This window comes from Nonomuraea sp. NPDC049129 (genome assembly GCF_040648495.1).
Classification (GTDB): Bacteria; Actinomycetota; Actinomycetes; order Streptosporangiales; family Streptosporangiaceae; genus Nonomuraea.
The window spans coordinates 308,341-365,351 of the sequence record NZ_JBEZDU010000011.1 but is presented as its reverse complement, the minus strand read 5'-3'; the positions used below and the strand labels follow the sequence as shown (position 1 = coordinate 365,351).

The following is a 57,011-nucleotide window of genomic DNA, read 5'->3' as shown; positions in this document are numbered from 1 at the left end:
CAGGTACGGCTGGCCCGCGCCGTGGCTCGGCATGCCAGCCTGGACCTGGCCTTCACCGGGTTCGGGGCGTTCTCGTCCGCCCGCCGGGCCAGGGTGTTCTGGGCCGGGCTCTCCGGTGACTCGATGATCCGGCTGTCGGAGTCGGTCAGAGCGGGCGCCCGCCGGGCGGGGGCCGTACAGACCGACGACAAGCACTTCCACCCGCATCTGACGCTCGCGCGGGCGAAGACGGAGATGGACCTCCGCCCGCTCGTCGAGTCGCTGTCGGAATTCAGCGGCTCGACATGGCGGGCGAAAGCCGTCCATCTCGTACGTAGCCATCAAGGGGCACAGATGAGGTACGAGTCACTCGCACAATGGGATCTGGCACCCATCGGGCGCGATTAGGCTCCAGAATGTGGACCGTCCTCGCCCTTGGCTGCTGCCCGTCGTGCTCGGCCTCCTGCTGCTGATCGTCGTGATCGGCGCCCTGCTGGCCTGAGTTACCAGGCGTAGTCCTCCGGCGCCGGACGGTGGCCGGGGAAGATCTCGTCGAGGCGGGCCAGCGCCTGCTCGTCCAGCTCGATCTCCAGAGTGCGCAGGCTGCCGTTGAGCTGCTCCTGCGTGCGCGGGCCGATGATCGGGGCGGTGACCGCGGGCTGCTTCAGGAGCCAGGCCAGCGCCACGTACGCGGGGTCCTCGCCGAGTTCGTCGCAGAACTTCTCGTACTGCTCGATCTTGTCGCGGTGCTTCTCGAGCTCCGTGACCATGCGGTCGGCGGCCGACCGGCCCTTGTCGATCTTGCGCAGCACGCCGCCCAGCAGGCCGCCGGCCAGCGGGCTCCACGGGATCACGCCGAGGCCGTATTCCTGGCTCGCGGGCAGTACCTCCAGCTCGACCGCGCGGGTGAGCAGGTTGTAGTGGCTCTGCTCGCTGACGAGCCCGATCGAGTTGCGCCGGGCCGCGGACTCCTGGGCCTTGGCGATGTGCCAGCCCGCGAAGTTGGACGATCCCACGTAGAGGATCTTGCCCTGCTGCTTCAGGACGTCCATGGCCTCCCAGAACTCGTCGAACGGCGTGTTCCGGTCGACGTGGTGGGCCTGGTAGATGTCGATGTAGTCGGTCTGCATGCGCTTGAGCGAGGCGTCGCAGGCCCGGCGGATGTTCAGCGCGGACAGCAGGTTCTCGTTGGGCCAGTCGCCCATCGCGCCGTAGAGCTTGGTCGCGATGACCGTCTTCTCCCGGCGACCTCCGCCCTTGGCGAACCAACGGCCGACGATCTGCTCGGTGATCCCCTCGCCCTGCTTCCAGCCGTACACGTTGGCCGTGTCGAAGAAGTTGATGCCCAGCTCATGGGCCCTGTCCATGATCGCGAAGGAGTCTTCCTCCGTGGTCAGCGGGCCGAAGTTCATGGTGCCCAGGCAGAGTGGACTGACCCGGAGGCCACTGCGTCCGAGGTTCACATAATCCATGAACTCCACCCTAAATACCTGGAGTGCACTCCAGGCTAGTAGGGGTCGCACGAATGCCTGGAGCGCCCTCCAGGCTAGTAGGGTCGGTCGGGTGAACTTGGGCCTGCTTCGCGCGGCGGTGCCCCTGTTCCTCTCCATGGTCACCACTACGGTCGGCGCTCTGGTGGTCACTTCCGTGCTCGGCAGGCACGCCACCGTCACGCTGGCCGCCTTCGCGGTCGTGTCGGCAGTCCTGAACCCCGCCTCCGCCGCTGTCGTGGGCGCGCTCCGCGGGCTCGCGCCGTTCGTCGCGCCGTACAAGGACTCGCCTGCGGCGGCCGTGCCGATCCTGCGTGACGCGCGCTGGCTCGCCTTGCTCGTGGGTACGGCCGGCGCGCTCGCGGTGCTGTGCGTGCCCCTGCTCGCCCGCGCCACCGGGGCGCCCGCCGAGGTCGTGGCCGAACTGGGGCCGCTGCCCTGGCTCCTGGCGCTCTATCTGCTGGTCTTCGCCTCGGGTGGTGGGGCCAACACCGTGCTCGTGGCGCTCGGCCGCAGCCGCCAGGTCCTCTGGTCCAGCCTGGCGGCCAGTGCCGCGATGGTCGGCGGCACGGTCGCTCTGGTGCCGCCGCTGGGCCTCACCGGCGTGGGCGTCGCCTGGCTGCTGTCGGGTGTCGCGGGTGTGGTCGTCTCGAACCTCTGCCTGCGCCGCGCCCTCGGAACGCGTGTCGGCCAGGGTCGGCCGCGGATCAGGGAGATCGTCCGGCTCGGCCGGGTGAGCATCCCGCTGGCCGGGACGGTTCTGATCAAGTTCGGGGGTCTCGGGGTCGTCACCTTCGCCGCGAGCGCGACCGGCACCCGTGACGTGGCCGCCCATGCGGTGCTGAGCACGCTCACCGGGTTCATCATGCTGGCCTCGATCTCCGTGGCGCAGGCGTCGGTGCCCGAGGTGGCCAGGGCCCGGGACGTGACGCAGGCGCGCCGGGCCAACCGGGCCGCGGCCCTGCTCGCCCTGACGGGGACGGCTGTCGCGGCGGCCGTGCTGCTCGGGCTCGGCGACTCGGCGCTCGGGCTGTTCAGCGATGACGCGAGCGTACGAGAGCGGGTCGCGGCGCTGCTGCCGCTGATGCTGCTGGCCTCGACGGCCGACGGGGCGCAGGCGGTTCAGGGCATCGGGCTCACCGCGCTCAAGCGGTCGGGGGCCAGCCTGATCTATTTCGCCGTCGGTTACGGGGTGATGGTGGCCGTGGCCGCACCTGTGGCCGCCGCCTGGGGGCTCGTCGGGTTGTGGTGGCTCATGGCGGTGACCAACGGGGTGCTGGTCGTGCTGCAGGGCACCGGATTTCATCGGCACAGCGCTACCGTGGGCGCGGCGTCCGTTGGGGCATGATGGCGGGGTGGGGGATGTTGTGATTCGTACGGCCGCCGGGGTTATCGCGGCCTTCATCGTGTTCGTTCCGGCAAATGCGGCCTTCGCCGATGACGGCGAGAAGAAACTGTTCACGTTCAAGGACGCGCGGATCACCGAGTCGAGCGGGCTGGCCGTGTCGCCGACGAAGGAAGGCGTCTTCTACACGCACAATGACAGCTCGGCGGCGCCGACGTTCTACGCGGTGGGTTCCGATGGGCGGACCCGGGCGACGTACCGGCTCCAGGGGGCGCAGGCCCGTGACTGGGAGGCGATGGCCGCGAGCAAGGACCCCGCCACGGGGCGCGGGGTGCTGTGGTTCGCCGACATCGGCGACAACCTGGACGGGGCTTGGCCGAACGTCTCCATCTACAAGGTCATGGAGCCGGAGACGCTGCGGGACGCCACCCTTCCGGCGGTCCGCTACCGGTTCCGCTACGCGGACGGCGCCAGGAACGCCGAGGGCATCATGGTCAACCCGGTGACCGGGCGGCTCTTCGTGGTGTCGAAGGAGTTCTCCGGGTCGGTCTACCAGGCGCCCAAGAAGCTCAGGAGCGACCGGGTCAACGTGCTCCGCAAGGTGGGGACGGCTCCGATCATGGCGACGGACGCGGCGTACGCGCCTGATGGCAGCTCGTACGTGATCCGTACGTACTTCTCGGCCACGGTCTTCCGGCCCTCGGGTGAGTCGATCACCAGGGTGTCGATGCCGGAGCTGAAACAGGCCGAGTCCATCGCCTACACGCGCGATGGCAAGAGCCTGCTGACCGGCTCGGAGGGCGTGCGCAGCCCGGTCTACCAGGTGGCGCTGCCCGCGGCCGCGTTACCGGCCGCCACTCCGTCCAGTTCGCCGTCCCACCGGCCGAAGACGACCGCGACGCCGTCCGCCCGGCCGGTGGCGGCGGCCAAGGGGCTCAGCGCGCGTGACGTCCTGATCTGGCTGGCGGCCGCCGCGGGCGCCAGCGGCATCATCGCGGCGATCGCCCGCCGCACTCGGTAGGCACGGTCGGCGGTCGCATCCTGTAGGCGCGGTCGGTGGTTGCCCGGTGGGCGCGCGTCATGGACGGCGCATCGTGGCGGTGAAGAGGTCGCCGCGGAGGGCGCGTTCGACCACCGCGATCGAGCGGGACAGACGCACGAGCCGGGGCCCCTCCTCGCGGTAGGCGTCCAGGACCGCCTCGATCGCGTGGGGCGGCAGGTGGCCCTTGAGGTCGACCGCGGCGCCCCGGTAGCCGGCGCGGGCCGCCTCGATCGCCGCGCCGACGTGGTGGCTCGCCATCCTGGCCAGCGCGATCGGGTGGCGGCGGAGCACTTCGTAGGCGCGGTAGTCGGGCGGCACCGCGTCGAGCAGCCAGGCCACTGCCGAGGTCTCCCAATCGGGGACGCTGGGCGGGCGGACCTCGGGCGGCCACTCTGGCGGGAGATACATGACGCCATCGTACTCACGTTCGATTTGTCAGTGTAGTGGTGGCTTTACCTGGGGTAACGCCGCAGCGGTAGGAAAGGGGAACGGCTGATGGTCGCCAGCGATCTTGTTCTCGTCGCCGGGGTCGGTGGGGTGGGCCGCACGGTCCTTGAGCGGCTGCGCGCGCAGGACGTACCGGTGCGGGCGATGGTCCGTCGTGACGACGAACGGGCGGCTGAATTGCGTGCGCTCGGCGCGGAGGTGGTCGTCGGCGATCTGACCCGGCCCGAGACCGTCGCGGCCGCGCTGGAGAGTGCCGGACGGATGTACTTCGGGATGCCCGTGTCGCCGGACCATCTGCTGGCGGCGACCGTGGTGGCCACCGTGGCGCGGGAGTACGGGGACCTGACCGGCCTGGTCGACATGTCACAGATGACGGTGTCGCAGATGACCGCCATCAGCACCGCCCAGTCGCACCAGCAGCGGCTGCACTGGCTGGCGGAGCAGGTGCTGAACTGGTCCGGCCTGCCGGTGGTGCACATCCGGCCGACGGCGTTCCTGGACAATCCGCTGTTCACCACGTTGGCGGCGCGTTCGATCCGGGAGCGCGGCACGATCGAGCTGCCGTTCGGCACCGGGCGTACGTCGCCGATCGCCGTGGCCGACGTCGCCCGGGTGGTAGCCACCGTGCTCCGCGATCCGGCTCCGCACGTCGGGCACGTCTATGAGCTGACCGGGCCGCGCACGGTCGACATGACGGAGATGGCGGAGGAGTTCTCACGGGCGTTGGGGCGTCCGGTGGCCTATGTGGATGTGCCCCTGGAGCGGTGGTGGGCCGAGGTGCTCGCGAAGGCGGGCCTGCCGCCGCACACCGCGCAGCACATCGCCACCATGGCCCGGCTGCACCGCGAGAACCGCTATGACCGCGCGTCCGACGATGTCGAACGCCTTACGGGCGTGCCCGCCGAGACGATCGAGGCGTTCGTGGCCGCGCGCAGGGACTTCTACCTGGGCTGAGCCGTTCCGTATTGGGGAGCGACGACCGCTTACCGATAGTTGACGCTGCCGTTCCTGGACTTAGCCGGTGACCTGCGCGAATGTGGAGAGAACGACCCCCCATGCCATGACAGCAGCCAACGGGGAGGATCCGCCGCTGTGGACATGAAGCTTGAGGTCGTGGTGGTGCCGGTCGCCGATGTCGACCGGACCAAGGACTTCTACAAGGCGCTCGGGTGGCGGGAGGACGCCGACGTCGCCGTCGGCGCGGACTTCCGGGTGGTGCAGCTGACTCCGCCCGGCTCGCCGTGCTCGATCATCTTCGGCACCGGGGTCACCTCGGCCGCGCCGGGTTCGACGCAGGGCCTGCATCTGATCGTCGACGACATCGAGGCGGCACGGGCCGAGCTCGCCGAGCGCGGGATCGACGTGGCTGAGGTGTTCCACGACGCGGGCGGGGTGTTCCACCGCGCCGGGACCGAGGGACGGGTGCCGGGTCCGGACCCGGACCGCCAGAGCTACGGCTCCTACACCTCCTTCAGTGACCCTGACGGCAACGGCTGGATACTCCAGGAGGTCACCACCCGCCTTCCGGGCCGCTGAGCCCGGATGGCCGGCCTCACGAAAGGAGGCGCCAAGATGCAGGTGACGTATAGCTCGGTGGCCGAGGTGGCTGATGCCCTGCGCCGTGCGGAGGCCGCGCATGGCCAGTACGAGCAGGAGCTCGGGCACGCCGACCCCGACTGGCCGGCCTGGTACGCCCAGTACATGGCCGACGAGCAGGCCAGGGACGCCGCCGCCCGTTGACCAGAAGGTTGATGGATCGCCCAAGTAAGCGCTAGCTTCCTTGGCATGCGCGTCCTGGTCAGCGGTGCCTCGGGGTTCGTCGGCTCGCACGCGGTCACGGCCCTGGTCGCGGCCGGTCATGAGCCATGCCTTCTGGCGAGAAATCCGGAGAAAGTACGTCGGGTCCTGGGTGCCGGGGACTGGGTGATCCGGCAGGGGGACATTCGTGACGCGCCGGCCGTACGGGCCGCTCTGGAGGGGTGTGACGCGGTGCTGCACGCCGCCGCCGACATGGGGGTCACCGGTCACGGGGCGGACCTGCGCGGGTCCAACGTCGTCGGGCTGCGCAACGTGCTCGGGCAGGCCGCCGAGCTGGGGCTGGATCCGATCGTGCACGTCTCCACGATCGCGGTGTTCGTGCCGCCCACCGAGCCGTTCATCACCGCCGACAGCCCGCTGGCCAGCCCCAGGAACGCCTACGGCCGGTCCAAGGTCGAAGGCGAGCGGTACGCCAGGGAGCTCGGCGGCGTGACCATCGTCTATCCGGGCGGCATCATCGGGCCGGGCCAGCCGACGCTCGACGCGCTCAACGAGGGGCTCCGCGCGGGCCTGCGGTGGGGCTGGCCGATCGTGCCAGGTGGGGTGGGCGTGCTGGACGTCCGGGATCTGGCCGTCGCGCTGGCCCGCTGTCTCACTCCCGGCCGCCGGGACCGCCGCTACCTGCTTGGGGGACATTTCCTGACCTGGAGGCAGTTGGCCGCCATATGCGCGGAGGTGACGGGACGGGCGGGCCTGACCTACCGGATGCCCGGTGGCCTGCTGCGCGGGATGGCCGCGACGCTCGACGGGCTCAAGCGGCTGGCGCCCATCGACTACCCCCTCACCCGTGACGCGGCCGACTTCATGCTCACCCTGGTCCCCACCGACGACGGCCCCGCGCTCAAGGACCTCGGCCTCACCCTGCGCCCGGTGGAAGACACCGTTTCGGATACATTGCGGTGGTTGACCGCTGAAGGCCACCTGGATCCCGCCAGAATCGGCAAACTGGCGCTGTGACAGAGAAGATCGGTGTCATCGGGGCCGGCATCGTCGGCCTGGCGGTCGCCCGCGAGCTCGCCACCACGCGGGGTGCCGAGGTGACGGTCCTCGAAAAGGAGGACCGCGTCGGCGCGCACCAGACCGGACACAACAGCGGCGTCGTCCACGCGGGCATCTATTACCCGCCGGGCTCGCTCAAGGCCAGGCTCTGCCGTGAGGGCGTGGCGCTGCTCAAGGAGTACTGCACTCACCACCACCTGCCGTACGAGGAGGTCGGGAAGCTGGTCGTGGCCTCCACCAGCGCGGAGCGGCCACGGCTCGCGGCGCTGGCGGAGCGGGCCAGGGCGAATGGCGTGCCCGGCATCACCGAGCTGGACGCGCTCGGCCTGCGCGAGATCGAGCCGCACGCCATCGGCGTCGGCGCGGTCCACTCGCCGCACACCGCGATCGCCGACTTCCCCGCCGTCGCGCGCCGGCTGGCGCTCGACGTGGCCGAGCTGGGCGGTTCGGTACGGCTGGAACACCCGGTCAGGGCGATCAGGGAGACCGCCGGGAGCGTCGAGGTGCTGGCCGCCGGTCGGCGCTTCGCCTTCGACCGGCTGGTGATCTGCGCCGGGCTGGGCACCGACGCGGTGGCCCGGATGGCGGGCCGGCCGGGCGACATCAGGATCGTGCCGTTCAGAGGCGAGTACTACGCGCTCGACGGCGCGGCCAGGGATCTCGTGCGCGGCCTGATCTACCCGGTGCCCGACCCCCGTTACCCGTTCCTCGGCGTCCACCTGACCAGGCACATCGACGGCGAGGTCCTGGTCGGGCCGAACGCGGTGCTCGCGCTCGCGTACGAGGGCTACCGGGGTTACAACCTCCGTAATTCATGGCAGATTCTGCGCTGGCCGGGCACCATGCGCATGGCCCGGCAGCACTGGCGCACCGGGCTCAAGGAGGTGCACGGCTCGCTGGTCAAGGGGGCCTTCGTCCGGGCCGCGCGCCGCTACGTGCCCGAGCTCACCGCCTCCGACCTGCGGCGAACCGAGGGCGGGGTACGCGCCCAGGCCGTGGCGAAGGACGGCCGGCTGGTCGACGACTTCGCCGTGGACGTGGAAGGCAGGGTCGTGCTGGTACGCAACGCGCCGTCCCCCGCGGCCACCTCCAGCCTGGCGATTGCTCGGCACATCTCCGGAATTGTCCCAGCACTCGTTCGGTGAGGGCATCCTTGGAGATGATGGAAGCGCGACTGTTGATCGTCGAGGACGACCCCAACATCCTCGAACTCCTCGCCGCGAGCCTGAGGTTCGCGGGTTTCGACGTGTCCACCGCCAAGAGCGGCCTGGACGCCGTCACCGCCGTCCAGCGGCACCGTCCTGACCTGGTCGTCCTTGACGTCATGCTGCCCGACCTCGACGGTTTCGAGATCGTCCGGCGGCTGCGCGGCGGGGGTGTGCACGTGCCCGTGGTCTTCCTGACCGCGCGCGACGAGACCGAGGACAAGATCCGCGGGCTGACGATCGGCGGCGACGACTACGTCACCAAGCCGTTCAGCCTCGAAGAGGTGGTCGCCAGGATCCACGCGGTGCTCCGCCGTACCAGTGGGGAGTCGCCGGCGCCGCCGCCCAGGCTGACGTTCGCCGACATCGAGCTGGACGAGGAGAGCCACGAGGTGTGGCGCGGCGGCAACGCCGTGTCGCTGTCGCCGACCGAGTTCAAGCTGCTGCGCTACTTCATGACGAACGCGGGCCGGGTGCTGTCGAAGCCGCAGATCCTCGACCACGTCTGGGACTACGACTTCAGGGGCGAGGTCGGGATCGTCGAGTCCTACGTGTCGGTGCTCCGCCGTAAGATCGACAACCGCAACCCGCGGCTCATTCACACGCTGCGCGGTGTCGGATACGTCCTGCGGCTGCCGCCGAGTCCGTGATGCGCGGCCTGCCGCTCAGGATCAAGCTCATCGCCGCGATGCTGGCGCTGCTCGGCGTCGGGCTGACCTTCATCGGCGTGGTGAGCGTCTCCGTGCTGCACGGCTACCTGATGAACCGGGTCGACAGCCAGATCCAGCTCCTGGCCGTACGCGTGGAGAACAAGCTCAAGCACGACCAGGAGAAGCGCAACCGGGGCAAAGAGACCAACGACAAGATGGCGCTGATCGAGTCCGACACGATCGTGCTGGTGAAGCCGCCGGGCGGGGCGCTCACGCCGGTGTTCGGCGACCGCGACGTCGACGCGCGGCCGCGGCCCCTGCTGTCGACCGCGCCGGGCGCGAACCTCTACACGACGCGGGCGGTCAGGGGCGACGGCGAGTGGCGGGTGCTGCAGACCTCGACGGTGGTGGGCGACTACGTGATCGCCGCGGACCTGGGGGAGGTCAGGGACATCACCCGGCGGCTCGGCCTCATCGAACTGCTGGGCGGTGGCGGCATCCTGCTCATCCTCGCCGTCGTGGGCGTCGCGATGGTGCGGCGGAGCATGCGTCCGCTGGCCGAGATCGAGAGCACGGCCGAGGCCATCGCCGGGGGCGAGCTCGGCCGCCGGGTGCCGGCCGGCGACCCGCGTACGGAGGTGGGCCGCCTGGCCCTGTCCCTCAACGGGATGCTCGCGCAGATCGAGGCCGCGTTCACCGCCCGGTCCGCGTCCGAGGCGGCGGCCCGCCGCTCCGAGGACCGGATGCGCCAGTTCATCGGCGACGCCTCGCACGAGCTGCGCACCCCGCTCACCTCGATCCGCGGCTTCGCCGAGTACGCCAGGCAGAACCAGAAGGCCGACCCCGCCGAGCTGATGCAGCGCGTGGAGAAGGCCGCAGGCCGGATGAGCCTGCTCGTCGACGACCTGCTGCTGCTCGCCCGCGTCGACCAGCAGCGCCCGCTGCGCATGCGGCCGGTCGACATGCTGGCGCTGGCCGCCGACGCCGTGCACGACGCGCGCATCCTGGCGCCCGACCGGGTGATCAGCCTGGACGTCGTCGGCGGCGCGGCCCTCATCGTCTCCGGTGACGAGGTACGCCTGCGCCAGGTGGTCACCAACCTCATGACCAACGCCCTGACCCACACCGAACCGGGCACGCCGGTGACGGTGCGCGTGGGGGCAGGGGCCGACAAGGCGTTCCTGGAAGTGGGCGACAAGGGGCCCGGCCTCACGCCCGAGCAGGTCGAGCGGGTGTTCGAGCGGTTCTACCGGGCCGACTCGGCCAGATCGCGGCACCGCTCGGGCGAGGACCGGGGCAGCGGGCTCGGCCTGGCCATCGTGCAGGCGCTGGTGCAGGCGCACGGCGGCACGGTGCTGCTGGACAGCGCGCCGGGCTCGGGCTCCACCTTCCGGGTCGAACTCCCACTCGCCTTGGAGTGAGCGTTCAGCTATTCCTCAGCCTCCTGAGTCACTCTGAGTAGGTGACTAGACCCGAGGCGCTGATCATGGTGGTGGACGACGAGCCCAGCATCCGAGACCTGCTGTCCGCGAGTCTGCGCTTCTCCGGCTTCGAGGTGCTGACCGCCGCCGACGGCTACGAGGCCGTGGAGGTGGCCGAGCGGACCACTCCTGACCTGGTGGTGCTCGACGTCATGCTGCCCGATCTCGACGGGTTCGAGGTGGCCAGGCGGATCGGCGTACCGGTGCTCTTCCTGACCGCCCGCGACAACACCGAGGACAAGATCGTCGGGCTGGGCGTGGGCGACGACTACGTGACCAAGCCGTTCAGCCTGGAGGAGGTCCAGGCCAGGATCCGCGCGGTGCTCCGCCGTACCCGAGGGGAGAACACCCCCGCGAGCCGCCTCCAGGTCGCCGACCTGGAGCTGGACGAGGAGGCCCGCGAGGTCTGGCGCAACGGGCGGCAGGTACGACTGTCGCCGACCGAGTTCAAGCTGCTGCACTACTTCATGTCCAACGCCGGGCGGGTGCTGTCCAAGGCGCAGATCCTCGACCACGTGTGGAACTACGACTTCGGCGGCGACGCCGGCGTGGTCGAGTCATACGTCTCCTACCTGCGGCGCAAGGTCGACGACGTCGAGCCCAGGCTCATCCACACGCTGCGGAGCGTCGGATATGTGCTGCGGGAGCCCCCGGCGGGCTAGCGTGGTCCTATGGATCTGCTGGGCGCGTTGGAGGGGTTGCGCCACCGGCTCGATCGCGAGCTGTTCCCGCTCGAGATCGGCCCGGCCGCCGACGACCGTCGCGCGCTCAAGGAGCTGACCGGCCAGCTCGACGACTATCTGCTGCCCAGGCTGCGGGCCATCGACGCGCCGCTGCTGGCCGTCGTCGGCGGATCCACCGGGGCGGGCAAGTCGACCCTGGTCAACTCGCTGGTCGGGGCCGACGTCGCCGAGCCGGGCGTGCTGCGGCCCACCACGCTGGTGCCGACGCTGGTGGTGAGCCCGGCCGACCGCGACTGGTTCATGGGCCAGAACGTGCTCCCCGGGCTGTCCCGCGCCACCGGTTCCGCTGCAGGGGCGCTGCGGGTGGTCACCTCTTCGTCGCTCGGCGCCGGGCTGGCCCTGCTCGACGCGCCCGACATCGACTCGGTGGTGACCGCGAACCGCGAACTGGCCGCCCAACTGCTGGCCGCCGCCGACCTGTGGCTGTTCGTCACCACCGCCGCCCGCTACGCCGACGAGGTGCCGTGGAGCTTCCTGCGCTCCGCGCGCGAACGCAGTACGGCGCTGGCCCTCGTGCTCGACCGCGTGCCCGCCGAGGCCGTCGAGCCCGTCACCCGCGACCTCGAACGCCTGCTGGTCGAGAACGGCCTCGACGGCACCCGGCTGTTCACCGTGCCCGAGGCGGCGCTGCCCTCGGAGAAGGCGCGGCTGCCCGCCGAGCTGGTCTCGCCGATCTCCGCCTGGCTGTCCGAGCTGGCCGCCGACGCGGCCGAACGGTCCCGTGTCGTCCGGCAGACGCTGTCCGGGGCGCTCGACAGCCTGGTCACACGAGTGCCGCTGCTGGCCGACGCCGTGACGCGGCAGCAGGCCGGGTTCGACGGGCTGCGGTCCATCGTGTCGGGGGCCTACGCGGGCGGGCTGGCCGACTTCGACGAGGGCATGCGCGACGGGTCGCTGCTGCGCGGCGAGGTGCTGGCCCGCTGGCAGGACTTCATCGGCACCGGCGACCTGATGCGGTCGCTGGAGAGCCGGGTCGGCTGGCTGCGTGACCGGATCGCCGGATTCTTCACCGGGCGGGCGCCTGCCGCGTCGCTGCGGGACGCGCTGGAGAGCGGCGTCGAGACACTGATCAGAGGCGCCGCCGACGGGGCCGCCGAACGCAGCCTGGAAGGCTGGTCGGCCGCTCCCGGCGGGCCCGGGATCATCGCCCGCGTCGGCGCGGTGGACGCGGCCCGGCTCGGCCGGACCTCGCCCGACCTGGGCAAGCGGGCGTCGGCGGCGGTGCGGGGGTGGCAGGAGTACGTTCTCGACCTCGTACGCCACGAGGGCGCCGAGAAGCGGACCACGGCCAGGATCGCCTCCTTCGGGGTGAACGGGGCCGGGCTGCTGTTGATGCTGGCCGTTTTCGCCTCCACGGGTGGGCTGACGGGGATCGAGGTGGGGATCGCGGGCGGCACGAGCGTGCTGTCGCAGAAGCTGCTGGAGGCGGTGTTCGGCGATCAGGCGGTGCGGACGCTGACCGTGCAGGCGCGGGACGATCTGCGGGAGCGGGTGCGGGTGCTGCTGGAGGAGGAGGCGGGGCGGTTCACCGCGCTGCTCTCGGAGGTCGAGCCACCTGCCGGAGCGGCGGACGCCCTGCGGGAGGCCGCTCAATCGGTCCGGGCGCATCGCGCCGAGCTGCCGTCGGGCCCGGCGCCGATCGAAAGTGAGGGGCCGTGAAGCTGCTGCGCCGTAAGGAGGGGCCCTCGCTGGACTCCCGGCTGGCCGCGCTGCTGGAGGCGGCCGAGCTGGCCGAGGGGAGATTGCCGGCCGACGTGGTGTCCAACGCGCGGGCGGTGGCGGAGCGGGCCGGGACGCGCCGGAGCCTGTCGGTCGATCACACGGTGGCGGCGCTGGCCGGGGCCACGGGGAGCGGTAAGTCGTCGCTGTTCAACGCGCTGGCCGGGGATGAGTTGGCGGCCGTGGGCGTCACCCGGCCGACCACTTCGACCGCGCAGGCGGCGCTGTGGGACGGGACGGGCGCGGGTCCGCTGCTCGACTGGCTGGAGATCCCCCAACGGCACACCCCACAGACCCCAGTCGAGCCCACTGCGCCTGCCGATGCTGATTTTTCCGGACTTATCCTGCTAGACCTCCCCGACCATGACTCCATCAGGCTGGCGCACCGCCTGGAGGTCGACCGGCTGGTGGAGCTCGTGGATCTGCTGGTGTGGGTGCTGGACCCGCAGAAGTACGCCGACGCGGCGGTGCACGAGCGCTACCTGCGCCCGCTGTCCGGGCACCGGGACGTGATGGTGGTGGTGCTCAACCAGATCGACCGCCTGCCGCCCCACGCGGTGGACCGGTGCCTGCGCGACCTGCGCCGCCTCCTGGACGACGACGGGCTGACCGGGGTGCCCATCCTCGGCGTCTCCGCGCGCACCGGCGCGGGCCTGGCCGACCTGCGCGAGTTGCTGGCCAAGCGGGTGGCGGAGCGCCGCTCCTGGTCCGCCCGCCTGTCCGCCGACGTGTCCGCCGCCGCCGACCGACTGGCCGACCCATCCCATGGCGCCGGTACGCCGGGTGGTGCGGTGGCGGGGCTGGGTAGGCCGGGTGGTGCGGTGGCAGGCCTGGGGACGCCGCTCACCGACGCGTTGTCCGAGGCCGCCGGGGTGCCGCTGGTCGTGGCGGCCGTCAGCAAGGGGCACCGGCATCGGGCCGTGGTCGCCACCGGCTGGCCCGTCACCAAGTGGGTCCGGCGGTTCCGGCCCGATCCGTTGCGCAGGCTGCGTATCGGTACGAGCAGCGCGGCCAAGTCGGCCGACCGGGAGATCGTCGGCCGCACGTCCGTACCGGCTGCTTCAGCCGTACAGAAGGCGCAGGTCGAGACCGCTCTCAGGGACGTCGGCGAGGCGGCGGCAAGCGACCTGGCGGGGGTGTGGGCGGCGGCGGTGCGGCAGGCGGCGCGGTCGCGGGCCGGGGACCTGGCCGACGCCGTGGACCGGGCGGTGGCGACGACCTCGCTCGGGGCGACCCGGCGGCCGAGGTGGTGGCGGGCGGTTGGAGTGCTGCAGTGGCTGGTGTTCGCCGTCATGGTGGCCGGTGGGCTCTGGCTGGGGGCGCTGTTCGGCATGGACTACCTGCGCCTGCCCCAGCCGCCCCTGCCGACGGTGGGTGTGGTGCCGTGGCCCACGGTGCTGCTGGGTGGGGGTGCGCTGTCCGGGGTGGTCATCGCGCTGCTGTCCCGGCTGGCGGCCTGGGCGGGCGGGCACCGCCGGGCGCGGCGCGTGGCGAAGGCGCTGCGGGCGGCCATCGCCCAGGTGGGCGCCGACTATGTACTTGATCCGGTGGAGGGCGAACTGGCCAGGCACGCCCGCTTCACCGAGGCGATCACCCGAGCCCGCGCCTGACGGCCCCGTACGTGCTCAGGACCGATCAGGGGCGGCCGATGGGCCCCAGGAGGAGGCTCGACAGGATCGCGGCCAGACCGGCGAAACCGGCGGCCACCAGGAACGGCAACGACGGCCCGAACTGCTGCGCCACCACCCCCGCCACCCCCGCCCCCGCCGCGGCCCCCATGCTCACCGCCGTCGACACCCACCCGAACGCCTCCGCCTGCGCCCCCGGCGCGAACTCGTCCACCAGCAGGGACGTGGTCGTCAGCGCGGGGTTGACCATGAGTCCCCCGGCGAAGAGCACCACCCAGAACAAGGGCAGTGAGGACACCAGCACCAGCGGCGCCAACGCAAGACCGAAGACCAGGAGCAGCCCGCTCAGCCTGAGGGCGGGCGCGGCGGCCCACTGGCGGGCGCCGTAGACGGCCGCTCCGGCGACGCCGCCCAGCGCCAGCGCCGCCACCAGCGGGCCCGTCGCGGCCGGAATGCCCCGAGCCACCGCGAGAGCGGGCACCCCGACGTCCAGCGCGCCGATGGCCCCGCCGAGCAGGACGACCACGCCGAGCAGCACGCGCATGCCGACGTGCCGGAACACCCGGCCCCGGCCCGCCGACAGCGAGGGACCGGTGACCTTCAGCGCCCGCGAGAAGGCCAGCGTGCCCGCGCCCGCGGCGGCTGCCACCACGCCCAGCCCCACTGACGCCGACACCAGCGCGATCAGCAGCCCGAACAGCAGCGGGCCGGTGAGGATGGCCAGCTCCTGCACCAGGTACACCAGGCTGTAGGCGGCGGTACGTCCCTCCGCGGCCATCCGGCCGCCCCACTCGATGCGCATCGTCACCGAGATCGGCGGCAGCCCGGCCCCCGCCGTCCACGCCAGCGCCACGGTCGTCCACCCCGGCCAGCCGGACCCGGCGCCGATCACCAACGCGATCAGGGCCGTGACGTGCGCTGACGCGCTGACCGCCAGCACCCCGCGCGGCCCTCGCCGGTCGATGAGGCGCCCCTGGACCGGCCGGGCCATCCCCGCGCCGATGCCGAACGCCGCCGCGGCCAGCCCCGCCAGTACGAGCGAACCGCTCGACGCCTGCACCACCAGCACGATCCCCGCCGGCGCGACCTGCTGGGTGAGCTGGGCCAGGAACCCGAGCACGGCCTGCGCCGTCACCCCCGGCAGGCCGAATAACTTCCGGTACGGCACGCCTGGTGCCACAGTGTCACCCGTTTCCGAGGGAGCCGGCGATGGTGTGCAGGGTGTCGAGCAACGGCCGGAGAAGAGGATGGGTCTCGGCGCCACGGCGTACGGCCGCGAAGACGCGTCGCTCGGGGCCCGGCGTACGGCGTACCGCCACCCCGGGCAGCACCATGTCACGCAGCGCCAGCCTGGGCACGAGCGCCACCCCCGCACCGGCTCCGACCAGCGCCACCACGGCGCGGAAGTCGTCGGAGCAGTGCGCGAAGTCCGGCGAGAAGCCGGCCTGCTCGCAGGCGAACGTGATCACGTCGTGGACGGGATTGCCGGGATAGGGGCCGATCCACGTCTCGCCGACGAGATCGCCGAGCCGGACCGAGGCGCCGCCGGAGCTCGCCAGGGGGTGGTCCTGCGGGAGGACCAGGTCGAACGGCTCCGCGTACAGGGCGGACCGGTGCAGGCGGGGGTCGGCCGCGTCGGGTGCGCCTCGGTATTCGACCGCGATGGCCAGGTCGGCCTGGTCGTCGAGCAGCATGGACAGGCTGTGGTCGCCCTCGGCGTCGAGCACCCGTACGCGCAGCCCCGGGGAGCCGGTGCGCAGGGCCGTGATGGCGGGGGAGAGCACGGCGCTGATCGCGGTGGCGAAGCAGGCGACCGCCACCTCGCCCGCCGCGCCCGTGGTGTAGGCGGCGACCTCGGCCTCGGCGCGTTCGAGCTGGGCGAGCACCTCGTTGGCGTGGGCCAGCATGATCTGGCCGACGGCGGTCAGGCGCACGCCGCGCGCGTCACGGGTGAACAGCCGGTGGCCCACCTCGTGTTCCAGCGCCAGGAGCTGCTGGGACACCGCCGACGGGGTTAGGTGCAGGGCGGCGGCCGCGGCGGTGACCGTGCCATGGTCGGCCACCGCGCGCAGCGTACGCAGCCGCCGCGTGTCTATCACGCAGCGAGAATACTCAGCGCCTATACCGGGTGGGGCGTGCGGGCCTTGATGAAGGCGTCGACCGCGCGGTCCACGTCCTCGGCCGAGTGGGCCGCCGACAGCTGGACCCGGATCCGGGCCTTTCCATGGGGGACGACCGGGTAGGAGAAGCCGATCACGTACACGCCGAGCTCCAGCAGCCGCTCGGCCATGGCCCCGGCCTCGGCGGCGTCGCCGATCATCACCGGGGTGATCGGATGGTCGCCGGGCAGGATGTCGAACCCGGCCTCGGCCATCTTGGCGCGGAAGCGCGCGGTGTTGGCGCGCAGCCGCTCGCGCGCCTCGCTGGAGGTCTCCAGCAGGTCGAGGATGCGCAGCGAGGCCGAGGCGATGACCGGGGCGAGCGAGTTGGAGAACAGGTACGGGCGGGAGCGCTGGCGCAGCAGCTCGCAGATCTCCTTGCGCGCCGCCACGTAGCCGCCGCTGGCCCCGCCGAGTGCCTTGCCCAGGGTGCCGGTGATGATGTCCACCCGGTCGGTGACGCCGTGCAGCTCGGGCGTGCCGCGTCCGGTCGGCCCGACGAAGCCCACGGCGTGGGAGTCGTCGACCATGACCATCGCGTCGTAGCGTTCGGCCAGGTCGCAGATGTCGGCCAGCGGCGCCAGGTAGCCGTCCATGGAGAACACGCCGTCGGTCACGATCAGCCGCCGCCGCGCGTCGGACGCCTCTTTCAGCCTGGCCTCCAGCTCGGCCATGTCGCGGTTGGCGTAGCGGTAGCGGCGGGCCTTCGACAGCCGGATGCCGTCGATGATGCTCGCGTGGTTGAGGGCGTCGGAGATCACCGCGTCCTGGGCGTCGAGCAGCGTCTCGAAGACGCCGCCGTTCGCGTCGAAGCACGAGCTGTAGAGGACGGAGTCCTCCTGGCCGAGGAAGTGCGCAAGGCGGCCTTCGAGCTCCTTGTGCACTTCCTGGGTGCCGCAGATGAACCGTACCGAGGCCATCCCGAAGCCCCAGCGGTCGAGCGCCTCCTTGGCGGCCGCGACCACCTCGGGGTGGTCGGCCAGGCCGAGGTAGTTGTTGGCGCAGAAGTTCAGCACCTGTCGCCCGGCCACGCCCACCTGCGAGCTCTGCGGCGTGGTGATCACCCGCTCGGGCTTGTGCAGCCCCGCCTCGGTGATCTCGTCGAGCGTCGCACGCAGCTGATCGCGTACGTTCGTGAACATCAAGCGCTCCAATCCAGGATGACCTTGCCCGTGCGGCCGCTGGCGGCCGTGTCGAAGGCGGCGTCGAACTCGGCGTACGGGTAGCGGTCGGTGATCACCGGGGACAGGTCGAGGCCCTTCTCCAGCAGCACCGACATGTTGTACCAGGTCTCGAACATCTCCCGGCCGTAGATGCCCTTGATGGTGAGCATCGAGGTCACCACCGTGGCCCAGTCGATGGCGAACTCCTCGGCGGGCAGCCCGAGCATCGCGATCTTCCCGCCGTGCGTCATGTTCGCGATCATGTCGCGGACGGCCCGCGGATTGCCGGACATCTCCAGCCCGACGTCGAAGCCCTCCCGCATGCCGAGTCGCGTGATGCCGTCGGCGATCGAGGTCCGCGCGACGTTCAGGGCCAGCGACACTCCGACCTTGCCGGCCAGGTTCAGCCGTTCCTCGCTGACGTCGGTGATCACCACGTTGCGCGCGCCCACGTGCGTGGCCACCGCCGCCGCCATCAGCCCGATCGGGCCCGCGCCCGTGATCAGCACGTCCTCGCCGACCAGCGGAAACGACAGAGCGGTGTGTACGGCGTTGCCGAACGGATCGAAGATGGCCGCCACGTCGGGGTGGACCGGCACCCGGTGCACCCACACGTTGGTGGCGGGCAGCGTGACGTATTCGGCGAAGGCGCCGTCCCTGTTGACGCCGAGCCCGATGGTGTTGCGGCACAGATGGCGGCGCCCGGCCATGCAGTTGCGGCACTTGCCGCAGACGATGTGCCCCTCGCCGCTCACCAGGTCGCCGACGGAGATGTCCTCGACGCCGGGCGCGACCTCGACCACGTGCCCGGAGAACTCATGCCCCACGATCAGCGGAAGCTTCAGAGTTTGCCGCGCCCAGTCGTCATATTTCCGGATGTGGAGGTCGGTGCCGCAGATGCCGGTACGCAGCACCCGGATCAGCACCTCGCCCGGCCCCGGTGTGGGCTCCGGCACGTCGGCCAGCCGCAATCCGGGCTCGGCTCGATCCTTGACCAGCGCTTTCATGACCCCAACTCTCCCCTGTGTCCCCGAACCTAACGCACTGTGCCCGCTCCCTGAGGGAGGTGTCCATCGAGGGATTCTTAAGTGCCCCCACAGCTCCCCTTCACGCCCGGCTTCGCGCCCGCCTCCATGACACTCGAGAGCGTGCCCGATTTCGCACTTTCCGCGGTGGTTATTTGCATAAACGAGCGCTAGCCTCTCAAGACGTGGACATCGTCACTGGAGTGGAAGACCTGCGCATCGGAGTCATCGGCCTCGGCATGCGCGCGGACCTGGCCCGCTACGCCCACCGGCCGGGCCAGGGCTCGGTCGTGACCGCGCTCTGCGACACCGACCCCGCGGTGCTCAAGAGCCAGGCCGGGCGCTTCGACGCGGAATTCCTGACCGAGGACTACCGCCGGTTGCTCGACCGCGACGACCTCGACGCGGTCATCGTCGTCACCCCCGACGACACGCACGAGCGCGTCGCGATCGACTGTCTGGAGGCCGGCAAGGCCGTCTACCTGGAGAAACCGCTGGCCATCACCGTGGAGGGCTGCGACAACGTCCTGCGCGCGGCGCGACGTACCGGGACCCGGCTGTACGTCGGGCACAACATGCGCCACATGGGCGTGGTCCGGCTGATGCGCGACATCATCCAGCAGGGCGTCATCGGCGAGCCGAAGACGGTCTGGGTACGCCACTTCGTGTCCTACGGCGGCGACTTCTACTTCAAGGACTGGCACGCCGACCGCACCCGGACCACGGGCCTGCTCCTGCAGAAGGCCGCGCACGACCTCGACGTGATCCACTGGCTGGCCGGCGGCTACACGACCCGCGTGAACGCCCTCGGCGACCTCATGCTCTACGGCGACCTGCCGCGCCGCGAGCCGGGCACGCCCAGGCCGGAGGGGTGGCTGAGCGAGTTCGAGTGGCCGCCCACCAGTCGCGTCGACCTCAACCACGTCGTCGACGTCGAGGACGTGTCGGTGATGAACATGCGCCTCGACAACGGCGTCATCGCCGCCTACCAGCAGTGCCACTTCACCCCCGACTACGTGCGCAACTACACGGTCATCGGCACGGAGGGCCGGTTGGAGAACTTCGGCGACGGCCCCGGCGACACGGTCAAGGTCTGGAACACCGGGCCATCGGACTACCGGGAGGACGGCGACATCGCGTACCGGGTGCCCGACGCCACCGGCTCGCACGGTGGCGCCGACGCGGACATCATGCGGGAGTTCTGCGGGTTCGTCCGGGACGGCGGGGCCACCGACACCTCTCCGGTGGCCGCGCGGATGAGCGTCGCCGCCGGCTACATGGCCACGATGTCGCTGCGCGACGGCGGCATGCCGTACGACGTCCCGCCGCTCGACCCGGACCTGGTGGCGTACTTCGACCGGGGACAGCTGGAACTCTGACGCGCGGGCGGACAGTCCCTCTATGTGGATATGTCGACACGTGCCCTGATACGCGCCGGGGACAAGGCGGCCTTCGCGCAGCTCTTCGACGACTACGCGAAGGCCGTGTACAACCATGCCTTCCGCCTGACCGCGAACTGGTCCGCGGCCGAGGACGTGATGGCGCTGACCTTTCTCGAAGCTTGGAGGTTACGCGGCCGGATCGACCCCGAGGGCGGTTCGCTGCGGCCGTGGCTGCTCGGTATCGCCACCAATGTGGCCCGCAACGCCCGCCGGGCCGCCCGCAGGCACGACGACGCGCTGGCCAGGATGCCCAGAGGCGAGAGCGTGCCGGACTTCGCCGACGAGATCGTGGGCCGGATCGACGACGCGGGGCGGCTGGCCGCAGTCCGCGCGGCCTACGACTCGCTGCGCCGCCAGGAGCAGGACGTCTTCGCGCTCTGCGTCTGGTCCGGGCTCGGCTACGCGGAGGCGGCCGAGGCGCTCGGCGTCCCCGTGGGCACCGTACGATCCCGGTTATCACGAGCGCGCCAGAAACTCGGCCAACTCGCGGAACCGCCACCCGCGCCCCGACAGGTAGTAGGTGACCAAGGCCCCACAAAGGAGGAGATCCGATGAGCTGGCCATACGACCGCGATCTTCCCGAGGGCCGTCACCGACTGCTCAAGGAGTTCGTGATGACCGAGATCGACAAGCCGAAGCGGCGCCTGCTGCGGCCCATCGTCCTGGCGCCCGCGCTGGGCCTGGCCGCGGCGGCGGCCGTGGCGATCCCGCTGCTGTTCGGCGGCACCCCCGCGTACGCCATCGCTGACAACCCCGACGGCACCGTCAACATCCAGATCAACGAGGTGAAGGACGCCGACAAGCTCCAGGCGGACCTGCGGGACAAGGGGATCAACGTGGTGGTGAACTACATCCCCCGGGGCAAGAAGTGCAGCCCGCAGCCCCGTGCTGCGCATTTCCTGCCGAAGGAGACGGGACTCGTGGTCTGGCCGCCGCAGGAGGAGGGTTACACCATCGACCCGAGCGTCATCAAGGCGGGACAGACTGGAGTGCTGGAGTTCAGCGTCAGTGAGGGCAACGGCAAAGTCGTGGCGGGCATCTGGGCGCGCGTCGCCGAGGGCCCGGTCGCCGACTGCACGCTGGTCGACACCACGGACGCGCCGCTGTCGCACTGAGCCCACGAGGACGGCAGGCCGACTGGACGGGGGCGCCTGCCGTACACCGTCATTGGGGACCGTTCGCGGCAGGCGAGTCATTCGGGGTAGGCGGTGCTGAGGATCAGCTCCCTCCAGCCGTCGAAGTCGGTGCGGAGTCTGTCGAGTTTGGCTTTCGCGACATTCAGGGCATCCGCTCCCAGAAGCAGCCGCAGGGGCGGGTTCTCCGACCGCACCACGGTGAGGATGGCCTCGGCGGCCCGCTTGGGGTCGCCGGGCTGGCTCCCGTACGTGCCCAGGGTGTCCTCCCGGCGCTTGCCGGCGGTCTCGGAGTAGTCTTCGATGCGGGTTCCCGACTGCCGCATCGAGGGCCCTGACCAGTTCGTACGGGGCCCTCCGGGCGGGCCTCCAGGTGCCATCCGCGCCCGGTGGTGGGCAGGTTCTGCTCGGACATGAGGATCAAGTCCCTTCGATGAGCAATGGTCATGACGTGGACCAACGCAACGGCTTCTCGCCGGCGTGGGTGGGGTAGCCGGTGTAGCCGGCTTCACCGGCGCCGCAGAAGGTGGCGGGGCGGGGTGTTCAGAGGCGCGCCGGAGCGTACGCGCTCGACCAGGCCAAGGGTTGGCCGACGCCATCGCGCCGACGTGATGAGGTCGGGTCGAGTTTCTTCGATGTCCTTGGCGCGGGCGCGATGTCGGTGCTGATCCGGTTGAGGGCCCAGCGTGGTCGGCCACTGTCCTGGGGGTGGCGAGGAGTTCGTGGACGCAGGTGTTCGACGTGGACTGATCCTCAGGCCAACTGCGGGTAGAGCGCTGTGACGCCTGCGGCCAGCGCGGCCTGCGCCTGGCGGCTGGCGTCGTCCGCGAGGATTTCGTAGGCGCCGGCGGCGATGCCGTCGACGGCGATCCGGGCGATGTCGGCGGGGTCGGACTTGTCCCCGGTGACCGTCCGTGCCATGTCGGTGTCCATGTAGCCGACGTGCAGGCCGGCCACACGGATGCCCTGGTCGGCGAGCTGCACGCGCAGGGCGTTGGTGAGCGACCACTGCGCGGACTTGGCGGCGCAGTAGGCGCCGATCTCCGGGAAACTCACCCAGGACAGGCCGGACAGGATGTTCAGGATCGCGCCGCCGCCGTTGGCCGCGATCTGGGGTACGAAGCCGCGTACCACCGAGAGAGTGCCGAAATAGTGGGTGTCCATCTCCAGGCGGATGTCGTCCGGATCGCCGGTGAGCAGGTCGCTGCCGGTGGCTGAGCCAGCGTTGTTGATCAGGACCGTCACATCGCCTGTGGCCTGGGCAGCGGCCGCCACGGAGGCGGGGTCGGTGATGTCGAGCGCGATCGGCGTGGCGCCCGGCAGGTCGACCTGCCCGGGGTTGCGGGCACCGGCGTAGACGGAGGCGCCGCGGCTGAGCAACTCGGCAGCGAGCGCACGGCCAAACCCCCGGTTGGCTCCGGTGACAAGAACGGTGCTGGTGGACAAGTCCATGGAAAGCTCCTGGTGAAATGAGAAAGGCGCGTTGCATCGCATCTGGTGGGCCGGCCGGGGTTCCGTGTCAGGCCGCGGGGTCAGGTGGCCCGGGCCGATTCCGTGGGCGGCAGGGTGGTGATCAGTACGTAGGGGTCTGTTGGTCATCGAAGGGCAAGATCCCCATCGATTGGTGTCGGCGTTCGGCCCGGAGTGCCAGGTCGGCGAAGGTCGGTGAGGGTGGCGGTGGCGTAGGCGAGGTCAGGTGGCGAGGAAGTGGGTCACCTCAGTGGCGAACTTTCTGGCGTGCTGGAACAGAAAGGCGTGACCGGCGTCGCTGTAGAGAATGAGGGTGGCCGAGTCGAGGTGCTGGACCGCGACGTAGGAAGCATGTGCGGGGAGCATCACGTCGTGCACGCCGTTGGCGTAGCGGACGGGGTGCTTGATGGCTTCCAGTTCTGCTCGCGCCTGGTCGAAGGGGCGCTCCAGGAGCTTGGCCACCGCGGTGAGCAGGCCCTTGTCGCCGCGGACCGACCTCAATCGCCACCCCAAGCTCCGGGCGGCGCTCAAGACCGTCGCCCGGTACGTCGACGACCACGCTGCCCGAGCGCCACTTTGCCGGCCGCCGTGAAACTGACGCAAACCTCCAGAGCCCGCGACCGGGGGTTCATCTCACCTTGACGACGACCTTGCCTTTTGCGCGCCCCGTTTCGAGATAAGCCATGGCCTCTTTGGTTGATTCGAACGGAAAGACCTGATCCACGACTGGGCGTATACTCCCCGATTCGATGAGAGAACTGATCTCGCGCAGCTGATCGCCGCTTGCTTTCATGAAGAGAAACGAATAGCTGACGTGATGACGTTTTGCCGCTCTCCTGGCTCGGTAGCTCAAGGCGCGCATCACCGGCCGCAAGATCCACGGCGATCCGACCTCTTTCGCGAAATCAGGATCAGGTGGGCCTGAGATCGAGATGAGCTTGCCGCCGGGCTTCAGCACTCGTAGAGATTTCTTGAGAGCCTCGTTGTCCAGGCTATGCAAAACCACATCATAGCCATGCAGGATTTTTTCGAAGTCGTCTTTCCTGTAATCGATCACGACATCTGCGCCGAGGCGCTTCACCAGATCGATGTTCGCCGTGCTGGTCGTTGTAGCCACGGTTGCGCCGACATGCTTGGCCAGCTGGATGGCAAACGTTCCTACACCGCCGGAACCCGCTTGGATGAAAACTTTCTGTCCTTTCCTCAGCTTCGCTGTTTCAACCAATGCCTGCCAGGCGGTCAAGCCGACCAGCGGGATGGAGGCTGCTTCTTCCATGGTGAGGCGTGTTGGCTTCAGCGCCAGATCGTCTTCTTTTATCGAGATGAGTTCAGCGAAAGCACCGATTCGATCTTGACCTGGCCGCGCGTATACTTCGTCGCCGGGCTTGAATCGCCGCACGCGAGACCCGGCCCGGACAACGACACCGGCCACATCATTGCCCAGAACGATCGGCAGATGATAGGGCAGAATGAGCTTGAACTCTCCGTCCCTGATTTTGGCATCGAGAAGGTTCACGCCCGCGGCGTGGATCTGGACCAGTACATCGTTCTCCCGCACCTCCGGGTCCGGCATTACGCCTGCCCGCAACTTTTCGTTGTTTCCGTAACGTTCGAGGATGAATGCTTTCATGATGCTTTCTCTCCTTGATTTCTTGCCAAGTGAGAATGAAAGGAGGCGGCCGACTCGATGTCGCACAACCGGGTCGGCATGGTGTTCCTGTGCCGCCGCCCAAGCCGGGCACACTCGCCCAGGGGTCTACGGCGGGCTGGGCGGTCTGGCGTACGCGGCGCTCACCTGATCGGCCGATCCGATCCGACAAGAAATTATGGCGCGAGGAATTCCGGAACCTCTTTGACGCACTCTTGGTGATACTGGAATATGCCGCCGTGTCCGGCGTCACGGTACAGTCCGAGTTGGGCGTCCGGCAGCCGTCGAGCCAGGTCGACAGAATTGCTGGCTGGGCACCATCCTGTTGTCTTCGCCGTTGACCGCCAGGACAGGCTGCTGAATGTCCGACAAGTAAAGGGGGCTTGCAACCCTCAGGCGTGGATGGCCTTGAGCTGAGCACGGAAAGCCGTTAGCGAAATCCTGACAAGGGAGCGGGCGCCGGCCACCTTCGCGATGTGGCCGGCGGCCTCGCGGTCGGAGTGCGTCGAGGCGTGACCGACCCGCCGAAGTGGAAGTGCAGCAGCGCTCGGCCGGGGTGGGTGCCCTCGGGGGGGCACCACAGGGCGGGGACGCCGTTCGCGTCCACTTCGTCGTAGGTGACGCCTTCCGGCTCGGTTGACGCCCGACGTCGAGGCCCGACGTCGAGGCCCGGCGTCGAGGACTTCGCGCTCACGCTCTCAAGAAGCTGCGCGAACTGCTGTGCCTGGGGGCTTGCTCCCATGGTGACGCTCCTGCTCAGTGCTGCGCACGCTGCTCGTGCGCCATCTTTAGATTATGACCATACGACCATAAGATGAGACGTCGTCCAGGCGCAAGGGTCTCGCCGGATTTAGATTATGATCGTACGATGATGGCGTGTGGCGAGGGCAGGTAGGCCCTCCCCGCAGGAGGAGGAGCGCATGGTTCGGTACAGCCAGGAGCACAAGCGGGCGACGAGGCAGCGGATCATCGAGACGGCCGGCCGCCGGCTCAAAAAAGACGGCATCGACGGCTCCGGAGTCGCCACGCTCATGGCGGACGCGGGACTGACCAACGGCGCCTTCTACGCCCACTTCGCCTCCAAGGAAGACCTGGTCGCCACCACCGTCGCCGACCAGCTCCGCGAACAGCGCGAAAACCTCGGCGCGGTGACGCCCGGACGCGCCGGAGTCGAGCAAATCGTGCGTGCGTACCTGTCGCCCGAGCACCGCGACAACCCCGGCGAAGGCTGCCCATCGGCCGCCCTGCTCGACGAGATCGGCCGCTGCACGGACGCGACCAGGCAGGCCTACACCGACGGCGTGCTGGCCATCATCGACGACTTAACCGCGCGTCTGGCGCCGCACGATCCGCAGTCGGCACGCGTCAAGGTGCTCACCGTCTACGCCGGAATGATCGGCACACTGCAACTCTCCCGCGCCCTGGCCGACCGGCAACTCGCCGACGCCGTCCTCGAGCAAGGCATCCACAACGCCCTCACGCTGCTGGACGCCACACAACAGAGCTGACGTCCCGCATCACCAGACTGTGACACCCTTGCGGAACCGCTGGAGCCCGCCCCATCGGGTCGCTCCCGGTCCCGGACTGCAGAAATTTCCACGGGCACGCCGCTGACCTGCAGCGATGGGCAGGACATCGTCCGCCGGCTCACCAGCGACAACCTCGACGAACGTCTCCAGGCCGCGCGCTCCAACCTACGCTTCCAAGACCGCCGCGTCGCCGATCTTGAAGCACAACTCACTCACCCGCAACAGGCACCCTGACGGCACCCGCCCTTGCACGCTCGGCCCCGCTCGCCAAGCCGAGACACTGTTGGCGAATTGATCAAAGGCTCGCTACGAGGGAATCGGCTCACTCTCCGGGCTGCCATCGGACCTCACCTCGGCTGCGACGCCACGGCTTCGCAGTCGGATGTTCAGGAACTCCATCTCCGCCAGCGTCCCGACCGAGCCGGAGTGAGTGAGCTCGTCGGCGAGTTCACGAGCCCGGGGAAGCGACACCTCCCAGACCTCCCGCAGAACCTTCAGAACCGAGACCGGGCTCGGTGCCGGACCGACCAAACGCAGCCGGCTAGGGCCACGCTCCGCCAGCAGGGCACTGCGGATATCCTCCGGCGTCTCGCCTGAACCGAATTGCTCGCACCAGCCAGTACAGCAGGACTCGCAGGCGACCTCGGCATCCCAACACAACTGCCCGCGGTCGATGAACTGGTTCACCTGACGGACAAGGCTTCCCTCGCATCTGCCACAACGCGATTCGATCTTTGCTGTCTGCCCCGTCATCCCCGACATCAACGCTCCCATCGCCGCCACGACCCGGACACCCAGCCGAGGGCGGCCAGCTCGTGCAGGTGCGCGACGGCGTCCTCCTCCAGCGTCAGCGCGGCCGCCGGCGCCTCGAGCACCTGCGGCCGACGGATGCTTGTCCCGGCCCTGCTCCAGGCGGATGTAGTAGTCGGTGCTGACGCCGGCGAGCATCGCGACCTCTTCCCGGCGCATTCCGGGTGTTCGGCGGAGCCCGGCCGCGGGCATCCCGTGCGATTCGGGCCGGGCCAGTTCCCGCCGCGCTCGCAGAAACTCACCCAGACGGCTGGCACTGTCCATGTCTTCGAGGTTATGCACGACCCTGCGCAGCAGGGTGGACCTGCCACTCCCAGGCTGCGAGCTCCAGGTTGGGGCCCCTGGCTTGGAAAAGCCGTTCTAACTGTGCAACACTGTTGCACAGTTAGAACATGGTCGGGCGAGGAAGACATCAACACAACGAGATCAACGCGGTGCTCAAGGCAATCCGCAAGATTAATAGCGCTCTCACCGTCGAGGAGGACCACAACGGGCATCGCTGGGGCTGGATCACCTGCCAATGCGGAGAAAAGCCGTTCACGATCAACTGCACGCCCCGAAATCCAGGTGTCCATGCCAAGCAGATCCGCCAATGGCTCACTCGGCACCTCGAGTGCAAAAGCGACGATCAAGAGGGGACGTCATGACTAGCTGGGATTTCCAGGTCATGCTCAATCGCGAGCCGGATGCTGCCGAGTTCGACCGGCTCCACGAGGCGGGCATGGATGACTGTGCGCTGGTCGGGGGCGCACAGCCGTACTTCATGTGTGATCGTGAGGCGGACAGCCTGCTGGAGGCCATCATGTCCGTGCTCATCCAGATGAGCACGGTCGACCAGCTGTGGGCCGTTGGCGTGGGGCACGACGACGCGGTGACGCTCGGCGACGCGGCCAGGCGTCACGGTGGCCGCACGCAGGCCAGCTTTCGCCAACTGGCGAGCGGGCAGCGCGGGCCCGGTGGCTTCCCGGCTCCGCTCATTGAGGCCGACAACGTCAGCATCTACTCCTGGGCGGAGATCTCCGAGTGGCTACGCACCGAGATGGGCGATGATGTTCCGCAGGCGAACGGGGACGTCATCCTGGCTGACGCCACGGTCAAGCTGGCCTGCCGAGCAGGTTCCCTGCACCGGGCGTCCCAGGTGCGGGACCTGCTGGAAATGGCGTGCCGTCCCCTCCCGAACGAACCAAAATCCGAGGCCAAGCCTGAACCCAAGCCTGAGGCCAAGGTCGGCGCCAAGTCCAAGGCCGGGGTCGCCTGACCGGCGCCGTTGGGGTGGGCGGCGAGTCTGAGGCCAGAGTCGCCCGACCGGTGCCCGCCGGGCTGAGCGTGGCGGGCACCTATCGGGCCACGCTGGCACCTCTGGCCGGGCGGGCAGGTTAGTCGAGCAGACGTCCTGGCCGCCACGCCCCCGCCAGCGGGCGGACGTCTTGGCCGGTCAGCGTTCCTGGTGCTCCTTCTCCAGGTCCGTGAACGCGACCGACGGGTCCTCGACCGCCTGCGTGAGCTGGCGCGGCCCGGTGGGGCTCTCGGCCTCCTGAGCGTTGGCCACGGCCTCCGCAGCCGCCTCCGCCGCCCTGGCGACTTCCTCGTCCGCCGCCGAGTTGCCCGGCGCCTCCTCGCGCGTCGCCGCCGACCGGGGCAGCGCTTCGGTGAACGCCTTCGACACGCCCTGCAGCGCCGAGGTGACCTCGCTGGGGATCACCCAGAACGTGTTGCCGGGGCTCTGCGCGAGCTGCGGCAGCATCTGCAGATATTGGTAGGCGAGCAGCTGGGGGTCGGGGTCGTTGCGGTGGACCGCCTGGAAGACCTGGTCGATAGCCCGTGATTGGCCTTCGGCCTGCAGGATGGCGGCGGTGCGCTGGCCTTCGGCGCGCAGGATGGCGCTCTGCTTGTCGCCCTCGGCGGTGAGGATCTGCGACTGGCGCTGGCCCTCGGCGTTGAGGACGGCCGCTCGCTTGTCCCGCTCGGCCCGCATCTGCTTCTCCATCGCGTCCTTGATGGTCTTCGGCGGGTCGATCGCCTTGACCTCCACGCGGTTGACGCGGATGCCCCACTTGCCGGTGGCCTCGTCGAGCACGCCGCGCAGCTGGCTGTTGATGTGGTCGCGGGAGGTGAGCGTCTTCTCCAGGTCCATGGCGCCGATGACGTTACGCATGGTGGTGACGGTGAGCTGCTCTATGGCCTGGAGGTAGTTGGCGATCTCGTAGGCCGCCGCCCGGGGGTCGGTGACCTGGAAGTAGATGACGTTGTCGATCTCGACGACCAGGTTGTCCTCGGTGATGACCGGCTGCGGGCGGAAGGTCACGACCTGCTCGCGCAGGTCGATCATCGGGTAGACGCGGTCGATGTACGGGATGACGAAGTTGAGTCCGGGCTTGAGCGTACGGTTGTAGCGGCCCAGGCGCTCGACGTTGCGGGCGCGTGCCTGGGGCACGATCCGCACGGCCTTGAGCACCGTGAACACCGCGAAGAGGATGACGAGCAGTCCGACCACCAACAGCGGATCCATGGTCACTCCCGGGGATATACGAGGGCTGTGGCGCCCTCGATCTCGATGACATCGACGGTCGCCCCCGTGGGGATCACCAGGGTCTCGTCATAGGCGCGCGCGGACCACTCCTCGCCGCCGATGCGTACTCTGCCGTCCCTGCCGGTGACCTCCGACAATACGTACGCCTGCCTGCCGACCAGTGCTTCCACGCCGAAGCGCTGCAGTTGTGGCTGCCGGATGTGGCGCATGGCGATCGGCCGGACGACCATCAGACCGGCCGTGGAAGACAGGGCGAAGACCAGCAGTTGCAGGGGGACGGGCAGCCCGATGGCGGCGGTCGCCGCGGTGAGGAGAGCGGCCGCGCCGAGCAGTCCGAGCGCCGCGGTGACGGTGAAGATCTCCGCCACGCCGAGGACGACTGCCAGGATTATCCAGATGATCCATTCATCCATGCTCCGGCCCTCCTAACGGAATAACGGGCCTATGTGCTCGCCTGGTTCCCCCCTCCTACCGTAATGCTGGAATCATTGCTGTGGCAGGGCCGCGGGGTCGTACAAGGCACTGCCCTGGCGCCACTTCTCCCACGGGAGTTGCCAGAATCCCCAGCCGTTGTCCCACGCGAGCTCGCGGGAGGTGCCGGTGATCGTCACCGGGTCGCCGCGCAGCGAGTGGGCGAAGAACCAGGCCGCCTGATCGGGGCGGGCATTGACGCAGCCGTGGCTGACGTTCGCGTGGCCCTGGGCCCAGAGGTTGTTCTTGGCGTGGACGTATTCGCCGCTGTTGGAGATGCGTACGGCGTGGTCGATCATCACGTCGTAGAAGCCGGGCTCGCCCTTCTTGCGGCCGGGGGAGATCATGCGGACCGGGTCGCCCTTGTCCATGGTCAGGTGGACGCCGCTGGTCGTGGTGTATTCGCGGGTGGTGGCCATGCCCGCGCTGATGGCCATGCGCTGCGCGACCCGGCCGCCGCGCCTGACGACCATCTGGTGGGTCCGGGTGTCGATCGAGGTCGTCTGCTCGCGGCCCACCTTGAAGGCGAACGTGCGGTCGGTCAGGCCGTAGACTCCCGGCGCCATGCGTACGCCGGTCAGGTGGGCCGTGACCGTGACCTGCTGCTCCGGCTCCCAGAACGCGCGGGTGCGGTAGATCGCGCGGGTGTCGCTCACCCAGCGCCACGCGCCCTCGACGGCCGGCTTGATCTCCAGCGCCCGCTCCACGGCCGCCTTGTCCTGGATCGGGGTGTCGAAGTCCATGATGATCGGCATGCCGACGCCGACGGTCTCGCCGGGCAGCGGCTCGATGGAGGCGATCTGGAACGACCGGTCGGCGGTGCGGGTGCGGAAGCGGCCCATGGCCACCGTCGACGGGCCGGCCGAGCCCGCCGCGGTGGCGGTCACCGTGTATTCGGCGCCGGGGGCCAGCGTCCAGGAGGAGCGCCAGGTCGTACGCGACGCGTCCAGCTTGCCCGGCACCAGCGCACCCGCCACGTAGGCGATCACCTGGCTGAGCTTGCCGCCCTGCGCCTGCACGACCAGACCGTGGTCCGTCCGGGCGCGCCGCGTGTCGAAGGCGGGGGAGACCTGGACGACGGGCGGCTTGGGCGCCGGGCGATCGGCGGTCACCGGGCAGCAGCCCGCGGTCAGGAGTAGGGCCACGAGAAAGATGGCCGCGGCGCGCCGCATCTCGATCCTGCTTTCCGGGAAGGGGATATCCAGGTTAGCGGAGGGTCACCGAGTGAGCACGCCAAGTCACCTATCGGATTGTTCCGGAAACCTCCCCCAATGACCGGCCGCCGGCTGTGGCTCGGATCGTCACGGTGTCGCCGTCCTCCAGGAATGTCCTGGTCTCGCCGCCGGCGAGCTTGATCGGATCGCTGCCGTTCCAGGTCAGCTCGATGAGCGAGCCGCGTTCGTCGCGCTGCTCGCCGGAGATCGTGCCGCTCGCGAACAGGTCGCCGGTCCGCAGGGACGCGCCGTTCGCCGTCATGTGGGCGAGCATCTGGTCGGGTGTCCAGTACATGCCCGAGTAGGGCGGGCGGGACACGACCTCGCCGTTGAGCGACACCTCGACCGAGACGTCCAGCCCCCAGTCGTCCGTCCTGCGCAGGTAGTCGAGCGGTTCGGGATCCTGTACGCGCCCGGCCAGCCGGGGCAGCGCCTCCAGCGGCGTGATCCACGGCGAGATCGAGGTGGCGAACGACTTGCCCAGGAACGGCCCGAGCGGCACGTACTCCCAAGCCTGGATGTCCCGCGCGCTCCAGTCGTTGACCAGCGTCACCCCGAACACGTGGTCCTCGAAGGCCCCGGCGGGCGAGCCGAGCTCGGACGGTACGCCGACCACGAAGCCCAGCTCGGCCTCGAGGTCGAGCTTGGCGGACGGCCCGAACCGCCCGGCTCCGAGTTGGCCGTGCGGCCGGTCGATCGGGGTGCCCGAGACCACGATCGTGCCCGACCTGCCGTGGTAGCCGACCGGCAGGTGCCGCCAGTTGGGCAGCAGCCCTTCGGTGCCGGGCCGGAACATCTTGCCGAGGTTGGTGGCGTGCTCCAGCGAGCAGTAGAAGTCGACGTAGTCGGCCACCTCGAACGGCATGTGCAGCCGCACCTGGTCGAGCGGGATCAGGTGCGGCTCGGTGATCGCGAGGTCGGAGGTGAGTTTGTTGGCGATCAGTGTCCTGGTGTCGTGCCAGGCGGTGCGGCCCCTGGCCATGAAGGGGTTCAGGCTGGGCGCCGCGAACACCTCGTCGTGCAGCGCGGCGGCCAGGTCGAGCACCCGGTCGCCGTAGCGCACGCCGACGCGTGGCCGCTCTCCGCGCCGGGAGAACACCCCATAGGGCAGGTTGTCTATTCCCCAGCTCACGCGTTCTCCTCGATCAGTCCCAGTGCGCGCAGGTCGTCCAGCGGGGCGCCGGTGCTGCACGAGCCGTAGCTCACCAGCAGCGCCCTGGCCCGCTTGGCCGTCTCCTCGGACACGGCTCGGGCCAGCCGGACGAGATGGCCCACGTCGGTGGTGCGCAGCACGGGCGCGGGGTCGCGCTGGTCCACCGCCTCGCAGACGGCCAGCAGCAGGTTGAGGAAGCCGTGCCGGTCGACGCCGAGCGTGGGGTCGAAATGGCGTACGGCGTGGTGCAGCCCGGCGGTGGCCTTGAACTGGAGGTCGTGTTCTGCGCAGAACCGGATGAACGCCGCGAGATGCTCGACCGACGGGAAGGCGTCGGCGGTCAGGCCGCCGCAGCGCACCTTGAGCGCGGCGCCCTCGGGCACGTCGGCGACGTACTTTCCGGCGGGCACCTCGACGAACAGCCGCACGCCGGGTGGCAGGCCGTCGCCGGGCAGCTGGTCGAGGGCGTCCGCGCGCAGCTCGACCGAGTCCACGGGCAGGTCGTCGAACGGCGGGATGTCCGGCGTGTCGACGATCAGCCCGATCCGGCGCGGCGGGGCCTCCTCGCGGCGCAGCCCGTCGAGGCGGCTGGCGGGGCAGAGGAAGCGGTGGGTGAGCACCTGGGAGGCCCGCTCCTGGTCGCGCTGGTGGCGGGCCAGCGCCTCCGACATGTGCAGGGAGGTCGGCGGGAACAGGCCCGCGTCGTCGATCAGCGCGAGGTAGAGGTTCATCGGGCCCAGGTCCAGGCATAGCCGGGGTCCTCGCAGGTCAGTGCGGCCTGGCCGAGGTCGAGCGGGCGGAAGGTGTCGATCATCACGGCCATCTCGCTGGTGGTCGTGATGCCGCGGCTGACCGCGTCGATGACCGCCTCCACCGCCCCGGGCTGCGGGCCGTGCGTGAAGCCGGCCGGGTGCAGCGAGATCGAGCCGACGTCGATGCCGGAGCCCTTGCGGGCCGAGTAGTCGCCGCCCACGTAGAACATGAACTCGTCGGAGTCGACGTTGTGGTGGTTGTAGGGGATCGGTACGGACTCGGGGTGGAAGTCCAGCGGCCGAGGGCAGAACGAGCAGATCACGAACCCCGGTCCCTCGAACGTCTGGTGGACCGGCGGCGGCGCGTGCGTCTTCTTCACGATCGGCTCGAAGTCATTGATGTTGAACGCGAACGGGTACAGATAGCCGTCCCAGCCGACCACGTCGAACGGGTGGTTGCGGTAGACCAGCCGGGTCAGCCCGCCCCGGGTGCGGACCAGCACCGGGACCTCCTCGCCCTCGACGACGAACGGCTCCGCCGGGCTGCGCAGGTCGCGCTCGCAGTAGGGCGCGTGCTCCAGGAACTGCCCGTACTGCGACAGGTAGCGCTTGGGCGGCCTGATGTGCCCGGACGCCTCGATGGCCAGCACGTTGACCTGGCCGTCGGGCACCCAGCGGTGGATCGTGCCGGTCGGGATGACGATGTAGTCGCCCGCGCCGGCTTCGATGACGCCGTACGTCGACTCGAAGCGGGCGCGGCCGTCCTGGACGTACACGCATTCGTCGCCCATGGAGTTGCGGTAGAGCTCGCTGGGCTGGTCGCTGGTGGCGTACGACAATCGGACGTCGGCGTTGCCCGCCAGCTGCATCCGGCCCGTCACCAGGTCGCCCGCGCCGCGCAGGTCCTGGGTGCGGAAGTGGCGCGGCGACAGCGGCAGGTTCGGCTCCAGACGCGTGTCGGTCAGCGGCGTGACGGCCTCGGCCTTGACGATCGCGGTCGGCAGATAGCGGTGGTAGAGCAGCGAGGAGTCCGACGAGAAGCCTTCCTCACCCATCAGCTCCTCGGCGTAGAGGCCGCCGTCGGGCCGCCTGAACTGCGTGTGCCGCTTTCTGGGCACCTCGCCAACGACACGGTAGTAAGGCATCATCGCCTCCAGGGCGTCCGATTATCGGACGTTGGTGTCCTCTATATGCAACTACCGTCCGCCATCGGCTAAGGGATGTCAACCCAGCGCGCCGGACAGCTCGGCGGCCGCCTCGACCACGCGCGGCCCGGCCGACTCGCTGAGCGGCCCGAACGTCACCACCCCGACCGACGCCTCCAGCCACGGCAGCCCGGACACGGGCGCGGCGATCCCGCGCGCGCCCTCCTGCAACTGCCCCTCCGTCACCAGATAGTCGGCCCGTCCCTCGCGCAGCGCCAGGATCGCCCGCCCGGCGGCGCCCAGCGACAGGGAGTGACGCGACCCCTCCCGGTAGGCCACGTGCATGTCCGTCCACGACGGTTCCACCACCGCCACGGCCAGGCCGTCGTCGCCCTCGGCCACGGTCAGGTGCGCGGTCGCGCCCACGTCCTCGGCCAGCCGCCGCAGCGTGGGCAGCGCCGCCGCGCGCAGCAGCGGTTGTACGGCCTGGGCCAGCACGAGCACGCCGAACCCGAGGTGCACCCGCCCCTCGGCGTCACGGCGGACGAACCCCTCGCTCAGCAGCGTGGTCACCAGCCGGTAGACCACCGGTCGGGACAACGACAGCTCGGTGCTCAGCTCGGTGGGCGTCCGCCCGCCCTTGCCGTCGGCGAGCAGCCTGAGCAGGCGCAGCCCGCGTTCCAGGGTCTGGGCGGATTCAGCGGCCATGAACCGATTATCTATGCGTGAGCCAGGAGTAACGCTACGCGCTGGTGGGGTACGTATCGAGGAGACGAACAGGGGGTGGGATGCGGCAAACATGGGCATTTGTCGTTGGGCTGAGTCTGTACGCGTTGCTACCCACGCTGCCCTCGGCCGACTTCCACCCAGTGGCCATATCGAGGGACCTGCCCGCCCGGCACGTGGACCCCCCGACCAAGCGGCTCGTCGAGGACGTCTTCTACGTCACGCAGGGCATCGAGGTGACCAATCGCCTGCTGCCGTTCCAGGACGGCCTGACCATCCGCGGCGCCGCCCTGGCACCGGGCGTGACCTTGGACGACGCGGGCCGGCTGCACGGAGTTCCCCAGCGTCCCGGCACCTTCGCCACGCCCGTCCGCCTGTGCCGTGGCCAGGACTGCGTCGATCAGCAGGTCACGGTCGTCGTGCTGCGGAACGTGCCCTGGCAGCCGAGTGAGCTGGCCTTCCCCGGCAAGGTGGGCAACCGCTACGACGACCAGATCGGGATCTCGGGCGGGCCCACCGGCGTGCCGCCCACGTTCTCCGTGACCGACCACGGCAAGCTGCCGGCGGGCGTCACGATCGGCCCCGACGGGCACATCGGCGGCATCCCGGAGGCCGCTGGGGTGTCCGAGGTGCCCGTCCGCATCTGCGTGGCGGGCAACTGCGCGGGCGTCGTGGTGACGCTGATCGTCGTCTGAACGCGCTCAGCCGGGCACGCTCTCGGCGACCGGAGCGGGAGCGCGTAGTTGCCGCACCCCGGGAGACAGCAGCGCGGCGAGTGTGGACAGCACGACGAGCGCCGCGCAGCCCAGCAGCGCCGTCCGGGTGCCGACCAGGCTCGCCACCGGCCCGGCCAGCATGAGCCCGATCGGGCCGAACATCAGCGAGCCCAGCGCGTCGTACGAGCTGACCCGCGACAGCGACTCCGGCGGCACCTCCCGCTGCATGGTCGTCTGCCACAGCACTCCGAACACGTCGAAGCAGACCCCCAGCACGAACGCGCCCGCCACGATCGCCCACAGCGGCGCGCCGGTGCCCAGCAGCACGTACGGCAGCGCGGTCGGCAGGCAGAGCAGCGTCCCGACCAGGATCGGCCGCCTGGGCCGGACCCGCAGCGAGACGATCACTCCCACGATCGTGCCGGCCGCCTCGCCGGCCAGGAACGCCGACCAGGCCGCGGGCCCGCCCAGGCTCTCCTTGGCGATCAGCGGCCCGAGCACCCCGTGACCCGCCTGGAGCCCCATCACGAGCACGGAGAACTGCGCGACCACCACCCAGATCCACTGCCGGGTGCTGAACTCGCGCCACCCGTCACGCAGGTCGGCCAGCATCGAATGCTCGGCCGCCGCGTCGCGCTCGGCGGGCGTGAGCCGCAGTGCCGCGATCAGCACCCCGGCCACCGTGAACATCAGCCCACTCACGGCCAGCGCCCACCCGCTGCCGAACAGCACGACCGCGCCGCCGCCCAGCACCGCGCCCGCCACCCGCGAGCTGTTGGCGCCCAGGCCGAGCAGCGCGTTGCCGGTCTGCAACCGGTCGGCGGGCACGACCTCGGGGATGATGCCGGTCAGCGAGGGGAACAGCATCGCTATCGCCACGCCACTGGCCGCCGCGGCGGTCGCCATCGCGGGCAGCGGGGTCCAGCCCGACAGCATCATCGCGGCCAGGGCGAAGAAGGCCAGCGCGCTGATGAACTCGCTGACCATCATCACCCGCTGCCTGGGGAACCGGTCCGCGATCACCCCGGCGAACAGCATGAACACGATCATCGGCAGTGCCTCGGCGGTGAGCACCACGGACAGCGTGGTGGCGTCCGCGCCGGGCAGGGCGAGGATGCCGAAGGCGAGCGCCACGGGGGCGAAGGAGGTGCCCAGTACCGAGATGGTGCGCGCGGTCAGCAGCAGCGTGAACCGCCGATCCCGGAGCAGCCCGAGATCGCGAAGATAGCCGTGCACGTGGTAGGCCCCCTAATCCCCCAAATGCTCACTATTGTGATGGTTCTTCGCATCTGCTGTCGTCTGAATATCTCCGTGCTTGTCACGCCGCTGACAAGACCGGAAGCGGAATGTGCAGGCGTTTGGCAAGAATCGAAGCTCTTTCTGCCGTAATTTTCTAGGTCCCTGTAGTCGGCGAGGGGACCCGGGCATGCCCGAGGCACTGATCGAGCGCGTGGCGCGATGGGCGCGGGAGATCCCGGACGCGCCCGCCTACACCTTCGTCGATTACCTGGGTGACGGCTCCCGCGAGACCTTGACCTGGGCGCGGTCCGACCTCAAAGCGCGGGCGCTGGCCGTGCGGCTGCGCGAGGTCGCGGGTCCCGGCGACCGGGTGGCGATCCTCGCTCCCCAAGGGCTGCCGTACGTGGTGGCGATGCTCGGCGCCCTGTACGCCGGGATTGTGGCAGTGCCGTTGTTCGCGCCCGATCTGCCGGGGCACGCCGAGCGGCTGACCCGCGCCTACTCCGACGCCGAGCCGGTCGCCGTGCTCACGACCACGGCCGCGCTGCCCGGCGTGCGGGCCTTCGCCGCCGGGGTTCCGGTGATCGCGGTCGACACGGTCTCGGACCTGCTCGCCGACGAGTGGGAGCCGGTGGCGATCGAGCCCGGCGAGCTCGCCTACCTGCAGTACACCTCCGGCTCCACCCGGGCGCCCGCCGGTGTGGAGATCACCCACGGCAACCTCGAGGCCAACGCCGCGCAGCTGTGGGAGCTGTTCCGGGCCAAGCCGCGTACCTCGGTCGCGGCTCTGTGGCTGCCGCTCTTCCACGACATGGGGCTGGTCGCGACGATCGCGCTGCCGATGGTGAGGGGCAACCAGGTGGCGTTCATGGATCCGGTGGCGTTCGTCATGCATCCGGTGCGGTGGCTGCGGCTGCTCAGCGAGTTCGACGACGTCTACACCGGCGGGCCCAACTTCGCCTACGAGTACACGGCGGCCAGGGTCGGCGCGGCCGACAAAGAGGGGCTGGACCTGTCCGGGGTGCGGGTCATGCTGAACGGCGCGGAGCCGGTACGGCCCGGCACCGTCGAGGCGTTCAACGCCGCGTTCGGCGGGTGCGGGCTGCGGCCGGAGGCGCACACCCCGGCGTACGGGCTGGCCGAGGCCACGGTCTTCGTCTCCGCCATGGGGCCCGACGAGGCCGTGGTGGCCACGGACTTCGACCGCGACGCCCTCCGCGACGGCCGCGCGGTGCCGCACGGCGGGTCGTCGGGGGCGCTGACCACGCTGGTGGCGTGCGGACGGCCCAGTGGTCAGCGGGTGCGCGTCGTCGGCTCGGGCGGGCAGGAGTTGCCGGACGGGCGCGTGGGGGAGATCTGGGTCCAGGGCCCGAACGTGGCGCGCGCCTACTGGCGCGATCCCCTCCGTACGGCCGAGGTGTTCGGCGCGACGCTGGACGGCGCGGACGGCGCCTGGCTGCGGACGGGCGACCTTGGGGTGGTGTACGGCGGGCTGCTGTACGTCACCGGCCGGATCAAGGACCTGATCATCGTCGACGGGCGCAACCACTATCCCCAGGACATCGAGGTCACCGTCCAGGAGGCGCACCGGGCCGTGCGCCGCGACCATGTGGCGGCCTTCTCCTTGCCGGGGGAGGAGACCGAGCGGCTCGTGGTGGTGGCCGAGCGGTCGCGCGGTGGTGCTTCGGCCGATCCGGCGGAGGTGGCGGCTCGGGTACGGGCAGCGGTCCGGAAATTTCACAACTTATCCGTGCACGACTTCGTGCTGACCGGCACCGGAGCCGTACCCCGGACGACCAGTGGCAAGATCGCCCGGCGGGCCTGCCTGCGGGCGTACCTGGAGGGCGCCCTTGTTTGAGTCGGCGGGGCGCCTGATCCACCGCGGCCGGTGGACGCTGCTGGTCCTGAGCCTGGTGGCGGCCGTCCTGGTCGCGCCCTTCGGGCTGCAGCTGTTCGGCCGGATGGCCGACGGCGGCTTCGCCGACCCGGCCGCCGACTCGACCACCGCCGCCCGCTGGAACGACGCCTGGTACAGCGGCAACACGCCCGACGTGGTCGTCCTCTACCGGCACCCGCAGGTCAAGGTGCGCGACGCGCGCTTCAAGAAGGCCGTGCACGACTCCCTGCGTGCCCTGCCCGCCCAGTACGTACGCAAGATGGCCACCTACTGGACCACCGGCGCCAAGGAGCTGATGTCCACCGACGAACACGCCACCTACGCCCTGATCACCCTGAAAGGCGCCAAACAGGCGGCGTACGCGGCGATCAAGGACCGGCTGCCCGTCGCGAACCTCCAGGTCCAGGTGGGCGGCTCGGTGCCGCTCCTGAAGGAGCTGAACGACCAGACGGCCGCCGACCTGGCGCGCGCCGAGGCGATCTCGATGCCGGTGCTGCTGGTGCTGCTCGTGGTGGTGTTCGGCAGCGTGGTGGCCGCCGGGCTCCCGCTGCTCGTCGGCCTCTTCGCGGTGCTCGGCGCGCTCGTGCTGCTCAGGCTGCTGACCGAGGTGACCGAGGTCTCGGTCTTCTCACTGAACGTCGTCACCATGCTCGGTCTCGGGCTGGCCGTCGACTACTCCCTCTTCGTGCTGAACGCCTTCCGGGAACAGATCAGGGCCGGCGCCCCGACCCAGGAGGCCGTGGTGCGCACCATGGCGACCGCCGGGCGTACCGTCGCCTTCTCCGGTTTGACGGTGGCGACCTCGCTGCTGGGGCTGCTGCTGTTCCCGCAGATGTTCCTGCGCTCGATCGGGCTGGGCGCGGCGGCCGTGGTGCTGGTGGCCATGGCCGCGGCGCTGGTCGTCCTGCCCGCCGCGCTGTCCATCCTCGGTCCCCGCGTGGACGCCATCCGCATCACCCCTGACTTCGGCTCGGCCCGCGTGGGTGCCGGCCTGTGGCACGCGATCGCCTCCAGCGTGATGAAACGGCCAGCGCTCTACCTGGTCGCGGTCACCTCCGTACTGCTCGCGCTGGCCGGGCCGTTCGCCCACGTACGGTTCGGCAACGTCGACCACCGGGTCCTGCCCGCCGCCGCCGAGAGCCGCCGCGTCGCCGAGACCGTCGACCGCGACTTCGCCAAGAACTCGATGGCCACGATCGACGTCCACGCCCTCATCGAACGCTCCTTCACCACCCGCCCCGCCGCCGTCGGCCCCCTCGGCCAGGGCTACACCCCGATCAGCGCCGTCACCACGATCGACCCCACCGACGCCAAGCCTCTCGCCGACCGCCTGCGCAAGCTGCCCGGCGTCACGGGCGTCGACCTGGCCGGCCTCTCCCAGGCCAACGGCGCGGTACGGCTGGCGGTCCGCTACTCCTACGACCCCATGTCGGCCCAGGCCCAGAACCTGGTGACACTGATCAGATCCATGACCCCGGAGCCGAACATCCGGCGACTCGTCGTAGGCGGCCCGACGGCGGCCCAGATGGACCTCCTGTCGAGCCTTCTGTCCAGGTTGCCGTGGATGGCGCTGGTGGTGGGTGGGGTGACGTTCCTGCTGCTGTTCGCCGCCTTCGGCTCCATCGTGCTGCCGCTCAAGGCCCTGCTCATGAACGTCCTGTCGATCGGCGCCTCGTTCGGCGTGATCGTCTGGGCCTTCCAGGACGGCCACCTGGCGACTTGGCTGCACTTCACCTCGACGGGGACCATCGAGGCCACGGTGACGGTACTGATCCTGGCAGTGGTTTTCGGGCTGTCGATGGATTACGAGCTGTTCTTGCTGTCGCGCGTACGGGCGGAGTGGCTGCGAACGGGCGACAACACGGCCGCGGTGGCGACGGGGCTGCAGCGGACCGGCGGCGTCATCACGAGTGCGGCGCTGTTGCTGCTGGTGGTGATCGGGGCGTTCTCGACGGCCGGGATCACGATCGTGAAGCTGCTCGGGGTGGGCATGTTCGTGGCGATCGTGGTGGACGCGACGCTGGTGCGGGCGCTGCTGGTGCCGGCGACGATGCGGCTGTTGGGCGGGGCCAACTGGTGGTTGCCGGGGGTGCTGCGGGGAGTGCATCGGCGGATCGAGTTCCATGAGGGGTCTTTGTCCTCGGAGGGGGCCCCTTTGGCTCAGCCGGCTGCTGGACGGCGGCTCGCTGAGCGGCGGCCTGCTGAACGGCGGCTTGCTGAGCGGCCGCTTGCTGGACAGCTGTCTGCTGGGCGGCCGCTTTCCCCGGACGAGCTTTCCCCGCCAGCGCCATCCCCGGGCGCCGCGTCGGCGAGTACGAACGGCGGCGAGGCTCGGCGCCCTGAGACGGCGAGCGGCCCGCGTCCCGGGAGGGCGATCAAGCCCAATCCGGACGGCCCCGGCTGGTGCTGGGCGGAGGACGGCCCTGGGACAGCGTCGCCGGTGACCGTCAACGGCCGCCCAGCCATCTTCGGTGTGGACACCGACCCCATACCGGTATCCGCCGAACACGACCCCCCTGCCGCCCTCCCCGTCCCGCGCCCCGCCGCACCACCCGTCAGAAAGCGCCCCTACAGCGCCGCCGAGCCCGCAGTCTCCAAACGACCGCAGGTCACCGCCCGCCCGACCCCCAAAAGCCCGGCCGGCGCCGATACCGCCGACACCGCGTCTGGTCCCGACGACCCAGGAACCTCTGGTTCCGGGCGTGCTGCGGGTACGCGGCGCCCGACCTGGGAAAAGGTCACCACCGGTCGTACCAGGGTCGTCAGGGCGAACCCCAACGGACCCGGCTGGACCTGGGCGGAGGTGGACATGTGACCTTGACCGTCGCCCCTGCACAGCCCGCCACCCGATCCCGGCTGCTCCTGACGGTCGTCGGCTTGGCCGGGTTCGTGACGACGCTGGACAACACCGTGGTCACCGTCGCCCTGCCCAGTATCCAGCGCGATCTCCACACCCGCCTGAGCGCGCTCGAATGGGTCGCTACCGGATACATCCTGACGTTCGCCGGCCTCATGATCGCCGGCGGCCGCCTGGCCGACGTGTACGGACGGCGCAAAGTGCTGCTCATCGGGCTCACCGTCTTCACCGGGGCATCGCTCGGCGCCGGTCTGGCCACCTCGATCGAGCCCCTGGTCGTCGCGCGCCTGGCCCAGGGGGTGGGGGCGGCGCTCATCCTGCCCGCGACGCTGGCCGTCCTGGCAGGGCGGCCCGATCGGTCGCTCGGGGTGGCCATCTGGATGGCGTCCGGCGCCGGTGCTCTCGCATTGGGACCGGTGGTGGGCGGGTACCTGAGCCAGCACGCCCATTGGAGCTGGGTGTTCCTGATCAACGTCCCCATGGGAGCGATCGTCATCGCGCTGGCCACCGTCGCAATATCGGAAACGCGCGCTGAGCCCAGCGTCGGGCGGCGGGGTCAGGTGGATGTGCCTGGGCTGCTGGCGTCGGTGGTGTTTCTGGCTTCTGGGACGTTCGCGCTGATCCACGGGGGCGAGTACGGCTGGGGGTCGCCGCCCATCCTGATCGCGGTGGCCGGGTGCGTGGGTGGCGGGGTGCTGTTCCTGGTACTGGAGCGTGGGGCGCGGGCGCCGATGGTGGAGTTGGGGCTGTTCGCGGGCCGGAGCTTCACGGGTGGGGTGCTGGCTCAGGTGCTGTGGGGGCTCGGGGTCAACGGAGTGTTCTTCTATACCGCGCTGTTCCTGCAGGGGGTGCTCGGGTTCACGCCTACGGCCTCCGGGATGGCGTTCGTGCCGTTGGCGTTGCTCGTGGTGGTCGTCACGCCGCTGGTGCCGGTGGTCGAGCGGCGGCTGGGGAGTGGGAGGACGGTCGCCTGCGGATTGGTGCTGGTGGCGGCTGGGATGGTGGGGGCGGCGTTCCTGGAGGCGGGGGACGGGTGGGGGCGATTGGTGCCCGCTGTCTGCGCGATCGGGGTGGGGTCGGCGCTGACCATGCCGCTGGGGTCGGCCGTGCTGGGGGCGGTGCCTGAGTCTCGGGCCGGGGTGGCGGGTGGCATCTTCTCCGTGAGTCGTGAAATTTCCGGCCTCTTCGGGATCGCGGCCATCGGGGTGATCGTCCACGAGGCCGGGAGCTTCTCCCAGGGGTACGCGCTCGGCCTGCTGGTCGCGGCGGCCCTCGTACTACTGGGCGCGTTGATCGCCTTGCTGACACTGCCGTGAGCAGATCGGCCGTGAGCTGGTTGGGCGTGATGGTGACCCGCACGTAAGGGCAGGCTGGGCGTGACGGCGGGCAGGGCCGAGAAGGCGGGCTGGGCGTGAAGGTTGCGGTGCTGGCTTTGGGGTCGCGGGGGGACACTCAGCCGTGCGTGGCGCTGGCCCAAGGGTTGGCCGCGCGTGGGCACGAGGCCACGCTCGTCGCGCCCGAACGCTTCGGACAGCTGGCCATAAGTGAGCGTTTTGCGGGCCTGCGGTTCGTGCCGCTGGGGGTGGATCCGGTGGCGATCGTCGAGAGCGAGGAAGGGCAGGCGTGGTTGCGCAGCGGGCCGCTGGGGTTCGTGCGGGGCTTCAGGGCCGTTCTCGAACCCCTCGCCGCGGAGCTCGTCGCCCAGGTGGACCACGCCTGCGCCGACGCCGAACTGGTCCTCGGACCCGCGCTCGGCGCCATGGGCAGACACCTCCACGAGAGGTACGGCATGCCGTACGGGATCCTGCAGTTCCAGCCCAGCGAGCCGACCGGCGAGTTCCCGAACCCGCTGATCCCGTGCCGGACGCTGGGCAGGGTCGGCAACCGGGCCAGCTTCGCCGTGGTCGAGCGGCTTGGCTGGCTGATGCTGGGCCGCATGATGAACCGGCTGCGCGGGCAAGTGCTGGGGCTGCGACCGTTGCGGGGGAGTCCGTTCGCGGCCGACCGGCGGGATCGGGTGCCGGTGTTGTGCGGGGTGAGCCCGCTGGTGGTGCCCAGGCCGCGCGACTGGCCCGACTACGTCCACCTGACCGGCTACTGGCGCCTGCCACTCGACCCGGACAGCGCAACCGCCCTCCCGCCGCACCCGGACCCGACCGCCCTTCCGCTGCCCCCAGACGTCGCCGCCTTTCTAGACGATGGACCGCCGCCCGTGTTCGTCGGGTTCGGGAGCATGGTGCCCGATAAGCCGGACGCGGTCGCCGAGCAGGTGGTCACGGCGTTGCGGTTGGCCGGGGTACGGGCGGTGGTGCAGGGGTTGCCCGTGGCCGCCTCGGCGGACGTCTGTCCGGTAGGCGAGGTGGCGCACGAGGTGCTGTTCCCGAGGACGGCGGCCGTCGTGCACCACGGTGGGGCGGGGACCACGGCGGCGGGGCTGGCGGCCGGGGTGCCGAACGTGGTCTGCCCCTTCTTCTCCGACCAACCGTTCTGGGGTCGCCGGGTGGCGGCATTGGGAGCGGGGCCGCCGCCGCTGCCTATTCGGGCGCTGAGCGGGCGGTCATTGGCGGCGCGATTGCTGGCCGTACCGGAATATCGCGAGAACGCGGCGCAACTTGGGGGGCTACTGCGGGTGGAACACGGGGTGAAGAACGCAGTGGATCTCATTGAAGGTAGCTGATCATCCGGATATTGTGCGATATGTCCGCGATCACCCCCTGGAGTAAGGCGCCATGCGACTGAGGAAGATTTTCGTCATCGGATTGGCACTCTCACTGCTGGGCATAGGCGTTCCAGCCTGGTCGGAGGACGATCCGCGCAGCTGCAACGACCTGATGTCCGGCGACACCCCGGCGTACGTCGTGTGCCGCTGGATGGCCACCCCCGACGAGGCGCGGGACATCGCCAACTTCTGGCTCTCCAACGACGGCGAGCACATGCAGGAAGCCGGCCCGCTGAGTCCGATCCTCGTCGACTGCACCGAAGCCGGCAACGAGTGCGCCAACGACTCCGAGGGCGACGGCGAGCTGCACGACGTCGACTCGCCCGATGTCGACGGCGCTGAGGACGGCGGCTCGCCCGAGTGCCAGTCCGGCGAGGAGTGCTTCGTCAACCCCGAGGGCCTGTCCAAGGCCGAGATCCAGGCTGCCGAGAAGTCCGCCGGCGGCCAGGCCGTCAAGGCCGCCGCCGCGGCCGGGATGCGCGTCTGGATCGACGCGGAGCTGGCCGATGATTGGAAGGCGGGCAAGCTCGCCGAGGCGGCCAAGAAGGTCGCCGCGGTCGCGGCGCAGCAGGGCGCCGTGGGGATCAGGTTCAGCTCGCAGCTCGGCTTCAACAAGACGTTCGAGACGGCTGACGAGATGGACAAGTTCGTCACGGAGGCCACCACCACGCTCCGCAACCTCGCGCCGGGCAAGAAGCTGGCCGTGCACACGGTGGTGCCGGTGCTTGGCTGCGGCGCCAACGACACGTGCAAGGCCGAGGTGACCAAGAAGTACCCGCTGCTCGACCCCGAGCGGATCGGTGCCTGGCTCACCAAGGGCCTCGTCGACCAGCTCGCCCTGGACGGCGGGCACCTGGCGACCGAGTACGCCACTTGGAAGATCGACGCCACCGAGGCCCAGCGCAACCAGTGGATCCAGGTCAGGGCCCGCGCCTGGGACGCCTACGGTCAGATCGTTGCGGAAGACGCGGGCTTCGCCGCCGTGGGCTCGCCGCAGCTCACCGCCGAGCAGGCCACCAAGTCGATCACCGACCGCATCGCCACTCCGCTCCAGGCCGACGCCGCCGAGACCGTCAACCTCTGGTCCCGCTGGCAGAACGACCAGGGACAGGTCAGCAGGCTGTACGGCGAGAAGTGGGCCGAGAACGCCACCTGGGACCAGCTGAAGAAGCTGACCTCGATCCGTCCCCGGCTGGCCACGATCTACGACCCGTCGGCGCCGGAAGTCGACTCGGCCACGGACCTCAAGAAGCTGTCCGAGGTGTTCGGGCAGGTTTATCTGCACACCGCCTGATCAGGTCACTGTGCTGACCCCGGGTCAGGTCGTCGTGCTGACCCGGGCGGCGAGTCGTTCCCGCAGTGCTGTCAGACGGGAGATCTCCTCGTCCAAGGCGGTGAGCCGACGCTGGACGACTCCGGTGCCCTGAGTGCAGCCAGTGCTGCCGTACGGCGGCAACGTGTCGCCCTCCAGAAGATGGAGGCGTTCGGCGCAGCTGCGTACGTCCTCGACGGTCAGCCCCAGTGAGAGCAGTTCGCGGATGATCCGCACCAGCGTCACGTCATGGGGCCCGTACTCCCGCTGCCCGGTCATCGTGCGCGGCGCCGGGGGCAGCAGCCCGCGCTGCTCATAGAAACGCAGTGCCCGAGGTGTCGTGCCCGCCGCTGCCGCCGCGTCGCCGATCCGCATCAGCCCTCCAAAGGTAACTAGAGCTCTACGACGACGGCTCCGAGATGCCGGCCGCCGATCATCTCGTGCAACGCTTGGGGAGCCTGCTCGATGCCCGGCACTCGTACGTGCGGAAACGTGATCTCTCCGGAACGCAGCCAGCCGCCGAAGCGCTCGGTCCACTGTGCTCGTGCCCGCGCGTCGTCCGGGGCGCTGAAGCCACGCATGGCGATGCCTTTGAGGATGAGCTGGTAGGTGTCCAGTTCGACCGGCGCCGTCGTACCGGTGCCATGTGCCGACATCTGGCCGGACAGTGCGCCGACCAGGACGAACCGCGCCCCGGGCCGGGCCGCGGCCACCGCCGCCTGGAGCTGTTCGCCGCCGACGTTGTCCAGGAGGACGTCGATGCCGTCCGTCGCGATCTTGGCCAGCTGCTCGTCGATCGGCTCCGCGCCGCGGATCACGGCGGCGTTGTACCCCAGCTCGGACACCAGCCGCTCGGCCTTCTCCCGCGAGCCGGTGCTGCCGATGACCTGGCCCGCGCCGAGCAGCCGGGCGATCTGCCCGGCCAGCGAGCCGACCGCGCCGGCGCCGCCGGAGACGAACACGGTGTCTCCGGGCCGTACCTCGGCGCCCAGGGTCAACGCGGCGTACGCGGTCCAGCCCTGTGCCAGATGAGCGACAGGGTCGGGCAGTGTGTCACCCAGCGGGGTGCATTGGGCGGCGGCCACGGCCGCGTACTCGCGCCACCCGAGCCAGTGCGAGACCAGCTCGCCGGGGCGCAGCCCGCTGTCCGCGGGCGCTGACACGACCTCACCGATCGCCGCCCCGAACAGGGTGTCACCGGGGAGGAGAGGCGGGAACGGCGCGCCCTTCACCGATCCGCCGATCAGGGTGCGGAGTGCCGCGAAGACGTGGAAGAAGCGGTTGCGGACCAGTACCTGGCCTTCTTCGGGCACCGGCAGTGGCGTCTCGACGACCTCGAAGTGCTCCGGCCTTGGCAGGCCGTCGGGCAGACTGGCAAGCCGGACTTCGCGGGACGTACGGGGCAAGGCTTCGCGGGACGTGTGGGGCAGGGCAGGCATGCGACGCTCCTCAGCGGTGGGCAAGGGGCCCTTATGGCGTCGCGACCTTAACCCTTGACCCATACGTCAAAGGCAAGTCGCACGATGAGGAGGTCGTGGCTCGCCGCCCTGGGGCACACGCCGCAGGCTGGATTTCCGATAGCACGAACTGGCCAGACGGCTTGGGCCCGGGGAGCACGAGGGCCGGAAGGTCACCTCGCCGGAGGTGCGGGGACATGTCCCCACTGTCACCGCCCGAGCTCCATCGGCGCAGAGCGCCTGAAGGCGGTGACCATACTTACAGGGCCGGGCCCGATAACACGCGTCAACACACACCGACAGCGCCCTCTGGCGAACGCTGCCCGCTTCAGATGGTGCCAGGCGGTTTCAGAGTTTGATCAGCTTGGCGTATGGGGTCGTGATGCGTTCCTGTCGTGATCCGAAGTCGATGAGGACGGCCTCGTCCTCGACACCGATGACCCGACCGAGACCGTAGCGGTCGTGGGACACCTGGTCGTGCATGCTGAACTGCTCGACCGGCGGCGCCGGAGGCGGGGGCTTGAAGGGGCTGGTGGGCAGGTGGCGCCGGGTCGCGGCGCTGGGTGGCTTCATCTACTCCAGTATGCGCCACCGCGAGATCTTAGAACGCCACATTCGCCGCAGTGGTTCGGTTTTCGGGCGTGAATACCCAGGAACATCGGCCTTATGCCCGTTTTATTGGCGTCCGGAAAGCCGTCGAAGACAGGCGGTGACATGCTCAGGGCCGGGGGTTGGCCAACTGCCAGTCGCCCTGGCGGTCCGTCGTGTCCAGCTTGGGCGGGCCGCCGCCCGGCAGGCCCAGCGCGGCCAAGATCATGGGGTACGAGTTCTTGAACTCCCTGATCCAGTACGGCCAGGTGTGGGTGCCGTTGCCGTACAGGTTCAGGGTGTGCTGGATGCCCAGGCTGTTCAGGCGCTTGCTCAGGGCTTTGACCGTGTAGGCGGAGATGGGTTCGCCCAGGTGGGCCGGGTGCCAGGGGGAGCCGGGCGGGTCCAGGGGGCCCATGAAGCTGTTCGTGCCGCTGGACATGTAGATGGAGACGCCCCTCAGCCTCGGGGCCAGGGCCACGGGGTCGTTGGCCGCCCAGACCTGCCTGTCGCGGATGGGGTCGCCCCACAGGGCCTTGGGGTCCTGCTTCTCGCTGGCCTGAGCGTTCATGATGATCGCGGGGATGCCGGGGATCTCGGTGGCCATGATGCCGCTGTACGCGCCGGCGAAGCGGAACATCCCCGGATAGCGGGCCGCGTACTTCATCGCCCCGTACGCCCCCATCGACAGGCCGGCCACGGCTCGCCGGGTGCCCGCTCGGTAGCCGATCTCCAGCAGTCGTCGCACCTCATACGTGTGGAACGTGGCCCACGCCGGTGTGCCGCCCTTGCCGCCGTTGTACCAGTCGGAGTAGTTACCGGCCCGGCCTGCTTCCGGCATGACGACCATGGCGTCCAGATTCTCGGTGAAGCCGGCGATGTCGGTCATGCGGGTCCAGGAGGTGTAGTTGTCGGCGCCGCCATGGAGGAGGTACAGGACGGGCCAGGTACGGTTCGCCTGCTTGGACCAGCCCTTGGGGAGCAGCAGGCGGACCGGCGTCATCAGGCCGATCGACGGTGAGGAGATGAGGAGGTCGAGCATGCGAGGGCTCAGCCACCTCTCCCGCACGACGCGGGCACTGCCGGGGAGGGCTTTCTGGCCGGGCATGTAGTTCGTCGCGGTGGTCGATTTTCCGTCGGGCACGAGCAACCAGCCCGGATCGGCGAGTACGGGGGTGGCGTTCGAGCCGACGAGGAGCACCGTCGTCGCCAGTGCCAGCAGGGCGCGGGATCGCATGAGAGCTCCCCTTCGCAAGTGAGACCGGAGGCGAGGCTAGGGGCCCGGGCACCGGTCCAGCTATGCCCCAACGCAACGAAATATCGCCGTTGGGTGCGCTCTGCCGGACAAAACCGGGGGTTATCACCGGCGTGACAAATCAGACCCGAGGAATGTTCGGTACGGGCCTGCCCCGGTGCCACGGCGTGTGGGTATGTTGGCCGATCACCCGGCAGCATGGGAGCCCTCGTGAACGTACTGGGCGAAGCCGACATCCGCCGCTTCCTCACCGAGCGGATCGCGTCACGCGGCGTCGAGCGGGTCGATCCGGAACGGCCGCTGGAGGAGTACGGCCTGTCGTCACGTGACGCGGTGGCGATCGCGGGCGAGCTGGCCGAGCTGCTCGGCAGGCAGCTGAGCCCGACCCTGGCCTGGGAGCACCCGACGATCAACCGTCTGGCCCGCGCACTCGCGGGACCGCCCCAGGAGGACCGGGCAGAGATCCCCGGCGACCCGGGTGAGCCGGTGGCGGTGGTCGGGGTGGGGTGCCGGTTGCCGGGCGCGCACGGCCCCGAGGCGTACTGGGAGCTGCTGCTCGACGGGCGGGACGCGGTCGGGGAGGTGCCCGCGGGGCGGTGGGAGGCGTTCGACGACGGATCGGCGCGTACGGAGGAGGTACTGGCCGGGACGACCAGGCACGGCGGCTTCCTGGAGGACGTGGCCGGGTTCGACGCGGAGTTCTTCGGGATCGCGCCGGGCGAGGCGGCGCTCATGGATCCGCAGCAGCGGCTGCTCCTGGCGACGGCCTGGGAGGCGCTGGAGCACGGCGGCATCGCGCCGAGGTCGCTGGGCGGCAGCCGTACCGGGACGTACGTCGGCATCTCCGGGGCCGAGTACGCCTACTTGACCAGCGCGGACCTGAGCGGCGTCGGCGCGTGGACGGCCACCGGCGCGGCGCTCAGCATCGCCGCGAACCGCCTGTCCTACCTGCTCGACCTGCGCGGCCCCTCGATGGCGGTGGATACGGCCTGCTCGTCCTCACTCATCGCCACCCACCTGGCTGTAGGCGCCCTGAGATCGGGAGAGTGCGACCTGGCCCTGGCCGCCGGGGTGAACCTGCTGCTGTCGCCCCTGGTCACGGTGGCCTTCGACCAGGGCGGCGGTACGGCGGCGGACGGGCGGTGCAAGGCGTTCGACGCGTCGGCCGACGGCATGGTGCGGGCCGAGGGCTGCGGCGTCGTCGTACTCAAACGCCTGACGGACGCCGAACGGGACGGCGACCGCGTGCTGGCGGTGATCAGGGAGACCGGCGTCAACCAGGACGGCCGCTCCAACGGCCTCGTCGCCCCCAACCCCGAAGCGCAGGAGGCCCTGCTGCGCCAGGTGTACGCGGGGCTGGACCGGGGACCCGACTACGTGGAGGCACACGGAACGGGCACGTTCCTCGGCGACCCCATCGAGGCGCGGGCCATCGCCGGGGCGTTTCCCGGGCAGGTGCTGCTCGGCTCGGCCAAGACGAACCTCGGCCACCTGGAGGCGGCGGCCGGGGTCGCGGGGCTCATCAAGACGGTCCTGGCGCTGTGGCACGGCGTGATCCCACCCAGCCTCCACTTCCGGCAGCCGAACCCGCACATCCCGTGGGAGAGGCTGCGAGTCGTCACCTCGCCGACGCCGTGGCCACGGGCGGACGCACGCGCGGGGGTGTCGTCGTTCGGCTTCGGCGGCACCAACGCACACATCGCTCTGGCCGCTTATCGGGCGGTGGGGGAGGCGGCTTCCGCCCGCCCGACCGCCTCAACGACCGCCCAGCCCGCCCTCACCCACCCCGTCCCTGCTCAACTCACGCAACCCTTGCAGCTCGCGCCCGCCCAGCACGTCTTCGTTCTCACCGGTGCCACGCCCGATCGCGTGCGGCAGTACGCGGAGAGGCTGGCCGCATGGCAGCCCTCGGCCGACCTCGGCGACGTGGCCCACACCCTGGCCAGGCGAGCCGGTGGCGCTCGCGCGGCCGCCCCTGTGACCGCCCCCGTCATTGCCCCCGTGGCTGCCGTTGTGACCGCCGCTAACGCGGCCGAGCTGCGTGAACGCCTCGCCGCCATCACGCCCCGGCCCGTCCCCCTGGCGCCGGTCGGCCCGGTGTGGGTCTTCAGCGGGTACGGCTCGCAGTGGCCGGCCATGGGCCACCACCTGTACGAAACGGAGCCGCCCTACAAGCAGGCCATCGACGAGCTCGCGCCCCTGTTCCGAGCTGAGGCCGGCATCGACCTCCACGCCCCGGAGGCCCAGGGCGTGGCCACCGTCCAGCCCATGATCTTCGCCGTCCAGCTCGCCTTGGCCCGCCTGTGGCAGGCGTACGGCATCGAGCCCGCCGCCGTGATCGGCCACTCGATGGGCGAGGTGGCGGCTGCCGTGGTGGCGGGCGGCCTCGACCAGCACGACGCGGTACGCGTGATCTGCCGCCGCGCCCGCCTCCTCGCCAGCCTCGCCAGCCTCGCCAGCCTCGGCGGCCTCGGCGGCCTCGGCGGCGGTGATGGTCGCAGTCACGGTGGCGGTGGCGGTCGGGATGGGGATGGCAGTCACGATGGCGATGGTGGTGGGGCGATGGCCGTGGTCGGGGTGGCTGCCGATGAGGTGCCCGGTGACCTGTATGTGGCGGTTCATTCCGCCCCGCACCAGACCGTCGTCACCGGCGCTCCCGAGCGGGTCGCCCGGTTCGTGGCGGAGGTCGAGGCACGAGGGCTGTTCGCCAGAACACTCACCACCGAAGGCGCCGGACACTCACCCCAGGTCGCCCCTCTGCTGCCGAAGATCAGGAACGAGCTGGCCGCCATCACCCCCGCCAAGCCGCGCCTGCCGTTCTACTCCACGGTCTTGGACGACCCTCGCGAGACCCCCACATTCGAGGCCGCGTACTGGGCCGCTGGCGTGCGCCGACCGGTGCGTCTCCTCCAGGCAGTACAGGCCGCCGCGGAGGACGGCTTCACTGTCTTCACCGAGCTCAGCCCGCACCCCGTGCTGAGCCAGGCGCTCCAGGACACACTCCCGGCCGCGACGATGATCACCCACTCCCTCGAACGCCACCACGACGACGCCTTCCACTCCCAACTCGCCACCGTGGCGACCGCCATCACGCCCAGTACACGTGGGCGGGTGGTGGACGTACCGGGGGCGCCGTGGCGACACACCCGCCACTGGGTCACCCCGTACCGCCGCCCGCCAGGACACCGCCTGCTCGGCGCGCACGTCGAGACCCCGGCCGGACATGCGTGGACCACCGCGCTCGGCGACCTCACCGACGCGCCCTGGCGCCTGGACCCGTCCGACTGGCACCGCCACGGCCACCCCGTGCTCCCGCTCACCGCCGTGGCCAGACTGGCGCATGCAGCGGCCGTGGAGGTGTACGGCTCAGCGGAGCTGCATGGCTCGGTGGAACTGCATGGCTCGGCGGAGTCGCACGGCTCGGCGGAGTCGCACGGTGTGGAGCTTTACGAGGTGGCCCTGCACGCGCTGCTTCCCCTGCCCGCGCAGGTGACGGTCACCTTGGCGGGAACGCGGGTGGAGGTGACTGCCAAGAACGCCGCGGGCTCCTGGACCGTCTACGGCTCGGCCAGCCTCACGCAGCCGGCCGCGCCGCCCGAAGCCCTGGACACGCAGCCAGCCGCGCCGCCCGAAGCCCTGGAGAGGGTACGGCGGGTGGCGGCGGACGGCACGCTCCACGGCGTCGAGAGCCGGGAGCTCGCGGCATCGAGCATCCCGGTGCCCCTCGACGCCAAGCTCGTCGAACGCGTCTGGGTCCCCGCCCCCTTGCCGACGACTCCGGCGGGCGACGTCCAAGAGACGGCTCAGGGGTCGGGCGCTGTTGTGCGGGTTCCGCGGCTGCTGGAGCCGCCGGCGGCTCGGCGGCTGATCCTGGACCTGGCCCGCCTCGCCGACCAGGGGACACAGCTCACGATCGTCACCGAACGCGCTCAATCCGTACGGGACGGAGAGGCCGCAGATCCCGGCCCCGCTTCGTTGAGCGGGCTGGTCAGAGTGCTGGCGCTGGAGCGTCCCGAGGCCCGCGTCAGGCTGGTGGACGTCGACGACCCCGGCGTGCTGCCACGGGAACTCGCCACCCCGACCGGAGACGACGAGGTGGCCTGGCGCGACGGCGTCCGCTACGCGGCCCGACTGCGCCGCGCCACCCTGACCCCCGGCCCGGCGACCTCCCGCCTGGCAGCCCCCGCCCCCGCGACCCCGCGTTCGGCGACCTTGCGCTCTGCCATGGCGGTCGCGGGGCCCGGCGGTTATGTGATCACCGGTGGGTACGGGAGGCTCGGGCTGGTTGTCGCGCGTCGGCTGGCCCGCCTTGGCGCCACCCGTATCGTGCTGAATGGCCGGGCCGCCACCCCCGTGCCCAGCGACCTCGTGGGCGTCGCCCAGGTGGTGGCGGGTGATCTGGCCGCGCAGGGTACGGCCGAGCGGCTCGTTGCGGCCGCGACCGCGGGAGGGGTACGGCTGCGCGGAGTCGTACACGCGGCCGGAGTCCTGGACGACCGTCTGGTCGCCGACCTCGACCCCAGCAGCCTCGAACGGGTCTGGGCCGCCAAGGTGGACGGCGCGCTCAACCTCCACCGAGCCACCGAACACCTGGACCTCGACTGGTGGGTGGCCTTCTCCTCCGCCGCCGCGCTGCTCGGCTCCCCCGGGCAGGCCGCTTACGCCACGGCCAACGCCTGGCTGGAGGCCCTCTGCCGACTGCGCCGCGCCCGGGGGCTGCCCGCCATCGCCATCGGCTGGGGTACGTGGGCCGGGGCCGCCACGATGCCGGGCGTCGAGCCGCTGACTGTCGAGGAGGGTGTCGAGGCGTTTGAGGCGTTGATCCAGCGGGACCGGTGTGCGGGAGTGGTCAGGATCGCCCCAGCTGCGGCTTTGTCGGTGTTTCCTGGGATCGGTCGCCTTCCGTACTTCTCGGACGTCGCCGACCTCGCCCCAGAGGTGCGACGCGACCTCGGGCCCGAGGGGGTGCTGGCCGCCGTCAGAGAGCGGGTCGCGGCCGTGCTCGGGGTGGAGCCGGTGTGGCTCGACGAGGGTGCCGTGCTCACCGACCGGGGGCTCGACTCGCTGGCCGCCACCCGGCTGCGTGGCCTGATCGAGTACGACTTCGGCGTCACGATCCCGACGACACCGCTGCTCAACGGCGGGACGTTGGGCGAACTGGCCCAGGCCGTCACCGCCGACCTGGCCCTCCCGCAGTCCAAACCGCCACCCGCCTCAGCGAGTCAGGCGGACACGCCGACAGGTCCAGCGCGCGCTACCGCAGGTCAGGTAGACGTGCCGACAGGGCCAGCGGATCAGGACGCGGTGACAGGGCCGCCGCGCGGCACAGCCGGACCGTCGGGTGCTGTCAACGGGCGTGTGGTGGTCGGGCCGAGGGATGCGGCGGAGCGGCAGGTGGTTCGGGTGCTGACCGGTCTGCTGGGACGCGAACCCTCGGTCACTGAGACCATCGCGCCGGACACGCTGGCGAAGGCCCTCGACCTTCTCCGCCTCGAACTCGGCAGATCGGTCGCGATGGTCGGCGGACGGGAGAGAGCGCGGGTGGCCGAGGTCGCCGATGCCGTACGCCAGGGCGAGATGGCCGAAGCCGGGCTCGCCACCGTCAGACCCCTCACCGAAAGAACCGAACGAACCGGGATCAAACGGCCCGACCGCACCGAACGGACTCACCGCATCGAACAGGCCGACCGCACCGAACGGACCGGCGGCTGGCCGCTGTTCCTGGCCCACCCCGCCGGTGGCACCACAGGTGTGTACGCCCTGCTGGCTGCCCGCCTAGACCTCCCGGTCATCGGCCTGGAACGGCTGGACGACGCGGCTGAGCTGGGCATCCCAGAGCGGGCCGCCCGTTACGCCGAGGCCGTCAAACGGACCTGCCCGGGACCGTACCGGCTGGGTGGCTGGTCGTTCGGGGGGATCCTGGCGTTCGAGATCGCCAGACGGCTGGGCGACGACGTCGAACTGGTCGTGATGATCGACTCGGGGCTGCCCGAGCGGGTGCCCGAGGAGCGGCGGCGGGAGATCCAGGCCCGGCGGTACGTGGACTTCGCGGCCTATCTGCGTGACACCTATGGCGTTCGGGTCCGCCTCGACCCGCGAGAGCTTGTGTCGCTCGACGAGCGCGGGCAGGTCGCGCTGGCCGAGGAGCGGATCGCGGAGTCCGGCGTGCTGGAACTGCTCAGCCCGGCCATCCTGCGTCACCAGATCACCTCGCACGAGGACGCTAGGGCCATCGACCGCTACGAGGCCGGGCCGTACCTGGGCGACGTGCTCCTCTATCGGTCCACGGAGCCGACCCCTTGGGCCGTCGAGGACGTGCGGTACGCCCACGCGGACGATCCGGCACGTGGCTTTCGCCCGTACTGTCCCCGTCTAGAGATCATCGAGGTCCCCGGCGCGCATCACCTCAACCTGCTCGATCCACCCCACGTCGAAGGCATCGCCGCCGACCTGAAGAGGAGGCTCGCATGACGCTGGCAGAGGCCGTGGTGGCGGGCGCGGCGCCTGCCGAGCTGGCGAGCCTGGAGGTGCCGACGCGCTACCGCGCCGTACACCTCCGCAAGGATGAGGTCGGCATGTTCGACGGCCAAGACAACGACGGCCAAGACAACGACGGCCCGGACAAGGACGTGCGGAGGTCGCTCCACGTAGGCGAGGTGCCGATGCCGGAGTTGGCCCCCGACGAGGTGCTTGTCGCGGTCATGGCCAGCGCGATCAACTTCAACACGGTCTGGTCGGCGATGTTCGAGCCGATCCCGACGTTCGCCTTCCTGGAGCGGTTCGGCCGTACGGATCCCCGGCACGACCTGCCCACCCACGTGCTCGGCTCCGACGCGGCCGGGGTGGTCGTCAGAGCGGGTCAGGCGGTACGGCACTGGCGTCCCGGGGATCGCGTCGTCACCAGCCCCGCGTACCTCGACAGCCAGGACCCGATGGTGCAGCACGACGGGATGCTGGCCGCGGACCTGCGCGCCTGGGGGTTCGAGACGAACTTCGGGGGGCTGGCGGAGTTCGCGGTGGTCAAGGCGACCCAGTTGCTGCCCAAGCCGAGGCATCTGAGCTGGGAGGAGGCGGCGTGCAACATGCTGTGCGCGTCGACGGCGTACCGGATGCTGGTCGGCGAGCGCGGCGCCCGGATGAAGCAGGGCGACGTGGTGCTGTTGTGGGGGGCGACGGGCGGCCTCGGCGCGTACGGTGTGCAGCTCGTCAGGAACGGCGGCGGCATCCCCGTCGGCGTGGTGAGCTCGCCGGAGAAGGCCGCGCTGCTGCGCGAGATGGGCTGCGAGCACGTCGTCGACCGATCGCGCTTCGACGACCTGACCGATGAGAAGGGCTGGCGCGGGCTGGGGGCGGAGGTCAGGCGGTTGGTGGGGGAGGACTCGGCCATCGTGTTCGAGCACACCGGAAAGGACACTTTCGGCGCTTCGGTATATGTCGCGAAAAAAGGTGGAAAGGTGGTCACGTGTGGCTCGTCCAGCGGGTACGACCACACCTACGACAACCGCCACCTGTGGATGCGGCTCAAGCAGATCATCGGCTCACACGGCGCGAACTACCAGGAGTGCCACGAGACCAACCGGCTCATCTCGCTCGGCATGATCCACCCCACGCTCTCCCGGGTGTACCCGCTGGAAAAGGCGGGGGACGCGGCGCGCTCCGTACAACTGAACCAGCACGTCGGCAAGGTCGGCGTGCTCGCACTGGCCCCCGAGCAGGACCTCGGCATCGAAGACGGCCGCCTCCGCGAGCGCATAGGCGAGGAGCGCCTCAGACTTTTCCGTGTATGACGTTCAGGGCGGCCCGGCGAGCACGGAGCACGATCTCCAGCTCGAAGCGGATGTCCGGATCGGCGAGCTGATCGCCGTAGAGCTCCTCCAGCTGCCGCAACCGGTAACGGACCGTCTGCGGATGTACGTGCAGCCGAGCCGCCACCTCACCAGCCCCGCGGCCGTACCGCAGCCAGGCCAGCAGCGTCTCCGCCAGCCGGTCCTGCTGTGTGGGCCGCAGGTGGGCCAGTGGCGCCAGGCGTACCTCCGCCAGCGCGTTGACCAGTTC

General features: G+C 70.3%; 51 protein-coding genes and 1 pseudogene (2 of these 52 only partly in view). 27 read left to right on the top strand and 25 right to left on the bottom strand.

Going from position 1 to position 57,011, the window contains the following annotated elements; genetic code table 11:
* Positions 1-387, top strand: partial view of an RNA 2',3'-cyclic phosphodiesterase gene (gene thpR / locus AB0B64_RS33290; RefSeq protein ID WP_357957937.1) — the 3' portion only. It extends 171 nt beyond the left edge of the window; 387 of the gene's 558 nt are visible here — the last part of the coding sequence; its start codon lies off the left edge, out of view; its stop codon occupies positions 385-387.
* Between the two features lie 95 nt (positions 388-482).
* Here thpR and AB0B64_RS33285 read toward each other — a convergent pair whose 3' ends face one another.
* Positions 483-1,451, bottom strand: a complete 969-nt coding sequence (locus tag AB0B64_RS33285; RefSeq protein WP_358182139.1) for an aldo/keto reductase — start codon at positions 1,449-1,451, stop codon at positions 483-485.
* A 91-nt stretch (positions 1,452-1,542) separates the two neighbouring features.
* Here AB0B64_RS33285 and AB0B64_RS33280 point away from each other — a divergent pair, with 91 nt between their 5' ends.
* Complete coding sequence (locus AB0B64_RS33280; RefSeq protein WP_358182136.1) at positions 1,543-2,817, top strand: MATE family efflux transporter; 1,275 nt, start codon at positions 1,543-1,545, stop codon at positions 2,815-2,817.
* A gap of 7 nt (positions 2,818-2,824) precedes the next feature.
* Complete coding sequence (locus AB0B64_RS33275) at positions 2,825-3,835, top strand: hypothetical protein (RefSeq protein WP_358182133.1); 1,011 nt, start codon at positions 2,825-2,827, stop codon at positions 3,833-3,835.
* Positions 3,836-3,892: 57 nt separating this feature from the next.
* Here the strand turns inward: AB0B64_RS33275 and AB0B64_RS33270 are convergent, their stop codons facing one another.
* On the bottom strand, positions 3,893-4,264 hold the full coding sequence (locus AB0B64_RS33270) for a hypothetical protein (protein ID WP_357957930.1): 372 nt from the start codon (positions 4,262-4,264) through the stop codon (positions 3,893-3,895).
* An 87-nt stretch (positions 4,265-4,351) separates the two neighbouring features.
* Between AB0B64_RS33270 and AB0B64_RS33265 the strand changes: the two genes are divergently transcribed.
* The 10 genes from AB0B64_RS33265 to AB0B64_RS33220 all read left to right on the top strand — a co-directional run bounded on the left by AB0B64_RS33265 (position 4,352) and on the right by AB0B64_RS33220 (position 14,528).
* On the top strand, positions 4,352-5,257 hold the full coding sequence (locus AB0B64_RS33265) for an NAD(P)H-binding protein (RefSeq protein WP_358182130.1): 906 nt from the start codon (positions 4,352-4,354) through the stop codon (positions 5,255-5,257).
* 144 nt (positions 5,258-5,401) lie between these two features.
* Entirely contained in the window at positions 5,402-5,839 is a 438-nt protein-coding gene (locus AB0B64_RS33260; protein ID WP_358182186.1) for a VOC family protein, read from the top strand.
* Between the two features lie 36 nt (positions 5,840-5,875).
* Complete coding sequence (locus AB0B64_RS33255) at positions 5,876-6,043, top strand: hypothetical protein (protein ID WP_357957927.1); 168 nt, start codon at positions 5,876-5,878, stop codon at positions 6,041-6,043.
* Between the two features lie 45 nt (positions 6,044-6,088).
* A complete protein-coding gene (locus tag AB0B64_RS33250) occupies positions 6,089-7,078 on the top strand; it encodes an NAD-dependent epimerase/dehydratase family protein (RefSeq protein ID WP_358182127.1) in 990 nt (329 codons plus the stop codon).
* On the top strand, positions 7,075-8,265 hold the full coding sequence (gene lhgO / locus AB0B64_RS33245; RefSeq protein WP_358182124.1) for an L-2-hydroxyglutarate oxidase: 1,191 nt from the start codon (positions 7,075-7,077) through the stop codon (positions 8,263-8,265). Before AB0B64_RS33250 ends, lhgO begins: the two co-directional genes overlap by 4 nt.
* Before the next feature lie 14 nt (positions 8,266-8,279).
* The gene (locus tag AB0B64_RS33240; protein ID WP_357957986.1) at positions 8,280-8,975 is read left to right on the top strand and encodes a response regulator transcription factor; all 696 of its coding nucleotides are present in this window, start codon (positions 8,280-8,282) and stop codon (positions 8,973-8,975) included.
* Positions 8,975-10,396: a HAMP domain-containing sensor histidine kinase gene (locus AB0B64_RS33235; protein ID WP_358182121.1), complete on the top strand. Its 1,422-nt coding sequence runs from the start codon at positions 8,975-8,977 to the stop codon at positions 10,394-10,396. The genes AB0B64_RS33240 and AB0B64_RS33235 overlap by 1 nt, the downstream gene beginning before the upstream one ends.
* Positions 10,397-10,461: 65 nt before the next feature.
* A complete protein-coding gene (locus AB0B64_RS33230) occupies positions 10,462-11,118 on the top strand; it encodes a response regulator transcription factor (RefSeq protein WP_357957984.1) in 657 nt (218 codons plus the stop codon).
* Between the two features lie 9 nt (positions 11,119-11,127).
* Positions 11,128-12,858, top strand: a complete 1,731-nt coding sequence (locus tag AB0B64_RS33225; protein ID WP_358182118.1) for an ABC transporter — start codon at positions 11,128-11,130, stop codon at positions 12,856-12,858.
* Positions 12,855-14,528: a GTPase gene (locus AB0B64_RS33220; protein ID WP_358182115.1), complete on the top strand. Its 1,674-nt coding sequence runs from the start codon at positions 12,855-12,857 to the stop codon at positions 14,526-14,528. The genes AB0B64_RS33225 and AB0B64_RS33220 overlap by 4 nt, the downstream gene beginning before the upstream one ends.
* Before the next feature lie 25 nt (positions 14,529-14,553).
* Here the strand turns inward: AB0B64_RS33220 and AB0B64_RS33215 are convergent, their stop codons facing one another.
* From AB0B64_RS33215 to tdh, 4 genes are read right to left on the bottom strand one after another with little or no spacing between them, the layout of a single operon-like run.
* Entirely contained in the window at positions 14,554-15,726 is a 1,173-nt protein-coding gene (locus AB0B64_RS33215) for a hypothetical protein (RefSeq protein ID WP_358182112.1), read from the bottom strand.
* Between the two features lie 4 nt (positions 15,727-15,730).
* Positions 15,731-16,645, bottom strand: a complete 915-nt coding sequence (locus AB0B64_RS33210; protein WP_358182109.1) for a LysR family transcriptional regulator — start codon at positions 16,643-16,645, stop codon at positions 15,731-15,733.
* Positions 16,646-16,665: 20 nt separating this feature from the next.
* A complete protein-coding gene (locus AB0B64_RS33205) occupies positions 16,666-17,847 on the bottom strand; it encodes a glycine C-acetyltransferase (protein WP_358182106.1) in 1,182 nt (393 codons plus the stop codon).
* Entirely contained in the window at positions 17,847-18,875 is a 1,029-nt protein-coding gene (tdh, locus tag AB0B64_RS33200) for an L-threonine 3-dehydrogenase (protein ID WP_358182103.1), read from the bottom strand. Before tdh ends, AB0B64_RS33205 begins: the two co-directional genes overlap by 1 nt.
* A 203-nt stretch (positions 18,876-19,078) precedes the next feature.
* On the opposite strand from tdh, the gene AB0B64_RS33195 reads away from it, so the two are divergent.
* From AB0B64_RS33195 to AB0B64_RS33185, 3 genes are read left to right on the top strand one after another with little or no spacing between them, the layout of a single operon-like run.
* On the top strand, positions 19,079-20,272 hold the full coding sequence (locus AB0B64_RS33195) for a Gfo/Idh/MocA family oxidoreductase (protein ID WP_358182100.1): 1,194 nt from the start codon (positions 19,079-19,081) through the stop codon (positions 20,270-20,272).
* Between the two features lie 30 nt (positions 20,273-20,302).
* Positions 20,303-20,890, top strand: a complete 588-nt coding sequence (locus AB0B64_RS33190) for an RNA polymerase sigma factor (protein WP_357957905.1) — start codon at positions 20,303-20,305, stop codon at positions 20,888-20,890.
* Positions 20,887-21,450: a hypothetical protein gene (locus AB0B64_RS33185; RefSeq protein WP_358182098.1), complete on the top strand. Its 564-nt coding sequence runs from the start codon at positions 20,887-20,889 to the stop codon at positions 21,448-21,450. Before AB0B64_RS33190 ends, AB0B64_RS33185 begins: the two co-directional genes overlap by 4 nt.
* A gap of 77 nt (positions 21,451-21,527) precedes the next feature.
* On the opposite strand, the gene AB0B64_RS33180 is transcribed toward AB0B64_RS33185, so the two are convergent.
* The 4 genes from AB0B64_RS33180 to AB0B64_RS33165 form a co-directional block, all read right to left on the bottom strand.
* Complete coding sequence (locus tag AB0B64_RS33180) at positions 21,528-21,794, bottom strand: hypothetical protein (RefSeq protein ID WP_357957901.1); 267 nt, start codon at positions 21,792-21,794, stop codon at positions 21,528-21,530.
* A gap of 427 nt (positions 21,795-22,221) precedes the next feature.
* Positions 22,222-22,920 (bottom strand): SDR family oxidoreductase, encoded by a 699-nt coding sequence (locus tag AB0B64_RS33175; RefSeq protein ID WP_357957899.1) that lies wholly within the window; start codon positions 22,918-22,920, stop codon positions 22,222-22,224.
* A gap of 240 nt (positions 22,921-23,160) precedes the next feature.
* Entirely contained in the window at positions 23,161-23,439 is a 279-nt protein-coding gene (locus AB0B64_RS33170) for an alpha/beta hydrolase (RefSeq protein WP_358182095.1), read from the bottom strand.
* 127 nt (positions 23,440-23,566) lie between these two features.
* Complete coding sequence (locus AB0B64_RS33165) at positions 23,567-24,568, bottom strand: NADP-dependent oxidoreductase (protein WP_358182092.1); 1,002 nt, start codon at positions 24,566-24,568, stop codon at positions 23,567-23,569.
* Positions 24,569-25,506: 938 nt separating this feature from the next.
* Here AB0B64_RS33165 and AB0B64_RS33160 point away from each other — a divergent pair.
* On the top strand, positions 25,507-26,094 hold the full coding sequence (locus tag AB0B64_RS33160; protein ID WP_357957893.1) for a TetR/AcrR family transcriptional regulator: 588 nt from the start codon (positions 25,507-25,509) through the stop codon (positions 26,092-26,094).
* Positions 26,095-26,421: 327 nt separating this feature from the next.
* On the opposite strand, the gene AB0B64_RS33155 is transcribed toward AB0B64_RS33160, so the two are convergent.
* Together AB0B64_RS33155 and AB0B64_RS33150 are read right to left on the bottom strand one after the other, a co-directional pair.
* Positions 26,422-26,802: a hypothetical protein gene (locus AB0B64_RS33155; protein ID WP_358182189.1), complete on the bottom strand. Its 381-nt coding sequence runs from the start codon at positions 26,800-26,802 to the stop codon at positions 26,422-26,424.
* 252 nt (positions 26,803-27,054) lie between these two features.
* A pseudogene (locus tag AB0B64_RS33150) lies at positions 27,055-27,117 on the bottom strand (hypothetical protein); the annotation flags it as partial.
* 200 nt (positions 27,118-27,317) lie between these two features.
* Between AB0B64_RS33150 and AB0B64_RS33145 the strand changes: the two are divergent.
* Both AB0B64_RS33145 and AB0B64_RS33140 read left to right on the top strand, forming a co-directional pair.
* Positions 27,318-27,572, top strand: coding sequence for a hypothetical protein (locus AB0B64_RS33145; RefSeq protein WP_357957891.1), 255 nt, complete (start codon positions 27,318-27,320; stop codon positions 27,570-27,572).
* A complete protein-coding gene (locus AB0B64_RS33140; RefSeq protein WP_357957890.1) occupies positions 27,569-28,183 on the top strand; it encodes a hypothetical protein in 615 nt (204 codons plus the stop codon). The genes AB0B64_RS33145 and AB0B64_RS33140 overlap by 4 nt, the downstream gene beginning before the upstream one ends.
* 177 nt (positions 28,184-28,360) lie before the next feature.
* On the opposite strand, the gene AB0B64_RS33135 is transcribed toward AB0B64_RS33140, so the two are convergent.
* The 7 genes from AB0B64_RS33135 to AB0B64_RS33105 form a co-directional block, all read right to left on the bottom strand.
* Complete coding sequence (locus AB0B64_RS33135; RefSeq protein ID WP_358182089.1) at positions 28,361-29,434, bottom strand: SPFH domain-containing protein; 1,074 nt, start codon at positions 29,432-29,434, stop codon at positions 28,361-28,363.
* 2 nt (positions 29,435-29,436) lie between these two features.
* The gene (locus AB0B64_RS33130) at positions 29,437-29,868 is read right to left on the bottom strand and encodes an NfeD family protein (RefSeq protein ID WP_357957886.1); all 432 of its coding nucleotides are present in this window, start codon (positions 29,866-29,868) and stop codon (positions 29,437-29,439) included.
* 72 nt (positions 29,869-29,940) lie between these two features.
* Entirely contained in the window at positions 29,941-31,098 is a 1,158-nt protein-coding gene (locus AB0B64_RS33125; protein ID WP_358182086.1) for an Ig-like domain-containing protein, read from the bottom strand.
* Positions 31,099-31,168: 70 nt separating this feature from the next.
* Positions 31,169-32,272 carry a fumarylacetoacetase gene (gene fahA / locus AB0B64_RS33120; protein ID WP_358182083.1) on the bottom strand — a complete coding sequence of 368 codons (1,104 nt, stop codon included), beginning with the start codon at positions 32,270-32,272 and terminating at the stop codon, positions 31,169-31,171.
* Entirely contained in the window at positions 32,269-33,024 is a 756-nt protein-coding gene (locus AB0B64_RS33115) for a hypothetical protein (protein WP_358182080.1), read from the bottom strand. Before AB0B64_RS33115 ends, fahA begins: the two co-directional genes overlap by 4 nt.
* Positions 33,021-34,190: a homogentisate 1,2-dioxygenase domain-containing protein gene (locus AB0B64_RS33110; protein ID WP_358182183.1), complete on the bottom strand. Its 1,170-nt coding sequence runs from the start codon at positions 34,188-34,190 to the stop codon at positions 33,021-33,023. The genes AB0B64_RS33115 and AB0B64_RS33110 overlap by 4 nt, the downstream gene beginning before the upstream one ends.
* Positions 34,191-34,268: 78 nt before the next feature.
* Positions 34,269-34,898 carry a helix-turn-helix domain-containing protein gene (locus AB0B64_RS33105; RefSeq protein ID WP_357957876.1) on the bottom strand — a complete coding sequence of 210 codons (630 nt, stop codon included), beginning with the start codon at positions 34,896-34,898 and terminating at the stop codon, positions 34,269-34,271.
* A gap of 80 nt (positions 34,899-34,978) precedes the next feature.
* Between AB0B64_RS33105 and AB0B64_RS33100 the strand changes: the two genes are divergently transcribed.
* Positions 34,979-35,611, top strand: a complete 633-nt coding sequence (locus tag AB0B64_RS33100) for a hypothetical protein (RefSeq protein ID WP_358182077.1) — start codon at positions 34,979-34,981, stop codon at positions 35,609-35,611.
* Positions 35,612-35,617: 6 nt separating this feature from the next.
* Here the strand turns inward: AB0B64_RS33100 and AB0B64_RS33095 are convergent, their stop codons facing one another.
* Entirely contained in the window at positions 35,618-36,868 is a 1,251-nt protein-coding gene (locus AB0B64_RS33095) for an MFS transporter (protein ID WP_357957872.1), read from the bottom strand.
* 190 nt (positions 36,869-37,058) lie between these two features.
* On the opposite strand from AB0B64_RS33095, the gene AB0B64_RS33090 reads away from it, so the two are divergent.
* From AB0B64_RS33090 to AB0B64_RS33070, 5 genes are all read left to right on the top strand, one after another.
* Positions 37,059-38,729 (top strand): fatty acyl-AMP ligase, encoded by a 1,671-nt coding sequence (locus tag AB0B64_RS33090; RefSeq protein ID WP_358182074.1) that lies wholly within the window; start codon positions 37,059-37,061, stop codon positions 38,727-38,729.
* Entirely contained in the window at positions 38,722-41,583 is a 2,862-nt protein-coding gene (locus tag AB0B64_RS33085; protein ID WP_358182071.1) for an MMPL family transporter, read from the top strand. Before AB0B64_RS33090 ends, AB0B64_RS33085 begins: the two co-directional genes overlap by 8 nt.
* Positions 41,580-42,941: an MFS transporter gene (locus tag AB0B64_RS33080; RefSeq protein WP_358182068.1), complete on the top strand. Its 1,362-nt coding sequence runs from the start codon at positions 41,580-41,582 to the stop codon at positions 42,939-42,941. The genes AB0B64_RS33085 and AB0B64_RS33080 overlap by 4 nt, the downstream gene beginning before the upstream one ends.
* Before the next feature lie 95 nt (positions 42,942-43,036).
* Positions 43,037-44,302, top strand: a complete 1,266-nt coding sequence (locus AB0B64_RS33075) for a glycosyltransferase (RefSeq protein ID WP_358182065.1) — start codon at positions 43,037-43,039, stop codon at positions 44,300-44,302.
* A 52-nt stretch (positions 44,303-44,354) separates the two neighbouring features.
* Positions 44,355-45,638 (top strand): hypothetical protein, encoded by a 1,284-nt coding sequence (locus tag AB0B64_RS33070; protein ID WP_357957862.1) that lies wholly within the window; start codon positions 44,355-44,357, stop codon positions 45,636-45,638.
* 24 nt (positions 45,639-45,662) lie between these two features.
* Here the strand turns inward: AB0B64_RS33070 and AB0B64_RS33065 are convergent, their stop codons facing one another.
* The 4 genes from AB0B64_RS33065 to AB0B64_RS33050 form a co-directional block, all read right to left on the bottom strand.
* Positions 45,663-46,031, bottom strand: coding sequence for a MerR family transcriptional regulator (locus tag AB0B64_RS33065; RefSeq protein ID WP_357957860.1), 369 nt, complete (start codon positions 46,029-46,031; stop codon positions 45,663-45,665).
* Positions 46,032-46,048: 17 nt separating this feature from the next.
* Complete coding sequence (locus AB0B64_RS33060; protein WP_358182063.1) at positions 46,049-47,095, bottom strand: NADP-dependent oxidoreductase; 1,047 nt, start codon at positions 47,093-47,095, stop codon at positions 46,049-46,051.
* A gap of 366 nt (positions 47,096-47,461) precedes the next feature.
* Positions 47,462-47,686, bottom strand: a complete 225-nt coding sequence (locus AB0B64_RS33055; RefSeq protein ID WP_225300811.1) for a hypothetical protein — start codon at positions 47,684-47,686, stop codon at positions 47,462-47,464.
* A gap of 145 nt (positions 47,687-47,831) precedes the next feature.
* A complete protein-coding gene (locus AB0B64_RS33050; RefSeq protein WP_358182060.1) occupies positions 47,832-48,938 on the bottom strand; it encodes an alpha/beta hydrolase family protein in 1,107 nt (368 codons plus the stop codon).
* Positions 48,939-49,166: 228 nt separating this feature from the next.
* Here AB0B64_RS33050 and AB0B64_RS33045 point away from each other — a divergent pair, with 228 nt between their 5' ends.
* Together AB0B64_RS33045 and ccrA are read left to right on the top strand one after the other, a co-directional pair.
* Positions 49,167-55,427: an SDR family NAD(P)-dependent oxidoreductase gene (locus tag AB0B64_RS33045; RefSeq protein WP_358182057.1), complete on the top strand. Its 6,261-nt coding sequence runs from the start codon at positions 49,167-49,169 to the stop codon at positions 55,425-55,427.
* Positions 55,424-56,743: a crotonyl-CoA carboxylase/reductase gene (gene ccrA, locus AB0B64_RS33040; RefSeq protein WP_358182054.1), complete on the top strand. Its 1,320-nt coding sequence runs from the start codon at positions 55,424-55,426 to the stop codon at positions 56,741-56,743. The genes AB0B64_RS33045 and ccrA overlap by 4 nt, the downstream gene beginning before the upstream one ends.
* Here the strand turns inward: ccrA and AB0B64_RS33035 are convergent.
* On the bottom strand, positions 56,724-57,011 hold the 3' end of the coding sequence (locus tag AB0B64_RS33035; RefSeq protein WP_357957850.1) for a helix-turn-helix domain-containing protein. It continues 906 nt past the right edge of the window; only the last 288 of its 1,194 coding nucleotides appear in the window; its start codon lies off the right edge, out of view; its stop codon occupies positions 56,724-56,726. The genes ccrA and AB0B64_RS33035 overlap by 20 nt on opposite strands.

Bases quoted from the DNA above. Each gene is read 5' to 3' on its own strand.
- AB0B64_RS33225 (WP_358182118.1), top strand. From the start codon at position 11,128: ATGGATCTGCTGGGCGCGTTGGAGGGGTTGCGCCACCGGCTCGATCGC.
- AB0B64_RS33115 (WP_358182080.1), bottom strand. From the start codon at position 33,024: ATGAACCTCTACCTCGCGCTGATCGACGACGCGGGCCTGTTCCCGCCG.
- AB0B64_RS33135 (WP_358182089.1), bottom strand. From the start codon at position 29,434: ATGGATCCGCTGTTGGTGGTCGGACTGCTCGTCATCCTCTTCGCGGTG.
- AB0B64_RS33260 (WP_358182186.1), top strand. From the start codon at position 5,402: ATGAAGCTTGAGGTCGTGGTGGTGCCGGTCGCCGATGTCGACCGGACC.
- AB0B64_RS33070 (WP_357957862.1), top strand. From the start codon at position 44,355: ATGCGACTGAGGAAGATTTTCGTCATCGGATTGGCACTCTCACTGCTG.
- AB0B64_RS33140 (WP_357957890.1), top strand. From the start codon at position 27,569: ATGACTAGCTGGGATTTCCAGGTCATGCTCAATCGCGAGCCGGATGCT.
- AB0B64_RS33110 (WP_358182183.1), bottom strand. From the start codon at position 34,190: ATGCCTTACTACCGTGTCGTTGGCGAGGTGCCCAGAAAGCGGCACACG.
- AB0B64_RS33050 (WP_358182060.1), bottom strand. From the start codon at position 48,938: ATGCGATCCCGCGCCCTGCTGGCACTGGCGACGACGGTGCTCCTCGTC.
- AB0B64_RS33255 (WP_357957927.1), top strand. From the start codon at position 5,876: ATGCAGGTGACGTATAGCTCGGTGGCCGAGGTGGCTGATGCCCTGCGC.
- AB0B64_RS33105 (WP_357957876.1), bottom strand. From the start codon at position 34,898: ATGGCCGCTGAATCCGCCCAGACCCTGGAACGCGGGCTGCGCCTGCTC.
- AB0B64_RS33235 (WP_358182121.1), top strand. From the start codon at position 8,975: ATGCGCGGCCTGCCGCTCAGGATCAAGCTCATCGCCGCGATGCTGGCG.
- AB0B64_RS33060 (WP_358182063.1), bottom strand. From the start codon at position 47,095: ATGCCTGCCCTGCCCCACACGTCCCGCGAAGCCTTGCCCCGTACGTCC.
- AB0B64_RS33185 (WP_358182098.1), top strand. From the start codon at position 20,887: ATGAGCTGGCCATACGACCGCGATCTTCCCGAGGGCCGTCACCGACTG.
- AB0B64_RS33090 (WP_358182074.1), top strand. From the start codon at position 37,059: ATGCCCGAGGCACTGATCGAGCGCGTGGCGCGATGGGCGCGGGAGATC.
- AB0B64_RS33160 (WP_357957893.1), top strand. From the start codon at position 25,507: ATGGTTCGGTACAGCCAGGAGCACAAGCGGGCGACGAGGCAGCGGATC.
- AB0B64_RS33130 (WP_357957886.1), bottom strand. From the start codon at position 29,868: ATGGATGAATGGATCATCTGGATAATCCTGGCAGTCGTCCTCGGCGTG.
- AB0B64_RS33230 (WP_357957984.1), top strand. From the start codon at position 10,462: ATGGTGGTGGACGACGAGCCCAGCATCCGAGACCTGCTGTCCGCGAGT.
- AB0B64_RS33240 (WP_357957986.1), top strand. From the start codon at position 8,280: ATGATGGAAGCGCGACTGTTGATCGTCGAGGACGACCCCAACATCCTC.
- AB0B64_RS33265 (WP_358182130.1), top strand. From the start codon at position 4,352: ATGGTCGCCAGCGATCTTGTTCTCGTCGCCGGGGTCGGTGGGGTGGGC.
- AB0B64_RS33180 (WP_357957901.1), bottom strand. From the start codon at position 21,794: ATGCGGCAGTCGGGAACCCGCATCGAAGACTACTCCGAGACCGCCGGC.
- AB0B64_RS33165 (WP_358182092.1), bottom strand. From the start codon at position 24,568: ATGAAAGCATTCATCCTCGAACGTTACGGAAACAACGAAAAGTTGCGG.
- AB0B64_RS33175 (WP_357957899.1), bottom strand. From the start codon at position 22,920: ATGGACTTGTCCACCAGCACCGTTCTTGTCACCGGAGCCAACCGGGGG.
- AB0B64_RS33055 (WP_225300811.1), bottom strand. From the start codon at position 47,686: ATGAAGCCACCCAGCGCCGCGACCCGGCGCCACCTGCCCACCAGCCCC.
- ccrA (WP_358182054.1), top strand. From the start codon at position 55,424: ATGACGCTGGCAGAGGCCGTGGTGGCGGGCGCGGCGCCTGCCGAGCTG.
- tdh (WP_358182103.1), bottom strand. From the start codon at position 18,875: ATGAAAGCGCTGGTCAAGGATCGAGCCGAGCCCGGATTGCGGCTGGCC.
- AB0B64_RS33190 (WP_357957905.1), top strand. From the start codon at position 20,303: ATGTCGACACGTGCCCTGATACGCGCCGGGGACAAGGCGGCCTTCGCG.
- AB0B64_RS33270 (WP_357957930.1), bottom strand. From the start codon at position 4,264: ATGTATCTCCCGCCAGAGTGGCCGCCCGAGGTCCGCCCGCCCAGCGTC.
- AB0B64_RS33285 (WP_358182139.1), bottom strand. From the start codon at position 1,451: ATGGATTATGTGAACCTCGGACGCAGTGGCCTCCGGGTCAGTCCACTC.
- AB0B64_RS33205 (WP_358182106.1), bottom strand. From the start codon at position 17,847: ATGTTCACGAACGTACGCGATCAGCTGCGTGCGACGCTCGACGAGATC.
- AB0B64_RS33125 (WP_358182086.1), bottom strand. From the start codon at position 31,098: ATGCGGCGCGCCGCGGCCATCTTTCTCGTGGCCCTACTCCTGACCGCG.
- AB0B64_RS33100 (WP_358182077.1), top strand. From the start codon at position 34,979: ATGCGGCAAACATGGGCATTTGTCGTTGGGCTGAGTCTGTACGCGTTG.
- AB0B64_RS33065 (WP_357957860.1), bottom strand. From the start codon at position 46,031: ATGCGGATCGGCGACGCGGCGGCAGCGGCGGGCACGACACCTCGGGCA.
- AB0B64_RS33250 (WP_358182127.1), top strand. From the start codon at position 6,089: ATGCGCGTCCTGGTCAGCGGTGCCTCGGGGTTCGTCGGCTCGCACGCG.
- AB0B64_RS33145 (WP_357957891.1), top strand. From the start codon at position 27,318: ATGGTCGGGCGAGGAAGACATCAACACAACGAGATCAACGCGGTGCTC.